The sequence below is a fragment of the Flavobacterium enshiense DK69 genome (genome assembly GCF_000498495.1).
Classification (GTDB): Bacteria; Bacteroidota; Bacteroidia; order Flavobacteriales; family Flavobacteriaceae; genus Flavobacterium; species Flavobacterium enshiense.
Map to the genome: position 1 here is coordinate 1 of NZ_AVCS01000003.1, position 57671 is coordinate 57671.

Consider the following 57671-nt stretch of genomic DNA (forward strand, 5'->3'; position numbering starts at 1 on the left):
CAAAATCGGAGTTTTTGTTTTATTTTTTGAAATAGTTTACTTCTGAATGTACCCAATTGAGACAAAAAAAAGATTCCGCTAACTGAATGGTAGCGGAATCTGTATTTTAAAAGTATCTGTTTCGATTAAATCCGATTAATACAAGCTTGGGTATTTCACCGGATTAACTTCATGCATGATATCATATACTTTCTCGTAAATATCTTCAACTGAAGGTTTAGAGAAATAATCTCCGTCAGTACCATACGCAGGACGGTGTGCTTTAGAGGCTAACGTTTCCGGATTACTATCTAAATGTTTGTATCCTTTTTGCTCGTCTACAATCTGTTGTAAAATGAAGGCAGAAGCTCCACCTGGAACATCCTCGTCAATTACCAATAAACGGTTTGTTTTAGCAAGCGATTTTACGATGTCATGATTAATATCGAACGGAAGCAACGATTGGATGTCGATGATTTCAGCATCAATACCAACTTCAAGCAATTCTTTTGCAGCCTGTTCAACCAAACGCAATGTAGAACCGTATGAAACTAACGTAATGTCACTTCCTTGTTTAATGGTTTCCACAACTCCGATAGGTGTTTTGAATTCACCTAAGTTAGTTGGCATTTTTTCTTTCAAACGGTAACCGTTCAAACATTCCACCAATAAAGCTGGTTCGTCAGTTTCCAATAAAGTATTATAGAAACCAGCTGCTTTAGTCATGTTTCTCGGAACCAAAACGTGAATACCGCGGATTGCATTGATAATCATACCCATTGGAGAGCCTGAATGCCAGATTCCTTCCAAACGGTGACCACGTGTTCTTATGATTAGCGGTGCTTTTTGGCGACCGGCAGTTCTGTATTGTAAAGTAGCTAAATCGTCACTCATAATCTGGATAGCATACAAAAGGTAATCCAAATACTGAATTTCAGCGATTGGGCGTAAACCTCTCATTGCCATACCGATTCCCTGTCCTAAAATAGTAGCCTCACGGATACCGGCATCCGATACGCGGAATTCACCGTATTTCTCCTGCATTCCTTCCAAACCTTGGTTAACGTCACCAATATTTCCGGAATCTTCCCCGAAAATCAAAGTTTCAGGATGTTTGTCGAAAATAACATCGAAGTTATTTCTCAATACCAAACGAGCATCAACTTCTTCTGAAGTTTCGTCATATTTTGGTAAAACTTCTTTTGTAGAGAATACGTTGTTATCGGATTGTGAGAATAAATGCGAACTGAATTTCGGCTGGATTTTTTCGATATAAGCAGTAATCCAAGCTGAAAGTTGTGCTTTTCCGTTTTCTTTTACGATTAAACGTAAAACTTTACGGGCTGCAGTGATAATATCTTTTCGGATTGGCTCTTTAATGGAAGCCAAATCGTTTACATATTTTTCAATGAAAACTTTGTTCTCACTTGATGCTGCAATCGAATTCAATAAAGCAACTAACTCTTGTTGTTCTGCTTTCATTGGTTCGACAAAAGCTGACCAAGCCGCTTTTTTACCCTCAAGAACGTCTTTTTTAGCTTGATTGTCAATAGCTTCGATTTCTTCGGCTGTAGCCAAATTATTGCTGATCAACCAATTTCGCATTTGTGCTAAACAGTCAAATTCTGCTTCCCAAGCCAAACGATCTGCATTTTTGTATCGTTCGTGAGATCCTGAGGTTGAATGTCCTTGCGGTTGCGTTAATTCCAAAACGTGAATTAAAACCGGAACATGCTCTTCTCGGGCAATTTGTGATGCTCTCTGATAAGTTTCCACCAAAGTAGGGTAATCCCAACCTTTAACGGTGATGATTTCATACCCTTTGTTGTTTTCATCACGCTGGAAACCTTTTAAGATTTCTGAAATGTTTTCTTTTGTAGTCTGGTATCTTGCATGAACCGAGATTCCGTATTCGTCATCCCAAACGCTCATTACCATTGGTACCTGCAATACTCCTGCTGCATTGATGGTTTCAAAAAACAAACCTTCAGAGGTAGAGGCGTTTCCGATGGTTCCCCATGCTACTTCATTCCCTTTTTCGGAGAAATTAGTTTGGTTGATACCGCCAACATTTCTGTATATTTTAGAAGCTTGTGCCAAACCTAATAAACGAGGCATTTGTCCCGCAGTAGGAGAGATGTCGGCACTTGAATTTTTCTGTTGCGTAAGATTCTTCCAGTTTCCGTTTTCGTCAAGCGAATGGGTTGCAAAGTGACCACCCATCTGACGTCCGGCACTCATTGGATCGTGAGCTAAATCGGTATGACCGTATAAACCAGCGAAAAACTGCTGGATTGTCATTTGACCGATGGCCATCATGAAAGTCTGATCGCGGTAGTATCCCGAACGGAAATCACCATTACGGAATGCTTTTGCCATGGCTAATTGCGGTACTTCTTTTCCGTCACCGAAAATTCCAAACTTTGCTTTACCGGTTAAAACTTCACGTCTTCCTAATAAACTACATTCCCGGCTTATGGTTGCAATTTTGTAATCATTAAGTACTTCTGTTTTGAAATCTTCAAATGAAAGTACTTCTTTAGTGGCTGTTTGGTTCATATAGCTAATGATATGTTAAGTGACAAATTTAATTATTTCTCCGATATAAAACAATGGGACGATAAAATAATAATTTCACTTTTGATAATAATATTGTTTGATACTGTGTTTTTTATGAATTATTCTTATCTAAAAATGTTTTTTTATGATATTTTTCCAATAAAACTGATTGAAAATAATGACTGTTTTTTTTAAATACAGCATTATAACCACTTTCTTGTGAATAATGATATCAGTGTTTTCGGACTCAATGTAATCACATAACGTATCTTTTCACCATAATGAGGCTGTGTAATTTCCCATCCGTTATTTGAAGAAATCGGAAAATACAATTCGAAATAATCAGGAACTAAGTTTAATCGTATTCCGTTGTCGTACAAAAATTTAGATTTAAAACCTTCATTTTTTACCAAACCGATATCGCCATAAACTTCAATCCAGTTCCAGATGTTGAAACTTGCATTTATAGTTGTCATCCATTGGTTAGCTAAAGGGGGATCTAATTTCGATTTAAAGCCTCCTTCGGCCATTATGTATTGCTGACTGAAAATACCTGTTGTTTCGGAGCGGCCCAGTAATGCATAATCATACAAATAATCCGTTGGGCGATCTAAGCCGAAGCTGAAAAATTCTGACTTGGTATCCCGATACATAAAAGTTCCCGCAAAAAGGCGTAAATTGATTTGCCGGTTATTGTCAAAAAGCTTTCGATATTGTACTTCACCGGCTAATTTCGCAAAGTTTTTATCAATCTGAACATCCGCCATCATCCCATAAACTCTGGTAATTTCTGAAGCTCCTTTGGAATAACGCAAATTGAAAACCGAATAATTTTCATCTTTACTGACTACTACGTTGGAGTGTTCTCGTTCTACAAATACGTGTCGGATCAAAACGTTTTCCTTCTCGTTGGATCTGTAATTCAAATCCCTGAAACGGAAGTTAATGGAAGGTGTCACTTTGGTGTAAGCGGCATCTGGCGCGTAATGGTATGTAGATCCGCCAAGACTGTAACGAATATTGTATAAACGGTCTTCTCGGACATTTTGATTTACGGTAAAAAAAGCCCCTCCAATGAGTGAATTTGTCTTGACGGAGTAAATAGGGCTGAGATCAAAGATAAAAGGTTTGTCCAGAAATGATTTATTATGAATGCTTAGGCCGGGAGAAATGCCATCGTAATAGTTATATGATAATTCCGGTACATAAAAGATTTGATTAACCGAGGAATCTTCAAGGTCTTTTATGAAAGTGAATTTTATAGGGCGATTGTTTCCTAAAAAGCTTTTCGTTGCTTTCCAGTTGTTCCGGGCGTTGTATTCCGGAATTTTGTTTTCGTAATTCAGTACAAGTTTGTCGACATTCTCTTTCGGGAGCGTTAAGGCGCTGTCTTTGACAACGTTTTCAACCCATCTTTTGAAAATAATTGTGTCCTTATTGATTCCGTAAACTGAAACCGGCACATTGGTATTGGTTCTGTTTTTAATGACTACTTCTATGGAATCACTGTTTTTTTTGATGTCTCCGAATTTATAATCAATCAGATCCCGTTTATGCACGACGGTTTTGAAAAACCAATCAGTGTTTTTGTCTGTTTTTTGGTTTAAAAGGGTTTTGAAATCCTCTTCGCCGGTTTGTTGGGCCTGATTCAGTTTCACGAAATCTGCAATTGTTTTGGAAACTTTATCATCGCCTAAATAATCGTTTAGGTAGTCAAGGCTCATTCCGGCCTTATATCTTCCGGATATTTGTTCATTGAATTTAATGAACGTGTTTTTTGAATCCCCGATTGACTGGTCCAGGTTTTTTCGGGCCATCAGGAGATATAGATAGTAGTATTGGTCGTTAAAATCAGACTTAAAAAGATTATAACCTTTCAGTAATTTGAATTGAGACAGCCTACCCATCATTTTCATGTCGGGGTAATTTTCTTCGATGTATCTCATCATAACGTAAGTCTGAATTCCGTCAATCAGCCATGTGTCTTTTCTGGGATTGATGTGTAATGCGGCTTTCAGGTAGTTATTGATATATGTTTTCAGGAATTTTAATTCATAAAGAAATTCATTTGGAAACGGACTCAAAAAGGCGGGAAGCTGATTCAGTCCGTAAAACGGATTTCTGTCGTAATCCACTTGAGAAACAACTATTTTTTCCTGAGGTAGTTTTCCTAATTGATTGGAAACAAAACTAACCACACGATCAATTACGATAGCTTTCTGGATATCGTTTAATCGTTTGTCTTTCAAATTGGAAACTACTTCCTGGTATTTGTTTTTATGGCTGACAAAGGTTGGCAGGGTTTCAATGATGAGATTGAAATCGGTAATGTTTTTTCCTTTCAGCTGATAGGTGCTTTCGTAATCATTTTCATTGCCCGCTATTTTAGTGCTTTCCAAGTCGGTATAAACATGAATGCCGGTTGGAAGGGTAATTTTGATGTCATAATCAGAAATAGCATTGGCAATATCATTCAGATTTTCGTTACTGTTTTTGATAAAGATGCCATTGTCAAATCGGGCAGGGGCTAAAAACCAGTTTTTCAGATATAAACTGCCTAGGTTTTCGTCATAGCCGAAACGGGTAAAACGCTGGTTGGGAACCTGAATGGTGTACTTGATTTTTAGTTTAAATTCCTGATTCGGATAAATAGGAGAATCCAAATGAATGCTTAGTAAGTCAACCTGCTTTTCAGGCCTGGAAAATTGTAAATCAAGATCGTTTTCATCAGTGATTGAGATTATGGAAGTTCTTCCGCGTTCAGATTCCTTTGCTAAATGGAAACTGCGAATAAATTCATCAGAAAATCGTTTCCCTAGCGGAGAGTTTTTGTCGGAATAGGCGTTGTTCCAATCGTTTAATACGAGTTCTTTTATAATATTGTTGGTATTATTGATATAGACGATCTCTTGTTCAATGTTAAGAACCTTGTTGGCCATGTCGACATTTACAGTAAGATTGCTGCGGTGTTGTGCAAATAAGAGACTTACATTTAAAAGTAAAATCAGGGTAAGGAAAAATTTAAATACGACTTTCAAATGTTTTGTGAATTATGTGCTTGTAATTTTTGAAGCGTAAATTTAGAAAAAACATCTGATTGCTCTAATTTTAAGACAAAAAATAAAAGCAATTCCAGACGCATTTAGTTGAAAGAGGTTTAATCAAATCTATTGATATTGATGTCGAAAGTAGAAGAGATAAACGGACTTTTGTATTTTGAGTAAAGCCGGATTGTTTGTTTCTGTTTTTATAAAGTAAAACTTAGATCACATATTAAACAAAAAAAGCAAGCTGTTGTAGCTTGCTTTTTGTTTGTGGGGAGAGCAGGATTCGAACCTGCGAAGACTTAGTCAGCAGATTTACAGTCTGCCCTCGTTGGCCGCTTGAGTATCTCCCCAACGCATAATTGTTTATTGCGGTGCAAATATAGAACTGTTTTTTCAGTATCCAAACATATTTTAAAGATAATTCATAACTTTTTTTTAACGTGTTGGGTGTGAATAAAATAAAAAAATCTCCCTGAGGAGATTTTTTTATTTTTCGGATGAAAAGAAACTTATTTAGCTAATAATTCGGCAATTTTTGCTTTCAATTCAGCTCCTCTTAAATCTTTTGCAACGATTTTTCCTGAAGCATCAAGGATAAAAGTGGCAGGGATTGATTCAACATTGTATAGTTTTGCAATCGGCTCTTGCCAATGTTTCAAATTCGATACTTGTGTCCAAGTTAATTTGTCTTTTGCGATTGCTTCTTTCCATTTATCAGCATCTTTGTCTAATGAAACACCAATGATATTTAATCCTTTTGCATGAAATTCATTGTATAATGCAACTACATTAGGATTTTCCTGACGGCAAGGGGAGCACCATGAAGCCCAGAAATCAACAATTGTTACTTTACCTAATGATTCTTTTAAAGAAACGGTTTTTCCTTCCGGGGTTGGAGCTGCAAAGTCTGGGGCAACGCTATCTGTATTTACTGCTTTTTGACGGTTTACATGTTCATTTACGCGCATACCACACTTTGTTTTTTTAACGTCTGTAGATAAGGCATTGTATAATTTTACAATTTTGTCAGTCTCTAAAGTTTGTCGGCCAATGAAGTTTTCCAATAAAAGAACTGAAAGGAATGTCGTTGGGTTTTTTTCAACGAATTCTTCAGAAAATTTATCCATATCTTTTTGGAAGCCAAAGTTTTGCTTTGAAAGTGAATTCATTACTGCAGTATCTTTTGCTTTTTGAGCATCCATGAATTTTTGTTGGTTGGCTTTTCGGAAAGCTATCATTTTTTTGAAAATAACGTTGGAACCATCGTTGTATTCCTGGAATTTATCATTATTTGCAGTGCCTCCGATTTTAGATTTTTGGACGGTGTCTTTATCTACAGTGATATCGATCTCTCCATTTTCAAGGATAAACGGAACCATATTGTTTAGACCGTCAATAACGAGAAAACCAATTTCCGGTCCTTCTTTGAATTCTCCTTTAAATTCAAATTTTCCGTTTTCTATTTTTACAGTATCTTTTGAAACAGGTCCCGCTTCATTCTGAATTTGAAGTATCGCCATTTTTCCGTTTTCGATACCTTCAGCCTTACCGGTAATAAGGAATTCATTATCCCCAACTTTACTACATGAAGCTAAAATGGATAATCCGGCCAATAAAAGAAGTCTCTTAGTCATAATTTGATTTTTTAGCATTTGTGAATCGTCTGATTCATTAGCGTTTGTTTATAAGTGATACAAAAGTATTTATTTTTTAGGAATGATAATTCGCACGACTAATTTTTGTTAGTTTATGAATAAAAAAAATCAGGCTAGAGCCTGATTTTTCTATTTCACGATTGTTACTTTCTTATTTTAATGTCGAAGGACAAACAAATTGCGTTAACGGTACCCCGGCATTACGGATTCCGCTGATTCCTTTTTCTACATTGATCATGTTGTGATAACCGCGGGCTTTTAATATCGAGGCCATGATTACAGAACGGTATCCTCCTGCACAATGCAGGTAGAATTCTTCTTTCTTAGGGACTTCCGAAAGTTGGGCATTTACAAAATCCAACGGAATGTTTATTGCATTTTCTACATGTTCGGCTTTATATTCACTCGGTTTTCTTGAATCTACAACTGGATGTTTTGTCTGATCTTTTTCTGTAGCAAATTGCTCAGGAGAAATGGAAACTATGCTTTCGGTTTCAAAACCCGCAGCTTTCCATGCAGTCAATCCGCCTTTCAGATAACCTAGACAGTTGTCAAATCCTACACGTGCTAAACGGGTAATGGCTTCTTCTTCTTTTCCTTCAGGTGTAATCAGTAAAATTGGGTGTTTAACATCCATAATCAAAGCGCCAACCCAAGGAGCAAAGTTTCCGTGCAAACCGATGAATACAGAATTAGGAACATGTTCTTTTACGAAATCATTTTCGTGACGTACGTCCAAAATTAAAGCTTCCGATTGATTTGCAAGTGCTTCAAAAGAATCTGGTTCCAATGCAGTATTGGCTTTGGTCATGATGGTTTCCAAACTGTCATATCCCTGAATGTTCATTAAAACATTTTGAGGGAAATAAGCAGGCGGAGCACTAAGACCATCCAATAATTCTGCGATGAATTCTTCTTTAGTCATGTCGGCACGCAAAGCATAGTTAACCTTTTTCTGATTCCCTAAAGTATCAGTGGTTTCTTTGCTCATGTTTTTCCCGCAGGCACTACCAGCTCCGTGATTAGGATATACGATCAAATCATCGGATAAAGGCATAATTTTATTACGAAGTGAATCATAAAGCATTCCCGCCAGTTTTTCCTGAGTCAAATCAGTAACCAGTTTCTGAGCCAAATCAGGTCTTCCTACGTCACCGATAAATAAAGTGTCACCGGTTATGATTCCGTGCTGTTGTCCGTTTTCGTCAATTAAAAGGTACGTTGTGCTTTCTAAAGTATGCCCGGGAGTGTGGATTGCTTTAATGGTATAGTTTCCGATTTTGAACTCCTGGTTGTCTTCAGCTATAATCGTTTCGAAATTAGGTTTTGCTGTTGGTCCGTAAACAATTTGTGCCCCTGTTTTTTTCGACAGATCCAAGTGTCCGGAAACGAAATCAGCATGAAAATGCGTTTCAAAAATGTATTTGATTTTTGCGTTGTCTTTAGTTGCTTTATCGATGTACGACTGAACCTCGCGTAAAGGGTCAAAAATAGCAGCCTCTCCATTATTTTCAATGTAATAGGCAGCGTGAGCCATACATCCTGTATAAATTTGTTCTATTTTCATATCTATGTTCAAATTTTGTGTAAAGGTAATTTATTATTTAAAATCAAAAGTAACATTGGTTACAGTCTGAGGAATTCTTTGGATAAAATAAAAATCGCCATTAACAGTACAAAGTAACCAAACCCTTTCTTAAGTTGAGCCTCATTTAAGAACTTATTAAGATAAATTCCGATAAAAATCCCAATAATAGATAAGGACGAGAAACTCAGTAAGAAAAGCCAGTCGATTTCCAGTGTCTGTATGTCGCCGGCAAACCCAATCAGCGAATTCAAGGCGATGATAAATAGGGAAGTGGCAATGGCTTTTCGCATTGGCAATTTAGCAAAAAACACCAATGAAGGAATGATCAAAAAACCACCACCGGCTCCAACGAAACCAATTAAAATCCCAATTCCAAAAGTCTGGGCAACAAAAAGGAGTTTGGATTCTTTTTTTTCGGTAGGTGTAAAATCGTCGATTTTCTTTTTCTTCAGCATTGATGCAGCTGCAAAAAGCATTATTACTGCAAATAGTATCATCAGAAATGCCTCTTTGCTCAGGCTGAATCCAAAGAGCGAAATAATAGTGTCAGGAAGTTTTGGGACTAAAATACGTCGGGTTAAGTAAACCGCCGTGAAAGAAGGGATTGCAAAAAGAAATCCTTTTTTGACATCCACAAAGCCTTTAAAAAAATTCTGAGTGGCACCAAAGGCTGAAGTTGTCCCTACTATAAATAAGGAATAAGCCGTTGCTGTAACTGGACTGAAGCTTAAAATATAAACCAGGATCGGAACTGTTAGTATGGAACCGCCACCCCCTGTCAACCCAAGTATTAATCCAATAAGCAAGGCGCCAATATATCCCAGTATTTCCATTAAAATTGAAGTATTTCTATTTTATTGCGGTTTAGTTTTATTTTTCCTTCCAGTTCAAGACTTTTTAACAAGCGAGAAACAACCACGCGCGATGTGTGCATGTCGGTTGCAATTTCCTGATGCGTGTTGGCAATTTCTGAAGTTCCTAAAACTTTGGCTTTATCTGTCAGGTATTTGTACAGGCGTTCGTCCATTTTCATAAATGCCAACGTGTCTATGGCTTCCAACATTTCCAGTAAACGTGTATTGTAACTTTCAAGGACGAAATTGCGCCATGATTTGTATTTGACAAGCCATTCTTCCATTTTGTCAATCGGGATCATGATTAAATTGCCTTCGGTTTCGGAAATCGCCATTATTTTACTCTTAGTTTTACCTAAGCAGCAGGTTAATGTCATTGCGCAAGTGTCTCCGCGTTCTAGAAAATACAATAGTAATTCGTTTCCGTTTTCGTCTTCACGAAGAATTTTTATGGCGCCATTTAGAAGTATCGGCATGAATTTTATCTGTTCGCCAATTTCGATAAGAATTTCATCCTGACGAAATTTTCGTTGGATGCCTACCGATGCAATTTCTTTTAGTAATTCATCTTCAAATAAATAGGAATAGGATTCTATTAATTGCTGATGCATGGCTTGTTTTTTTGCAAATGTAAGATTTTGAAAAACTTAAGTAAGTAACTTTTGTTACTAATCTGGCGATATTTCACAAATAACCCTTAAGGCGTTGTTAAATTGTTGGTTTGTGTTACATTTTTAATGATAAAAATCAGTTTATGTAATTTTAAAAAACATATATTTGCTTGCTTTTTTACAGAGCAAGGAATAAACAAACGAAAAACTTAAGTTGAAAATCATAAAAATTATGGCAACAACAGCAAAGCCCCAGCCGAGCATGTATGAAAACGTTAAGATACAGTTTGAAAAAGCTGCTAACGTTATGGGATTGGATGATACTGTTAAGAAAATCCTTTCCTCTACAAACAATGAAATTATAGTTAACTTTCCTGTGAAAATGGATAACGGAACCGTAGAAGTATTTACGGGATACCGAGTTCAGCATAACAATGTATTAGGTCCTTACAAAGGAGGATTGCGTTACCACCCAACAGTTGATATCGATGCTGCAAGAGCATTAGCGACTTGGATGACTTGGAAAACATCTTTAGCAGGACTTCCTTATGGAGGTGGTAAAGGTGGAATCCAATTGGATCCTAAAAAATATTCTCAGGGTGAATTAGAGCGTATTACTCGTCGTTTTACTTATGCATTAGGTGACAATATTGGTCCTGAGCATGATATTCCGGCACCGGACGTGAACACTAACGCACAAATGATGGCTTGGATTGCAGATACTTACATGTCTACAAAATCTCCGGCTGAGCGTTCTAAAAACCAACACGTTGTTACTGGAAAACCAGTAGGATCAGGAGGTTTGGAAGGACGTGACCGTGCAACAGGATTTGGAGTAGTGGTTACTTTGGAATCATGGGCAAAATTAAGAAACACTTCTTTGGAAGGAAAAACATATATCGTTCAGGGATTTGGTAACGTAGGATACTGGGCAGCACATTTCATGAACAAAAACGGAGCAATTCTTGTTGGAGTTCAGGATGCTACAGGAACTATCTATAATCCTGAAGGAATTGATCCAGAAGCATTATTGCGTTTCCAGGCGGATAACGGAACTATTTCAGGTTTCAAAAATACACAGGACTATAACTCAGCTGAATTCTTCGGAATCGAATGTGATATCATCATTCCTGCTGCTTTGGGTAACCAGATTACAGCTGATAACGCAGAATCTGTAAAAGCAAAAGTAATCGCTGAAGGAGCTAACGGACCTACAGATACAGAAGGAGAAGAGATTTTATTAGCAAAAGGAGTTGAGATCATCCCTGATATATTATGTAATTCAGGAGGTGTAATCGGTTCTTACTTTGAGTGGTTACAAAACCGTAACGGAGAAATCTGGACTATGGACGATGTGATCATCAAATTAAGAAGAAAAATGGAAGACGCATTCAACCGTGTTGTTATTACTGGTGGTCAGTACAAAACAGACTGGAGAACAGCAGCTTACATTCAAGCATTAGTGCGAATTGAAATGGCATACAAACAAAGAGGTATCTTCCCATAATGGATATCTTTTCCAAAATAAAAAAACCACTCATTTGAGTGGTTTTTTTATTCAATTAATTTATTAACTGCTGATTAGTTGAAGTTTTAAGCAGAAAAAATGCTAAATCAACAGTATTTCTAAATCACGGTAAGAAATAGCAAGGCCCATCCGGTAACCAATAACAAGCCTCCCAAGGGAGTAACCGGACCAAGAAAGCGCCATTTGTTGCCAGTCATCGAAGTAAGACACAAACCATAAATGCTGAAAGAAAACAATAGTATTCCGGTAATAAAACACCAGCCAATACTTTCCTCCAAAGCAGAACTAAAAGTTAATAGTTGTGGAAGTATCAGCAATACTATAGTGTGATACATTTGGTATTTTACACCGGTTTCAAAGCTTTTCAATAAATCCTCACTCATTCGCTTCTTTAAGGCGTGTGCGCCAAAAGCACCAAAAATAACGGCCAATCCTCCATACAAAGCTCCAAATGCCAGAACGGTTTCTTTCATAAAAATGTTTTTTTCAAAGATAGAGATTTAGTTCTTTTGTTGTGATTGGTATATTTCGGCTTCTTTTAAGGGTAACTGTTATACTTTTTGCGGTTAAGTTTCAAAATTTTATCTTTGCCGCCATGCAGAAAACCTACAATAGAACCAATTTCCACAAACATACCTTTTGTATTTACAAAGAAGTTCCGGCTGAGGAAATCAACGGTTTAAAACTTGGTTACACAAGTAAATCGGGAAGTAGCTACTATTTCACCGAAAAAGGATTGTACCGTGTTTCAAATCATTGGGGGCGTGCTGCAAACTGCCGCTGGCGATTGTTGCCTCTGGCGGAAGGGACACCATTAAAGACTAAAATTGGTTATGCTGGTTGGAATGATTTTTATCCGAATAACGAACATGAAAACCTGTTTTATATTGAAGTGGATTTTGACACCAATGAAGTAAGTTTTCAGCACAAGGCCAACCCAAAGTACGATGGTAAAGCACAAGTCCGTAATGCAGCCGAAACAGCTCGTGTAATCAGGCAAATTAACGAGGTAATTACCACTGAAAATTGGGCAAAATACCTTAAATTTGATAGTATAAATGACCTGCGGAAAGAAGTGATAGAACGGTTGATTACTACTAACCAGACATTTCTTGAAATAAAACGCAAAATTGGAGAGTTGTATGGGACGACGTAACGAAACTAATCGTTTGGCACACAAAAAGAAAGTGGACCAAAAGAAAAACAGGGAAAAGGAAGCAGCACAACTTAGAAAAGAAAAACTCAAAGCTATTGTGCAGCAGTTTAATGATCAAAACAGTTAAAGCCAGTACAATGCAAATCAATTATACCATAATAAGAGCAACCATTCAACAAGCAATTGATTATTTGGTTGTTGACAAGGATACTAATGCCGCAACTCTAAAATTAGTTGATGCAGATGAGATCATTACTGATTTGATAGACCATGCCGAAACTGATGAGGATATTATTGAGATAAGCCGATATCAGGTGTTGCTGAACCAATTGCACCAAAAGATAAATGAGGTGAAGAATATGAGATATGGAACGGACGAAAAAAATAGTGAAGAAGAAAATTACCTTTGTTAATTATGCCTCATACTCATAAATCATAACTTTTAACTCAAAGTATTGTGCAAAACTGTTATTGCGGTTCTGGAAAACCATTTGAAAATTGTTGTCATCCTTATATTTTAGGAAAAGAAAAAGCCCCATCTGCCGAAGCACTGATGCGTTCGCGCTATTCGGCGTATTGCACCCAGCATGCGGATTATCTGGTGGCTACCACACATCGCTCTACTCGTCGTTATCACAATAAAAAAGATATTTTGACCTGGTCAAAAGAAAACAATTGGATTAAGCTGGAAATCATTAATTCTTCTGAAAATACAGTTGAATTCAAAGCCTATTTCATGGATAATAGTTTGCAAAACCATATCCTTCACGAGAAATCCACATTCAAAAAGGAGGGTGATAGTTGGTTTTATGTGGATGGCATTTTCAACGAAGCTATTCGATAATGAACTTAATACCTGCTTTTCAGCCTAAGAAAGAAGCTTTCAAAAACACCTTTTGCATTTTTAGGGAAGTTCCCCTATCGGAAATAGAACATCTGGAACAACGGTTCAAAAGTGAGTCAGGGAGTGCCTATTATTATACTGCTGAAGGGATGTACCGTCTTTCCAATCATTGGGGACGGCTGGCCAATAGTAAGTGGCGGTTATTGGCTATGGATTCGCCAATGTCATCTAAAATCAAATTGGGTTTTGCTAAATGGGAAGATTTCTATCCTGATAATGCTACTGAAAAGTTATACTACATCGAAGCCGATTTCGAAAACCAAACGGCAAACTACTATCACAAAAGCTGTTCGGATTACAACGGAACTACTCTTTTGCGAACCACATCCGGAACCCGGAAACGCTTAAAAAACATCCGTAATATCCTCACATTAACCCAATGGGCTACTCATTATGATCAGGATATTGAAGTGCTGCGAAAAAGAATTGTATCCGAATTAATCAGTACCGATAAAACCCTCGAAGTAATAAAAAGAGAGGTTATTGACAGTTTCCAAAGTTAAAAAAGCGTTCCCTGTACTTCCGTCGGATTACTGTGGAAAGGAAAAACATCCGAAACATAATACTGTTTTATGTTTTCATCGAATGTCCGCAAAACCACACTGCTGCAAAGGAAACTTTCGTTTATGGAAGTAAAATAGCTTTTGGCAATCCCCAGTTTTTCGCGAGACAATCTTCGGGCAATAGACATATGAGGATCGTTGCTTATGTGTAAATCCTTGATGACGAGAGTGTCGTTAATACGTTTCATTATTGGTTTTAACCGGTTTTTGGTATCTTCATCGGGATCGATAAAGAAAGCGCCGTTCGGATAAGAACCAAAACCTGTGAAATGTACTTCAACCGGCTCAAAACCATCACACAGTCTGATCAATTGTTGTTTGACTTTTTCAATTACTGCGTCCGAAGCTTTGAATTCATTAATAGTGATGTGTCCCATCGAATTCTTGCTGTTAAACCAGCCCACTTTTGCCGCAAGATCCTGCTTCATCGTTTTAACCAAAGCGATAACTTCTTCCGACGGAATTATTGCAACCGAGTAATGTCCTTCCATAATTGGTTTGTATCTGTATCAAAATTAATAAAAAATAGAGAATAAGGGAAAAGGCATAAAGTATATCCGAAAAAGGAAGAGGAAAGAAGCTAAAGGGGAGAGGAACAGGTTATTTATTGGGATTTCAATGGTTAGGAATAAGTGGTTAAAAAACTTTTTTATCAATTAATTTATAAATTAACAGATTAACTATTTTTTCTTAAATTTGAGAAAATCACTACCCTATGACCGTAAAGCCAGAACAACGCAGTATCATTTTTAACCATTTAGATGGCCTTGTAACCGCTCCGGTTGCTTATTCTTTGCATCATAAAAAAGTACTCGATGTATTACTGGAAGTCAAGACAATCAGTTTAAAAGAACTAACCGATAAATTCAATGCTAATGAAGGTTATTTGAATGTAGCTTTGCGGACTTTAGCTTCACAGGGATTTTTGGATTACAGCGTTAACAATGCGACGGAAGAAATAATAGTCAGTACAAACGCGAACAGTGCGTTTGCTTTTTCGCTTTTTCCTTTGTACAAGGATGTGATTGACCTGCTTAAGAACTCGGATTTGTTTACGAGCGTGCATATTGCTACGGCCTTTCTTCCGGAATTGCAAACGGTTTTCAATAAATACATAAACCATTTTGGTATTACTTTTTCATCTGATCCAAAAGAAAAAGCATTGCAGGAGCAGGTGCTAAATCACATTGAAGGTTATTTGGTCGGACCGATTATTGTCAGTTTGGGAATGACGGGCATGTTTCATAAGTACTTTATGGAAACCTCTTTTCGCCCCGAAGAATTCCACAAAGAACCTGAAGTCTTCAAGATTATTCTCGATTTCTTTACCCACCTCGATTGGTTTACCGAAAAGAAAGGGTATTACCAGTTTACCGAAACCGGACTCTTTTTTGCTAAACGAGCAACGGCTTATGGGGTAACTGTTTCTTATTTGCCGATGTTTAGGGCTATGGATGATTTGCTGTTTGGCAACCCATCAACCTTGCGTAATATTGGCGTTAATGAAGACGAACTCCACGTAAACCGTGAAATGAATGTATGGGGCAGTGGAGGAGCGCACGCCACCTATTTTAAAGTGGTAGATGATATCCTCATAGAGATTTTCAATAAACCGATTCAAGAGCAACCCAAAGGGATTTTGGACATGGGATGTGGAAACGGTGCTTTCCTACAGCATGTTTTTGATGTGATAGAACGTCAGACCCTGCGAGGAAAAATGTTAGAAGAATATCCTCTTTTTCTGGTGGGAGTAGATTATAACCAGGCTGCGTTGAAAGTCTCCAGAGCCAACCTGATAAAAGCGGACATTTGGGCAAAAGTAATATGGGGTGATATCGGAAAACCCGATTTGTTAGCTCAGGATTTAAAAGAAAACTACAATATCGATTTAGGAGACTTATTGAACGTCCGTACTTTCTTAGACCATAATCGTATTTGGGAACTGCCGACACTTGTCACTCCGGATAGGGTTAGTACTTCAACCGGAGCTTTTGCACACAGGGGAAGACGCATCAGTAATAATGATGTTGAAGATAATTTGTTGGATCATTTCAACAAGTGGGCGCCATTCGTACATAAATTTGGGCTGCTTATTATCGAACTGCATACCATACCACCGGAACTTACAGCTGCTAATCTCGGTAAAACTGCAGCTACAGCTTATGATACCACCCACGGTTTTTCAGACCAATATATCGTAGAAATAGATGTCCTGCACAAAATCGCTGCCGAAGCCGGTTTGCAACCCGATCCGCAATACTTCAAAAAATTCCCTAATACCGATTATGCTACGGTCAGTATTAATTTGTTGAAGGGGTAATATTTAAGATGATTTAACTTTTAAACCTTCCCATAAACAGGAACAATATAATCCCCATTTAAAAAGGCAGTTGGGTCAATTTGACTTTGTTGTATAACACCGGTTAGGGAATCCTCCAGTAATAATTGAGCTGCTTGTGCCAAAGGAGCCGCTGTAGTGGTTTGGATCGCCCTCAACTGATGGTTTCCGACTTTTAGAGGGGAAATACGTTTCGCGACTTCCCGTCTCCGTAAAACACCGGTTGCATCTTTTCCTTCAACCGTAGCGTATAAAACAATCTGATCGTCTTCTATGTGCGGAATTACAGCTTCCATTTTTTCTTGTAAATCCTTAATTGCGTCATTTGAATTCCCAGACCCTGCTAACTGTTTCTCAACCCAGGAATAATGTCCCGGATGGCGTAATGTCTTGTAGTCAAGTGAGCGTACTTTGCCTAATAAAGCATCCGGTAAATCGGCCGCTCCACCGGACGTTAGATCCTCTTCGTACGTAATTCCGTCAATGATTATGGAAGCCCGTTCCGATAAAGAAGGTAATGTCGTTTTCTTAAAATCACGCAACACTATAGTATCTTTCATGTATTCGGTCGCTACGCCTACAGGACTCCAGGTAAATCCGTAAAAATGCGGAGCAACGGCATGATTGGTAAGTGCGCCAACTTTAAACTCAAGTTTGTCGGCTTTATCCACTCCAAAATCATTACAAAACTGTTGGAATAGCCCGTGGGCAAGTAAATCGATATAGCCTGGAGCTAAGCCGGTCTGAAGTACAAAGCCAGTTTTGGCATCTTTAGCTAATTCTTTAATCATTTCAGTTTCTGCCACATATTCGGTAAGGTTAGCATAATGCATATGGAAATCTTTGGCAAATTGAGCTATCCTAGGTCCTTGACTACCGGGAAGGCAGTCCAGAATAATATCACCCTCATCAAACAATACTTTCATTTCGTCGGTAATGCCTTCTTCAGGAAGATGAAAATCCTGAACCGAACATGGTTTTGTAGTACCTTCCATAATCCACTGGGCTACTTTTTTTGCTTTTTCAGGGATGCGGTCCCCGATGAAAAGAGTAGGATGTACTTCACTCCATTCCGCAAGCAGTAAACCCACGGCTTCGGCAATGCCACCGGCTCCGGCAATAATGATAGTATGGTGTTTTTTCATAAGGTTGGTTTGTAGTATTTTTTTTGTCCGACTAAAGTTACTATTTTTTTTCAATGTTGTATTCAGGTACTAACGCAATTTATTGCACCATATTTTGTAAATACTAAGAAATCCTTCTGCTTTAGAAAGAGTCCTTTGGTTGACTGGGATATATCGATATGTAAAAGGGATGAATCGGGACGCGATTAATTTCCCTGTAAGCGGATGTACATTCTTTTCAATAATGCTTTGGCGTCCCCTTTGTATTTGGGTACTTCTGTGGCTTTCAGGCCTTCCGGAGATTGAATAAACTGATAACTGAAAACAAACTGAGGTGCTTTGGGATCATCATTTAGAATTCCGAAGCGCAGGTCGTTAAAGTAAATTTTTTCGTTGATTTGGTTTACGATGAACCAGCCTTCGCTGATGATCTTTAGTTTCTGAAAGTCTGTATTTTCTTTTAAGGAAGCTTCTAAACCGTAATTTTTAGGATAAAGGGTGAAATGTATGGGTTGTGTGTCGAAAAGGGAATAATCGCCCAAGAAATACCCTTCTTTGGTGGCAACGTTCGCATTCCAAAGAATGAGGTTGAACGGGGTTGGTTTTACCATGATTTCGTTATAGGAAATGTTTTGGTTCTCCAGTGCTTTTTCGAACTTATAGAGCGCATACGATTTGATACTTAATGCTAACAACATGTATCCTGTGCTTATGTATAATCCGCGGCGTACATATTTTGCACGCAGATCATTGTTCTTGGTACGCCAGACCATTATTAAAAAAATCAGAAATGGTACGGTATAAAGCGGATCGATGACAAAGATGCAGTTCAGGGAATAGCGGTAGGGCAGCGGCCACAGTACTTGGGTGCCCCAAGTCGTGCACATGTCTAAAAGCGGATGGGTGAAAAGACACCAAAAAGCCATCAAGGTAGCCGATTTAAAGGATATCCGCTGTTTCTCTATCCGTTGGATGCTCCAGCCAAAAATCGGAGCAAGAAACAGATGAAACAGCAGGGAATGGCTCATTCCACGGTGAATCATAATTCCGTCCAGTGGATCCAAGAATTTTGCAACGATCACATCCAAATCGGGGACAGTGCCCAGGATGGCCCCATAAACAAACCCTCTGTTCTGGAGTTTTTTTCCGGCGCATACTTCTGCTCCGGCAATGCCTAATACTATTTGGGTCAATGAATCCATGGTGCAAAAGTAAATGGAAGGGATAGTGTTTAATTAAGGCATTTTGAAAAAAGCTGTCTAAAAAGACTGTCATATTTATTATTCGGGTAAAATGACCTGTTGTTACTTTTTAGACAGCATTCTTTTTTATTTCTTATGCCCACTCATAGTGATCATGTATTTCAGGATCAGATCCTGAGATTTTTCATCGAGTGTATTAGGGTGTTTTTTGTTTACTTTTTTCACCATTATCGGAACCGTTTTTTGTAATTCCGCTTCGGTGAATTTAGTCGGTTTTTTCAGTTTATGACATTCGGCACAGTGTTGTTCAAACATTGATTTACCTTGATTTAGTTCGTCTAAAGTATAACCAGGATATTTCGCCTGCATCCTGTCAACATCAGGCTGAGTAGGAGTTACCAATTTTACGGCACAACTTGCTAACACTAACGCTGCCGATAAAGTAAGAATAATTTTTTTCATGTTTTTTGGTTGGTTTTACGATTAAAAATAATCCGTTGGCATTATAAAAATAAAAAAAAATGGACAAAATCCTAATTTTCTGAATAAAAAAATGCTGTGCCAATTCTGTGATTACAGAAAAACCGTATAACTTCAAAACCGTGCCTTTTATCGTAACTCTTTGAATGGGATAACTTAAAGTTGTAAATTTAAAGTCAAAGTAACGCTGAGGTTTATGGCATACATTGATTATTACGCCGTTTTGGGCGTCCCGAAAACAGCAACCGCGGAGGAGATTAAAAAGGCCTACCGGAAGCTGGCACGTCAATACCATCCCGATGTGAATCCTAATAAGGAAGAGGCAAGCCATAAATTTAAGCAGATCAATGAAGCGAATGAGGTGCTGGGTGACCCGGAAAAGCGCAAGAAATATGACCAATACGGAGAGCATTGGGAACACGCCGAGCAGTACGAAGAAGCCCGTCGCCAACAGCAGCGTTCCGGTGACGGAGACGGAGGTTTTCAGTACCATCAGGGAGCAGAAGGCTTTGACGATTACGAAGCCTTCTCGGATTTCTTCGGATCAATGTTTGGTAAAGAAGGTAGGACCAAGACGAAGGGTTTTAAGGGTCAGGATGTCTCCGCTACGCTTCATCTGCAGCTGACGGATATTCTCACTACCCAAAAACAGGTTTTGGAGGTCAACGGTAAAAAACTCCGTATTAACATTCCAGCCGGTGTGGCAAACGGACAAACCATTAAGATTGCCGGTCACGGCGGTAAAGGCTACAATAACGGTCCCAACGGCGATTTGTACATTACTTTTGATATCACCAATAACACTGCCTTTGAGGTTAATGGCCATAATCTCCATAAAACCATTTCTATTAGCCTGTATGATGCGTTGTTAGGGGGTGAAATCATAGTTGAAACCCTCAGCGGAAAAGTAAAAGTTCCGATTGCCGCCGAAACCGAGAACCACAAAAAGGTAAAATTGCGGGGTAAAGGTTTACCTGTTTATAGGAAAGAAGGGGAGTACGGTGATTTGTATGTAACCTACTCGGTAGTGCTTCCCAAGCATTTATCCGAAAAGGAAATAGAACTCTTTCAGCAATTACGTTCCATCAGAAAACAAGCGTCATGAACGAGCAATCCATCAAAATATCCGTCATTACTTTTTGTCAGTACCATCAGATAGATCCTGACTTTGTTTATGCTTTGCAGGAAAGCGGACTGTTGGATTTACAAAAAGAGAAGGAAGAACTCTATCTTATGAACCAACAGATTGATATATTGGAAAAATACATCCGCATGCATTATGAGTTGGGAATTAACATTGAAGGACTTGAAGTGATTACCCGCTTGTTAATTCAGATGGAGGAAATGCAGAGAGAACTGGATTTGTTGAGAAGAAGATTGTGAGAAGGAAAAGGGAAAAGGCAGAAAGCAGTAGGGAGAAGGGGATTATGAATTGTGAATTGTGAATGGAGAAAGGGGAAAAGAGAAAAAGGAGGTTATAGGGTATGAGTTATGTAGATATAAAATCATCTATAAAAGTTTAACCAATTATACATTATTATGAAATTCAACAGAAGAGCAAGCGCCAACTGGAAAGGCAACGGTATGGAAGGGAAAGGAACTGTAACCACACAGAGTACCGTATTAAACAATACCCAATATTCTTTTAAATCCCGTTTTGAGGAAGGGGTGGGTACTAATCCTGAAGAACTTGTCGCGGCAGCGCATTGTAGTTGTTACGCCATGAAACTGAGTTTTTTGCTTGCGGATGCAGGTTTTGTTCCCGATGATTTACAAGTGGAAGCTAAAGTTACTTTCGAAGACGGTGCCATTACAGAAAGTCATTTGGATTTAAAGGCTAAAGTGCCTGGAATAAGTGATGAGGCCTTCCAGAAAATTGCTGCTGAAGCCAAAGAAACCTGTCCGATTTCTAAATCAATTAAAGCTGCAATTAGCCTAAGTGCTGCACTAGTGTAATATAGAATCGGCACTGCTATTATGAGCAAGGACTGCCAAACAATCTCATCTTATCCGGACTTCCACTTTGAGGAGGTTCGGAGGGTGCGATCTTGAAGAGCCAATAATAAATTCACGCTTACATCCCTTTGATCTTCAAATGAACAATTACTTTGACAGTATGATTAATGAAATACTGCATATTTTTCGTTTTATGATTTAAGTCATAAATGTAGAGTTTTGTGGCGGATACTTTTGTGGGCTATAAAAAAATAAAAAGAATGACCACAGAACAAAAAGAACTTATTAAAGCCACAATCCCAATTTTACAGGCGGGCGGAGAAGCATTGACCGCTCATTTTTATAACCGAATGTTTACGCATAATCCTGAGTTGAAGAATGTCTTCAATATGGGAAATCAAGCCAATGGAAGACAGAAAACGGCTTTGGCGAACGCAGTACTGGCTTATGCTGAGAATATTGACAATCCGGGTGTGTTAATCGGTGCGTTAAAAAGCATGGGAACCAAACACCGAAGCCTGAATATACAACCGGAGCAATACCAAATTGTAGGGAACCATCTTATCCATTCGATTGCCGAAGTAGTGGGAGAGGGCGCTACTCCTGAAATACTTGAGGCATGGACTGCAGCTTACAATGAACTGGCTGAGATAATGATTGCCATTGAAAAAGAAATGTACGCCGAAAACGATGCGAAACCTGGAGCATGGAATGGCTGGCGTAAATTCGTAATCAGAAATATCGTTGCAGAATCAGAAGAGGTGAAATCGTTTTATCTGTATCCGGAAGACGGGCATCCTATTGCCGACTATAAGGCAGGTCAGTTTGTGAGCGTACAGGTTTATGTACCGGAACTGGATTTATTGCAGCCAAGACAATACAGTTTGTCCAGTGCGTTTAATCCGGAATATTACCGCATTTCTGTGAAGAAAGAACCAGGTATGGAAGGTAATCCATCCGGAATGGTTTCGCAGACGCTTCATGCTAAAAATGAAGGCGATATAGTAATGCTTTCAGCACCGGCAGGTTTATTCCATCTACAACAGGATGATAAGAAACCTTTAGTATTGATAAGTGGCGGTATCGGACTTACACCTATGCTGAGTATGTTGGAGACCAATAAAGCCAATCGCGGTCAGAACAAGAATGTCTGGATCCACGGTTGCCGAAATCATTCGGTGCATGCATTTAAAACACAGGTGGAGCAGCTTAAAAGTGAAATACCATTGGAAACCTATACGTTTTATGATTCGGTAACAAATTATGATAATGGCAGCAATCAGGTCATAGCAGGTCAGGTCGATCTGGAAAAATGCAAAGAAGCCATTTTACTGGAAGAAGCCAATTACTACATCTGTGGTCCGGAACTGTTTATTAAAACACAGTACAAGGCACTTATTAACCTCAATGTAAATAAGGAAAATATCTTTTATGAGGAGTTTGGCCCGAATGTTATTAATCTGAATTAAAATTTCAACACGTTAGATATGGCAGTCAAAGATTAACTGCTAAAAAAAGAAACCGCTTCAATTACTGAAACGGTTTTTTTGTTTTTTGCTTGGTTGGAACAGTGACTCAATTGGAACCTGAATCTGTCAAATTGCTGCTGCTACATCCAATCCATTAATCTGTTCCTTATAATCAGAAGGAAGCAAAATATTCTTGAACAACCAATCCAGCTTCATTAGCCTGCTGATTTTATATAACGGAACTACAGGGGTCAGAAAAGAAAATTCACTGAAATCCAATAATTTTTTTGCCCTGCCAGGAACAACAAGTTTTTGGGCTTCCAGCAGTACTTTAAAGCGCATGGCACCAAGATGTTTTTTATACTGTTTGAAGAGATCTTCAGTATAGACACTCTTTTGAAGGTTTTCTTTCAGATGGGATTCCCTTACAGGCAGCCATTTAAGATAAGTAAGAGGGAGTTCTTTCAATCCCATTCTTACGCCTACTCGGTAAAAAACATTGTAAACCTCCTCTTTTTCCTCATCACTCAGTTTTGCTTCAAGCAACTCGTGTGCGGCAATTGAATAATAAATCAGCATAAACAATACATCGCGGTATGCCCAGTCGGGTATTGAAGTTCCCCGGCTTTGTTCGACGGCAGTATGTATGTGTCGCATGGAATCAATGGCTTTATTAGCTTCCTCCATAGATGAAAAAACAATCCTTCTGGCATAGCTAACGGTGGAGAACAGTCTGCCTAATGGGTCGGAAGGAAGTTTGCCGGTATAGTACAGCCAATCCACAGCTTTGTTAAGGGCAAATTCAGCAGACGCCCCGGCAAAAATAAAGAGAATGGTGTCACTCTTTCCCCATATTTTTCTAACAATCGAATTGTGTTTTACGAAGTTGTTCATTGGATCCGTTTCTTTTTGTAAAGCTACAAATAATTATTTTATTAAAAGTACTTTGTGTTTCAAAGTTTGATACATTTGTAAAAAGAAATCGGAAAGCATGGGCTTATTTGAAATGGTATAAACAATAGTTTTGGGTAAGCGCAAATCAAACCATCGGCAATTAAGAATAGGGTGGAAGCCGTTCCGATACACGAATAATAAGCAAGAAAACAATTAAGAATCATAATACGAAAGCGTTCATAACTAAAATCAATTGTATGGTAACATTTAATAAAAACTACTTCGCCTCAGCTGTTTTAATTTTCATAATAGAAGTTTTGATTGCTCTTTTCATGCACGATAATTTTGTACGGCCTTATCTTGGGGATGTCCTGGTTGTTATTTTAATCTATTGCTTTTTGAAATCGTTCTTAAAGCTTCCTGTTTTGACGGTTTCAGTAGCTGTACTGCTTTTTGCTTTCGGCATAGAATTTCTTCAATTTATAAATATAGTCGAAACGCTGAATTTAGAATCATCAAAAGCTGCCAGAACGGTTATAGGAACTTCATTCTCATGGATTGATTTGCTTACTTATGTTGTGGGAATCTCCATTGTAATTGCTGCAGAAAAGCACTTGTTTAATAAAGAAATTAAAGCACTGTCGGAAAATGTTTGATTGGTTAGGTCATGGTAAATCAAAATCGTAGCAAACCGAAAATGCATCAGTAAAAAAGTGATAGGGCGGGACGGGATGAGGTTGAGGGAGGTAAATCAGTTTGATATTTTCATTTGGGCAGACATTGTGGTAACTTTGTTATAAGCCAATTGCAGGAGTGGTAAAGAAAAAGAGAAGAGGGAAAAGAGAGAAGCTTTAACGCAACGGTTTGTAGTTATTATGTCTGATAAGAAGTATATATATTGTCTTGAATCGGTCCAGGATGCAGAAGTGTCTGGAAAAAGTCCTATTGTCCCATCGTTGGAAACTTTGGCGATGCAGTATGGGATCACAAATGTATACAAAACCTGTGACTGCATAGAAGGGTTTGAAGAGAGTATCAGCACCTTATTGTATGAAGACCGTCATTTTAAGGATTATGCTGTTATTTATCTGGTGTTTGAAGGAAGAAGCAATGAACTCAAAATAGACAATTACTACTATAGCTTCGAGGAAATTGCCGAGTTTTTTGAAGGCAAGCTAAAAGGCAAGATCATCCACTTTGCCAATACCCTGCAACTGGACCTGGAAGAGGAAACCTTTCAATACTTCTTAGATGTTACCGGAGCCAAAGCGGTTTCCGGTTATGCAAATTCAGTTCCTATTTTAAGTACGATGCTGGACAATCTGTATTTTTCGCTGAGTCAGGAGTATGATGACGTGGTGGAATTGACGGAGGCTTTGTTTGAGAAGCAATATACATTGTGTACCGGTATGGGGTTTAGGGTTTATTATTAGCAATAAGGGGAGTTTCTCAAAAAGAGATTCCGGTATGATGGGTTTCCAGTATTTTTTGATATGCATTCCTGTAAAATGCAAAGTGCGACTGATGGAGTTGTAGCCTCTGAATGGTATATTGACAGGATTTTAATAGAGATGAGGGATTAGGTTTAATAAAGTCAGCTCAACTAACTTTGCGCAGCGGATACTTTGTTTTGTATTGAGGCAAAGCGCAATATATTTTACATCAATCCAGCTTATAGAACTTTAATTTACAGCATACTACTTTATTTAAGTATTGGTTGAGGTTTCTGTTTGTATCAAGTCCAAAGAAAAAATTCTACAAACAAACCATTTATTTTCATTTAAAATTTACCTTTGCCATCCTTAAAAAAAATGATATGGGTGCAACTTGGTATGAATGTAAAGTAAAATTCAGAAAAACCGATGAAACGGGAATACAAAAGGTAATAACAGAGCCTTATTTGGTAGATGCTTTATCTTATACGGAAGCAGAAAGCAGGATAACGGAAGAGATGACCGCTTATATTAGTGAAGAATTTAAAATCATGAATATAAAAGTGGCAAATTACGCAGAAATCCATCCTTTTGAGAATACAGACCGATGGTTCAGATCAAAAGTTTCCCTAACGGCTTATGATGAAGAAAGCGGTAAGGAGCGCAAGACAAATATGTATTTGTTAGTTCAAGCCAACGACGTAAAAGAGGCTTATGATAATACTGTTACAGCCATGAAAAATACGATGGGCGATTATACCATCCCGGCAATTTCCGAGTCTCCGATTATGGATGTTTTCCCTTATTTCAGTGGCGAAGAAGATGCATTGGAACAAGCAGAAAAGTTTAATGCTCTTAAAGCTTCCAGACCAGTAAAAGAGGATGTAACAGAAATGGTTGACCACATGGAATTCGACCCGGAAATTGTTGCATCATTTCAAGAGTAAACATCAGTAGCTTTCTTAGCCAAATTCATGATTGGTATTGAAAAAATACGTGATTTCAAATCCACGATTAAGAACACGTAATCACTGAAAAAAATAAAAAATGCGCAAAGTCAGGAGACTTTGCGCATTTTTTATTTTCATAAAAACAGAATATAATCATTATGTACAATAGTCATGGTAGGAAGGTTTTCGACAAAATCATTTGACTTTTGGTTGCGGTTATGCCTTTTATGTGACGATGTAGTAGCTTCATTCTGATTTTTAAAGACAGATTGCCCTTTATATTTATTAATTGATTTTTAACTGTCTCTAAATAAATGGCTTAAAAGATGCGTTTAGATTTTTAACATTTTAGGTTTATAAAGTTTACATATTTGATAAAGAAAATATTATTTTTATAAGGTATCTGTTAAAAAATGAAAAAATAAATGTCTAAAATTTTGCAGTATGTCAGAAAAGACAATGGATAGAAGTTGACCAATCTGAAATTACTATTAACAATAGAAATAAAGAAAAGAAAACTTTCCAAAGAGGATAAAATAATTTCTTTTTTTTGAGAATGTTGTAAAAGACATTCAAAAAAATGGCTGTCGTTCAATTATTTTCGGGGGAGAAATAATTGATAAAGTCCAGAATGTTTAGTAGCTATTTTAAACATATACCTTAACTACAAAAATTAAAAAAAAACAAAAATTATGGACAGAAAACATCAGGTGCATAACCTAATTATTTTAGACGAAAGTGGCTCTATGGAATCCATAAAGCAAACAATAATTCAAGGGTTTAATGAAGTAATGCAAACTATACAAGGAATTGAAAAACAATTTCCAGAGCAGGAGCATTTTATCTCCCTCGTGTCTTTTAATGGATTGGGGCATAAATTGCTGCATTTTATTGATCCTGCTACTAAACTCAAACAAATAGATGATACGAACTATCAACCTGACGCTTCTACGCCATTATTTGATGCAATGGGGTTTAGTATAAATAAATTAAAACAATCACTACAGGGACAGTCTGACTACAATGTTCTCGTGACAATTTTGACAGATGGAGAAGAAAATGCTTCAACGGAGTTTTCGGGAAATGACATCAAAAAGCTTGTTGAAGAGTTAAAGCAAAACCGTTGGACATTCACTTATATTGGGACCGACCACGATGTGGAAAAAATCGCAATTTCTCTTTCAATCAATAACACTTTGGTCTTTAATAAAAACGAAGCCGATATAAAGGCAATGTTTGCAAAAGAAAGCAGGGCAAGGGCTAATTACAGTGAAAAAATACGTATGGATAGGGAAACGAGTTCCAATTATTTTGACGATACGGAATAATGAATAGAAATATACTTGGGTACTAACATTTTTTTGCATCAGGCAGGGGGATGTACGACCATGGAACTTATTATCACTACAACTGTAACTAAATGCGCAAAATCTCCTGACTTTGCGCATTTTTTAGACGAGAAAGTATACCAACTCAAATTGCAATTGGTTTCGGAGCATGAAGATCATGTTGTTCGTGTGGAACGTAGTTATGGAAAAGCCAAAAAACCGGAGGATTATATTCAGGGTTTTAAATGACTTATAGAAAATAACCGAAATCAGATTGTAGAAACCCAAACATTTGTACAAAACCGGAAGAATTGGATGAAAAATCACTTAAAGGACTGAAATTGTTATTATCGCTTGAGATATGTATTAGGTAAAATTGAAAATACAGTACTTGAAAAATCTGGATTACCAAAGAAAGGTAAAGACTTCATTGATCGTTTAGAAGTTGAGCATATTTTACCTCAAACGCCAAAAGACAAAATTTTGACAATTGAATTTAAAGATAAAGATGATTATGCAAATTCTGTGTATAAATTAGGGAATGTTACTTTGATAGAATCCCAAATTAATCAAGCGGTAAATAAATTTAATGATTTAAATTCCAATTGGTTTGAATTGAAGCAAAATGAGTATTCAAATTCAAATCTGACTTCAACAAATTTATTGAATCATAATTTTTCAATAGGAAATAATACAGCATTAAATAGATTTAAAAACGATTCAGACTACATTTTTTTTAATTGGAATAAAGATAGTATTATAAAAAGACAAGAAATACTACTTGATTTAGTTTTTGATTCATGGAGAGTTAATGATAAAAGGATAGATAAGTAATGCCAAAATTCCTAAACACCAAAGGCCTAAGCGAGTGGATGTCTCGCATTATTGATGAAACTGAAAGGGAATTAGTAATTATTTCTCCTTATCTGCAATTATCGAATAAAATATTTCAAAAGTTATTGAATGCTGATAGTCGCGGAGTTGAAACAATTTTGATTTATCGCGAAAATCAATTGAATGATTATGAAAAAGGTAAGTTATTGGCCATTGATAACTTAAATCTTATGCATCATCCTAATATACATGCAAAGTGTCTGTATAATGAAAATTACTTGCTTATTGGTTCTATGAATTTATATGAGTATTCTGAAAAGAATAATAGGGAAATGGGTGTTTTGTTTCATAAAGTTGATATTCCGGAATTTAGTGGAGATGCCTGGGGAAATGCGGACGGAGAAACAGTTTTTGATGAAGCTCTTGAAGAAATTCTCGAAATAAAAAATGGAGCGGAAATGGAACGCCCAAGTAAAGAAACGATTGAAGACGGTTTTGAACTTGAGATTTTAAAAACGGAACAAGAAAAGCGGGATGAATATGTTAGAATGATGAATTCTGTTTTTATGCATAAAAAATTTATTGTTGATAGTGATAAAGGCTATTTATGTAAAAGTTATATGGATAAAGTAGATGTATTGGTACATACAAGAATAGAATTTTCAATGAAATTTGAAGAAACAAAGCAAAATTATCTATTCAATGCTTATAAGCCTAAAATGAGAGATTTGGAGTTTAGCATTCCAGGATTTAAAATGTATTGGAATCGTCCGGATTGCATTTTATTGTATGATGATTCCAGACATCAGTTGTGGAAAAAAAATAATACCGCGGTCGAGGAGTTGGAATTGCGTAAAAAAGGGATTGATGAAATGGTTCGATTTATTAAACAGTTATGATTTTGATAAAAAACTGAAGATGCTTATATATCGGCCACGCAAAGTCTCCTGACTTTGCCCGGTGGTAGGAAGGTTACAGGTCTGAATCCTGTCGAGGTCACAAGAGTTTCAAGAAAAAGATATTTGTAAAACAAGTAAATAATGTAAATGGATTTTACGCTAACAATACAAAGAGGAGGATTTGCAGCTTTTGAAAAAACAGGAATATATCCTGAGTTTTTGCTTTTCCATTCGGCACAGCTTGGAACATCATGGAGAGTGAAATTGAGGAGTGAAAAACAAAACGGCTTTTTGAAATTAAAAGGGCAGATTGCTTTCCATTATTATTTTGATGATGGTTTCTGTAAAATGCAAAGTGTGACTAATGGAGTTGTCACTTCTGAATGGTATCCTGAACGGATTGTTATTGAGATGAGGGATTAAATATAAAGTCAATTCCCGTTTGCCAGAGCGAACATCTTGTCCGTAAACACAACGCAAACATATTGCATTACAAGGCTGCTGCGCAAAGTCTCTTGACTTTGCGCATTTTTTATATTTTCGAAAAAAGCAGCTGATGTATATGTGTTATCGGTAATGCTATGACGGAACAATTATATCAATCCTACACGAACGAATACAACAAGAAGGAAAAAGACTTTTTATTCATACCAAATGAAAGAAGTAAAACCATTGCTTACGAACTTGGTTTTGAAAATAAACTTTTACCTTTATAGTATTATTAACTTAAAATATCGAGCAATGCACGCACAAATAATCACTTATCAGTTAAATGATATTTCGCAAGCGGAATATCTTAAGAAAATGGTGGAACCAGATGCACCAATTATAGCGGAAGTAAAAGGCCTTATTTCAAAAGTTTGGCTCGCAGACATAGAAAAAAACACTTTTGGAGGTTTCTATTTATGGGAAAACAAAGCGGCAATGGAGGATTTTATGAATTCTGACATGGTAAAAGCAGTTGTAAGCCGACCGTTCGTAAAGAATGTTTCTTCGGTGGACTATGAAGTAAATCAAAGTGCTTCATTAATTACCAGGGGAATCAGATAGTAAATTTGAAGACTGTGGTTCCGAAATCCCCAACTTCTTAAAGTCGGGGGGTGTTGGCAGTAATTTTATGAAGATTTGAGATAGCAACCACTACAAATAATTTTAAAATGAAAAATATTCTACAAAAAATTTCTGGTCTAATTGTAGCAACCATTCTTCTTTCGAGCTGTTCAAGTACAACGATTATTCAAAGTACACCACCGGGTGCAGATGTTTATATTGATAGCCAGAAAAAAGGCACAACACCTCTTGAATATAGTGACACTAAAATTGTTGGATCTTCCACAGCCATGACTTTAAAAAAAGAAGGCTATAAAGACTTGATAATTAGTCTTGGACGTGATGAGCGCGCAGATGTTGTTGCTATAATAAGTGGCTGTTTTGTTTTGGTTCCATTTCTCTGGACAATGAAATATGATCCAATTCACAATTATGAACTTGTCCCCCAAACAGCTCAGAATTATCAAGCAGCTATTATAAATATTAATTCAAATTCGACAGATGAACTTATAAAACTAAAAACCCTTTTAGAAAAAGATGCCATCACAAAAGATGATTTCACCTCGCTTAAAGCAAATATCTTAAATAATGATTATGATTATAATAATAGTATTGCAGAAGAAATAATAAAATTGCGGAATCTTTTTGATTCTAATCTTTTGACAAAAGAAGAATACATTTCACAAAAGAATAAATTAGTACGACAAAATTAAAACTACTCTCAACTGCAAATTTGCATGATTGAGAGCATTTCAGGAAAAAGAAACATTCTTTTTCATAAGTTCATTTTCGGTCGCCGAAAGAACTCAACTTTATTTCAGGAACTCAACAAATTTGTAAAGCGTTATTTATTCATATTTATGAAAACTCCTGAAGTATGAATGTTTAATTCTACGAGTTCATATTTTTTCTTGGTAAGTTAATTTCATGTTCCTGAGGATAAGGCGCACGGTGCGTCATGCTGACATCTTCACGGATTTGCTGATGTACTTTATATTGCCTGTCGTTTGCATTCGAATATCGAGGATCGGGGACAAAGGGCATTTTAGCCATTTTGGTAATGGTTATCGTAGGGAAATGAAAATCGACCTCGACATTTCCGAGCAGCAGATAACAACCACCACCCTGAAAAGGGTATTGCTCCAGACTGTTTGTAAAATGGGCAGTGTCAAAATATTCTCCCTCATTATCGATCCAGGTACCAAAATACATGGTACCCATTTTGGTAGGAACGTGTTTTCTTGAAATCAGATACCCCAACATTTTTACGGTCTTTTTATGATAGTGCAATAAATCTTTGGCCATTACGCTTCCGCGATATTTTGTCTGTAATAATTCGAATGGCGTAAAGGAAACCGGAAAGCCAAGCAGTTCGATTTCATCAAAAGCATCTTCAAACGGTGAGCGTTCGAGTGTCGGCAATTCATATTCTTTTATGGGTTCCTGAAGGAGCATAAGGTTTCTGTTTTCAGGTTTGAAGTTTACCATAAGCAGTCTTGCAATGACCAGCAACTCGTTTTTCGATTTTCCGGTAAAGCGGAAAGCCCCGATAAAAATTAAAATCTGAATACTTTCGATACCAATGGGAATTCGGGTGATAAAATCTTCCAATGATCGGAATTCGCCATTATTCTTACGTTCTTTAATCAGAAATTGTGCTGTTTTGGTTTCAAAGCTGTCTAGATGCATCAATCCTAAATATACACCTGTGCCATATACCGTAGTTTCGAATTCGCTTTTGTTTACGCATGGATTTTGTATTATCGCCCCCGACATTTTGGCTTCATGCACATATACTTCGGTACGGTAAAAACCGCCTTGGTTATTGATGACAGCCACCATGAATTCGATGGGATAATGCACTTTCAGATAAAGACTTTGGTAACTTTCAACAGCGTAAGAAGCAGAGTGCGCCTTGCAGAATGAATAACCGGCAAAGGATTCAATCTGTCTGTAGATTTCCTCGCTCAATTTCAATGGATGTCCTTTTTGGGCGCAACAGGCAAAGTAATTATCCTTTACTTTTTGCAATGCCGATTTTGAACGGCCTTTACCGCTCATGGCCCGGCGGAGAATATCTCCATCGGCAGCCGGGAGTCCGGCATAATGCAGGGCAATTTTAATCACGTCTTCCTGATATACCATGATGCCATAGGTTTCTCCGAGCTGTTCTTTAAAAACATCATGGAAATATTCGAAACGGTCGGGGTGGTTATGCCTGAAGATATATTCCTTCATCATACCGGATTGTGCCACGCCGGGACGTATGATGGATGAAGCAGCTACGAGGGTTTTATAGTTATCGCATTTCAGACGGCGTAATAATCCCCGCATGGCAGGACTTTCAATGTAAAAACACCCGATTGTTTTTCCCCGGCTCAGGAATTCGTTAGCCGTTGCTTCATCTTTTGATAAAGAAGTATCGCGGATATCTACCCTGATTCCCCTGTTTTTTTCAATCACTTTTACGCTTTCATCGATATGGCCAATACCACGCTGGCTAAGGATGTCGAATTTTTCAAAACCGATATCTTCTGCAATGTGCATATCAAACAAAACAATCGGAAAACCTTTCGGAGGCATTTCCAAGGGGGTGTAATTGGTTATGGGCTCTTCGGAAATCAATATCCCACAGGAATGCATACTGCGTTGATTGGGGTATTTTTCGAGCAGCATTCCATATTCCTGAACAAGTTTTACCACAGAATTAGTATCATGAAGCGCCATGGGATTTTTGGCCAATACATCCAGTTCTTCTTTGGGTAAACCAAAAACTTTCCCCACTTCCCTGAATATGGAACGGTACTTAAATTCTACATTGGTTCCGCAAAAAGCAACGTAATCGGCTCCATATTTATTAAAAATGTATGTGAGAATAATGTCACGCTCTTTCCATGACCAGTCAATATCAAAATCGGGAGGGCTTTTGCGGTTTTCATTCAGGAAGCGTTCAAAATACAAATCCAGTTCAATAGGACAAATATCCGTTATGCCAAGGCAATAGCTCACGATACTGTTCGCGCCACTGCCACGACCGATATGGAGGAACCCCTGACTGTTGCTGTATTGGATAATATCCCAGGTTATCAGGAAATAACCGCTGAACTGCAATTGATCAATTACTTTTAATTCCTTTTCAACCCTTGCCAAGGCTTGCAGATTATTTTGACCGTATCTTTTTGATAATCCTTCATGAGCGAGTTTGGTCAGCAGTTCTATATCGCTTTCCCGGCTTTCGGTATAGAACTTTTTGTTTCTGGGTTTTTTGAATTCGAATTCAAAATTGCATTGATCGATTAGTTTTTCCGTGTTTTCGATGATTTGTGGGTATTCTGAAAATTTCGCAAGTAATTGTTCCAGAGGAATCATTACATCCGAAGTTTTGCAATAATCGTCATCCGAAAGTTTGGATAAGATTGTGTTGGTATCTATTGCCCGTAATATCTTATGCAGATTGAATTCTTTTTTTGTGCGGAAGGTAACAGGCTGCAGTATCACCATTTTATGCAGCCAGGCTTTCCAATGTGGGAGAAATAATTTTGAAAGTTGTTCTGGACGGATGCCTATATATTCGTTTTCTTTCAATTCGGTTGGCGTTTCTTCGAAAGAATAAATGAAATATATGTCATTACACTCCGGAGCTGAAACCGGTAGGGGAGTGTTGTCAAAATTATGCTTGGTAAGAAAGCGGTTCAATTGTGCCAGTCCGTTTGCATTTTTAGCCAAGCCGATGTAACGTAATTTGTGATCGCAACGAAACTCCATTCCGACAAGCGGTTTGATATTGACTTCATTGCACAGTTTTATAAAATCATAAATACCGGTTACCGTATTAATGTCTGTTAAAGCCATTGCCTGTACATTGTTGGCAACAGACTGCTGTACCAATTCGGAAACAGGGATAGTCCCGTAGCGCAGGGAGTGGAAGGAATGACAATTCAGGTACATCGCGTTATAATTTACGTTTTAAGATTTCATCTTTATTATTGGGTTTGAAAGTGGCGCCGGCGCAGCGCATTACAGCATCATAACCAAACCGGTTTTTTATATTATCCATAGCCTGATACAGTGAGAGCATTTCTTCAGTATCTTCAAACATGTTTATCTGATACGTTCCTCTTACCAGTCCGCTGAAACGGATTCCGATTAGCCGAAGCCGCATGCGACGCTGGTAGGCTTTATCGAATAGATCGGTAACTGTTTTTGTCAGGATATGATCGGCAGAAGTATATTGTACCCTGCACTGTTTGGTTTCGGTATCAAAATTGGCGTATCGGATTTTGACCGTCACTGTTGATGTTAACCATTGTTCCGACCGCAGTTGAAAGGCAAGTTTTTCGACCATGCCGGATAGCACCGCTTTGAGTTTATGAACATCGATGGTGTCGTGTACAAAAGTATGTTCGGTTGAAATGGATTTCCTTTCTGTATAAGGTTCAACAGGATTATTATCGATACCATTGGCTTTTTTCCATAACTCAATGCCGTTTTTACCGATCATTTGCTGTAACACTTCCACAGGCATTTCAGAAAGCGTCTGAATGGTGCGGATTCCGATACGGGACAGTAACTGGAAAGTCACATCGCCCACCATAGGGATTTTTTGAATGGACAGCGGATTCAGGAACGGCTTGACCTTATTTTCCGGAATTTCCAGATTTCCTTTTTGCTTGGCTTCTCCGGTTCCAATTTTAGAAACCGTTTTGTTTACCGATAATGCAAAGCTTATTGGTAAACCTGTTTCTTTTGTGACTGACTGGGCCAGTTCATCCGTCCATTTGTAGCAACCGAAAAACTTGTCTAAACCGGTAATGTCCAGGTAGAACTCATCGATGCTCGCTTTTTCTACAATAGGAGCTTTCTCTTTGATGACTTCTGTTACTTCGTGCGATAATCGGGAATACAATTCCATGTCACCTTTCATTACTTTTGCCTGAGGACATAATCGTAAAGCCATTTTAACAGGCATAGCCGAACGTACGCCAAAGACACGGGCTTCATAGGAACAGGAAGCCACAACACCTCTGTCTCCGCCTCCGATAATCAGTGGAACTCCGATTAATTGGGAGTTTGTTTTTCTTTCGCACGATACGAAAAATGTATCTAAATCCATGTGTACAATTGCCCTTGCCATAATCTTTCTCTATTTGTATTATACAAAATTAGTGCAGGTTGTAACAAAATTTAGTATATTTGATGTTACAAATTGTAACAAAATAACCATGTCTTTATTTTCGGACAACATCAGGTATCTTAGGGCAGAAAGGAAGATTTCTCAGGAAAAGCTTGCCGAATCACTGGGTATAACCCGAGGCAGGTACGTTAAGTATGAAGACGGGACTTCGGAAGCTCCTTATGAAATATTAAAAAGCATATCTTATTTTTATCATATCAGTATTGATCTGCTGCTTTCTGTGGATGTGAGGAAAGTACCTATGGATGAACTGCTGAAACTGGAAGATAACAGACTGCTTTTACCAATTACCGTAGATAAATACGGTGAAAGTTTTATTGAGGTCGTTCCGCATAAAGCAAAAGCCGGTTACCTCACCGGATATGCAGACCCTGAGTTTATAGAAAGCCTGCAACATATTTCCTTGCCTTTTTTAGGTTCGGGAAAATTCAGGGGTTTTCCTGTGGAAGGCGATTCCATGCCGCCCCATGAAGACGGAAGTATTATTGTAGGACGCTATGTTGAGAACTTAGGTGGGGTAGTGGATGGTAAGACCTATATTTTTATTACTAAAGATGAAGGTATAGTGTATAAACGATTGAATAAAAACAAAAAGAATGTCCTCATGGTTGAATCGGATAACAGTTTTTACCCACCGTATGAAGTCAAAGCCTCGGATATTCTTGAAATTTGGGAATACAAATGCAATATAGGTCTAAGCGACAGAAAACAGGAGGTCTCAGAAACGGAAAGCGTGAAAGAAATGTTCCTTGAATTGAAAAGGGAAATTAATGAGTTGAAGAATAGGTGAAATGTGCCTTCGACCCTTCGACCCTTCGACAGGCTCAGGATCCATGCAGTCATTAAATTGGCGTTCCGGTGGCTGAGCCTGTCGAAGCCACGTCTTTTTTATTGAATTATTTCATTGATGAAGATTATCTGACTACCAATTTTTGTGTTTTATAATGGTTACCGATCTTGATTTGAATCAGATAGGTTCCACTTCTTAAATGATCAGCATTCATGTCAATGTGTTTGTCTCCTGAATCCAGATTACCTTCAAATAAATTTTCTACAATTCTTCCGTTTAAATCAAAGAGAGTAACAGACACATTTTCCGGTTGTGAAAGGGAAAAGGAAATGGTTGAGGATCCAGAAATTGGATTGGGATAAATTATAAATGAATTTTCCGGTTGAAAGTCATTTACTGATAATGGGTCGACTGATAATTTCACGATCCAATAATCATAATCGCCTTTATTATCCAAAATATCTCCATTTGTAGAATTACTCATTCCTGCGATAATATAGCCTCCGTCAGAAGTTTTTTGGATGGCAAAGGCCCTGTCATCTCCTGAACCGCCCAATGTTTTTTGCCATAGTATTCCTCCTGTAGCGTCAAATTTTATGACCCAATAATCATAACCACCATGATTTCCCGTCACATCTCCGTCTGTAGAAGAAGTGACGCCTGCAACAATGTAACCACCATCAACAGTTTGTTGCATATCATAGGGGGTATCAGCGCCTGAACCTCCTGCAATTTCATACCATTGAGGAATGCCGTTTGCATTTAGTTTATGGATGTAGATATTGTCATAACTATTCTCTACAAGGATATACCCTCCATCAGAGGTTTGTCTAACACAATAAATACTGTCAGCATTGTCTCCTCCCAAGGTTCTCTGCCATTGAATAATTCCGGTTGCACTCAATTTTACAATCCAGCCATTGTAACCTCCGCCATTTGTAGTAATATCTCCATCTGTAGAATTACTTTCCCCGGCAACAATGTATCCGCTATCTGCAGTTTGCTGTATACTCCGTGCATAGTCTTGCCCGTTGCCCCCAAATGTTTTCTGCCATTGAATAGTTCCGGAAGGATTCAATTTTACTACCCAGAAATTAGTACCCCCATAAACTGATGTGACATCACCATTTGCAGAGCCGCTATAACCAGCAAATACATATCCTCCATCTGAGGTTTGTTGGATGCTTAGTACTGATTCCCAACCGGTACCTCCAAAAGTCTTTTGCCAAACAACGGTTCCTGAGCTATTTAATTTTATAACCCAACAATCATAGCCGCCGTGATTGTTTGTAATATCTCCATCTGATGAATTGGTTGAGCCTGCGAGAATATAACCGCCATCCAGAGTTTGTTGTATACTGTTAATGTCGTCCAAACCGGAACCTCCAAATGTTCTTTTCCATTGAATAGTCCCAGTGCTGTTTATTTTTGCAATCCAACAATCATAATCTCCATGAAATCCGGTAACGTCACCATCGTTAGAACCTGTCATTCCGGAAATAAGATAACCACCGTCTGAGGCTTGGCAAATGCTATTTCCGTAATCATCTGCAGAGCCACCATAGTTTTTTTGCCATTGTATGGCGGGTTGGGAATAACTAAGAAAAGAAAGCAGTAATCCAATAAAAAAAGTAAAATGTGTTTTCATAACTATTTAAATTTTTTAGAACTGTGAGATCGGTCTCTTACAGTACTTCAGTTAAAAATAAATTTTATGAAATGGGGTCTTAGGGGTTTTTATGAAACTTTTGGTTTATTGAAAAATTAATCACCAAGGTTATATAAATCATTCTAACCAAACTGGATTATTTTAGAATAGTAAAACTGTAAATCAAAATTGATTTAATATACTGTTTTATTTATTAAAATTAATAATAAATAATTGAATTACAGTCAATTGTGTGTTTATTCTATTAGAAATGTGCTAACAAAATCTGAAGTTGACGTCAAATAGTAATGTTGTCAGTTTTTAAAGGAATCGAACCCGCCAACTAAAGAATCGGATTACTTTCCGATACAGAAATTAGCAAAAATATTCCCCAATAACTCATCATTAGTAACCTGTCCTGTAATCTCCCCGAAATAGAACAATGCCTGACGGATGTCGATTGCCATTAAATCGGCAGAAAGACCGCTTTGTAATCCCCATTGTACTTTTTGGATTTCCTCTAAGGCTTTCAGTAACGAATCGTAATGTCTTGTGTTGGTTACTATGGTTTCGTTGTTGCGTAGCGCTCCGGTGTTTACAAAAGAAAGCAATTGGTTTTTCAGGTCATCGACACCTTCTTTGTTTTTGGCGGAGATGAAGATAGTTGAAAGTGTTCGATTTACAGTTAACAGTTCTTCCTGATACTTGTTTAACCTGTTGTTAATTTGGGTTAAAGTATCTGGGGAGATCACATCTTTTTTGTTAACAATAACGATTAAAGATTTCTGTGGATATTGGTTTTGGATTTTACCTATTTCATTGATAAAAGTGTCTAATTGACCGTTGGCTGCAAACTGTGAACCGTCAACTAAATACAAAATTACTTGAGCTAATTCGATCTTCTCAAATGTTTTCTTGATACCGATGCTTTCCACATGGTCCTGTGTTTCACGGATACCGGCTGTATCAATGAATCTAAACCCGATACCATCAATGACCAATTCGTCTTCGATAGTATCGCGGGTTGTTCCGGCTATGTCGGATACGATGGCACGTTCTTCATTTAGCAACGCATTCAGTAGGGTAGACTTCCCAACATTTGGTTCACCTACAATAGCAACTGGAATGCCGTTTTTGATTACGTTGCCCACAGCAAACGAATCAATAAGACGTTTTAAGACAAATTCGATTCGGTTCAGTAAATCATGGAATTGGGTACGATCAGCAAATTCGACGTCTTCTTCGGCAAAGTCCAACTCCAGTTCAATCAAAGAAGCGAAGTTAAGAAGCTCTTCACGGAGTTTTGCAATCTCGTTACTGAAACCACCGCGCATCTGCTGCATGGCAATTTGGTGGGATGCTTCATTATCCGAAGCAATCAAATCGGCTACGGCTTCGGCTTGCGATAAGTCCATTTTACCGTTCAAAAACGAACGCAAGGTGAACTCGCCCGGCTGTGCCATTCGACATCCTTTACGAAGCAATAACTGGATAATTTGTTGTTGGATATAGGTTGAGCCGTGACACGAGATTTCAACCGTATTTTCTCCGGTATATGAATTCGTTCCTCTGAAAAGTGATAACAATACCTGGTCGATTACTTTACTGCCATCGACAATATGCCCTAAATGTAGCGTATGGGTTTTTTGCAGGGTAATGTCCTTCCCGGAAACCGATTGGAATACCAGCGAAGCAATAGCAATAGCATCTTTCCCTGAAAGACGGATAACAGCAATTGCACCCGCTCCGGAAGGTGTCGCTAAGGCTACAATAGTATCGTTTGGAATCATTTTTTTTTGAGTTACAGGGTTTTCCGGTTGCAAAGTTACAAAATTTCAAAGTTTCAAATCCTAGATACAAAATTCCATATTCTTTAGCTCATAACATATGATTTGTAAATCATAACTCCCTCACGGTTAAATAATTGAAAAACTGATATTAATCAGATTTTATTTGCTTTTCTTTTAGTAACTTTATGTAACAATTTGAAAACCAACACGAAAACCGACAGTTATGAAAAAGATACTTTTCCCTACCGATTTTTCCGAAACAGCGAACAATGCATTTGTTTATGCTTTGGATATGGCAAAATCTATCGACGCAGAAGTAATTGTGCTTCATGTTTATGATTTGCCTACGGTGTCATTCGGGGAAGTTCCGGTGACATTGGTTGAGATTTACGATTCTATTGAATTGGACAACTTTGAAAATTTTAAGGACCAGATTCCGATTTTACGCGAAATAGCAGAAAAACACCAGCTTGGGGATGTTAAGATGAGTCATGTGTTGCGTCATGGTGATTTGGTGCGCATCATGAAAGAAATATGTCATGACGAAAAAGTAGATATGGTTGTAATGGGTACTAATGGCGCTTCCGGTATGCAGGAAGTGTTTTTGGGTTCCAATACTGGAAATGCGATTGTGAATGTGCCGGTAACGCTTTTATGTGTGCCTAATAAAGCCAAATTCAAACTATTGCAAAATATAGGATTCACTACAACATTCAACGATCAAGATAGTGAAGTGTTGCATCGGGTAGTGGCTATTGCGAAGAAATTCCACGCCAAAGTGAAATGTGTAACCGTCAGAACACATGGTTTTAATGTAACCGAAGAAGGTATGGAATTTTGGAAAGCTCCATTTAAAAACGAGCCGGTTGAGTTCTTTTTGGTTCCACATGATGATGTGAAAGAAACCATTCTTGACTTTATAGAGCATCAACACATTGATATGCTGGCGATGGTAACACATAAACGCAACTTCTTCCAGGAATTGTTTACCCACAGTCTGACACAAAAACTTTCTTACCACATCGAAACACCTATTTTAGCGTTTCATGAGAGTAATAAGTGAAGTAGTCAGCAATCAGAAGGCAGAAGGCAAGCGTTAATAAACGATTTACAGTCTGATAATCTAAGAGGTCTAAGTAATCTAACAATAAAAAAACCGCAATTCCTCATAACTGGATTGCGGTTCTTTGGTATAAAAGGGTTGGTTATAGTCTTTTTTGAATTTCGAATTATGAATTACGAATTCAAATCTCTTAATTTTTAAATTAATTATTCAGCATCACCGGCATTACCAACATGGTAACTGTTTCGCCTTCGTCTAAACCATCAACAGGAGTAAGAATTCCGGCGCGGTTTGGTAATGACATCTCTAATTGGATTTCATCCGATTGTAAGTTGGTCAACATCTCTGTCAAGAAACGGGAGTTGAAACCAATCTGCATATCATCACCTTGATAATCACATGTCAAACGCTCTTCTGCTTTGTTTGAGTAGTCAATATCTTCTGCTGAGATATTCAATTCAGCTCCGGCGATTTTCAAACGAATTTGGTGTGTAGTTTTGTTGGCAAAAATAGCCACACGACGAACAGAACTTAAAAACTGAGATCTGTCCATTACTAATTTATTAGGGTTCTCTTTTGGAATTACCGCTTCGTAATTAGGGTATTTACCATCAATTAAACGACATGTTAATGTATAGTTGTCAAAAGAGAAGGTTGCATTCGAATCGTTGTATTCAATTTTAACTTCCGCATCCGATGTTGCCAGGATTCCTTTTAAAATGTTCAAAGGTTTTTTCGGCATGATGAAATCGGCAGCCTGAGATGCTTTTACATCTGCACGGGCATATTTTACCAATTTATGAGCATCCGTTGCTACGAAAATCAATCCTTCTGTGGAGAACTGGAAGAAAACCCCCGACATTACCGGACGTAAATCGTCGTTACCGGCTGCGAAAATGGTCTTGCTTACTGCAGTTGCTAATACTTCAGCAGGAACTAATGTGGAAGATGGTTCTTCTAAAACAACTGCTTTAGGGAATTCTTCTCCAGGAGCGTATGCTAGAGCATATTTACCCGAATTAGAACTGATTTCGATAGTATTGTTATCCTCAACAGTGAATGTCAAAGGCTGTTCAGGGAATGTTTTAAGTATTTCCAATAATAATTTTGCAGGAACGGCTACACTTCCTTGGCTGGTAGAATCAATTTCCAAAGTAGAAGACATGGTAGTCTCTAAATCAGATGATGAAACACGTAACTGGTTATTGTCTAATTCAAATAAGAAATTATCTAAAATAGGCAGGGTGTTGCTGCTGTTGATTACACTACCTAAAACCTGTAGCTGTTTTAACAAATAGGAACTGGATACAATAAACTTCATCTTCTTTCTTTTTTAGTGCCGTAAAACTTTATTTTCATTTTAGGCTTCACAAATATATTCTAAACTATGTAACTTAAAAATATTTTTTATTAACAACTAGCGGGCATATTTACGCTTTCTCAGGAAGGTAAATAGGAATCCGAAAATAGCCAGTACAACTATTGGTAATCCGACAGTTACGGCCTGTGTGAACGTATAATTCTCGTGTACTTTTTCTTTGTCCAATAAAGGTAAATCTACATCCTTACCACGAATGTTGATAAGTCCGTTATCATCAAGCAGATAATTTACACAGTTTAATAAGAACTCCTTGTTTCCGAACAGGTTATTCGTCCATTTGTCATAACCCAATTCCATAGGTTGGTAAGCCTGATCCAATTGGTTTTTAATGACATCGCCATCGGAAATAATGATCATCTTGTTGTTTTTCCCTTGATTTACAAATGATTTGTCTTTAAAAGGAAGGACGCGGTTTTCATACATCGAACGGAATTTTCCTTCCAATAACACGGCTACAGGCAATGAGCCACTTCCGGGAGGGTAGTCTTTCGGGCTGGTTTCTTCCGTTACCATTTCAAGGTTAACTTCGGTTGGAACCCCAATGGCTTTGGAATATTTGGACGATTGCATTAAAACCGTTTTCTTAATATCGTTTTTAAGTAATTCAATCGGATTAGCGAAATCGAATTTAACTCCTTCAATATTTTTTACGATTGGATGCTGAGATTGCGGATATACGAATGGAGCAAATTTCCAAGGGTATTGCTGGTATTCCGTTTTGCTTCCCGGTTCTCCTGTTGCCAGTTTTATAGGTGTGGCCTGTTCGTCTTTTATCAGAAGCGGATTGATTCGCACTCCGTATTTGAAGAACATATCGGTAAGGTTTAAATCTTTCGGATAGGCTAAAATAGCGCCTGATTCATTGTACAAACTGTCCATTTCCGCCTGAACGTCATCCACCATCCAAAGTGTTTTCCCACCGTTAAGTATGTATTGATCCAGCACTTCTTTTTCTTCTTCTGTAAAGCGTTTGGAAGGTTTGGCAATGATGGCCAAATCGTATTTTTTAAGGGCTTCAAGAGAGCGCTGCGGACTCTTGGCCACAGAATCCATCGTAAATGGGCCAATATAATAGCTTTCACGGATCGTTCTTAAGAAATCGGCAATCTGCATGTCGTGTAACTCGCCAATCCCCTTGATGACAGCAATTTTCTTTTCTTTTGCTTTAGTGATTTTATTGAAAGCATCAGCCAAAGCGTATTCTAAATGCTGAACGGAGCTCACTACTTTTTCTTCCGTAGAAGCGCCCATCATGTTTTTCAGCAATTGTACTTTAGTGCTTTTACCGTTATAGGTTGCAATCGCCCAAGGGAAAACCACTTCCTGAGATTGTTTTCCTTTGTCGTCAACCGTGATGCTTACAGGGGTTAAACCTCTTTGATACAGCATTTTCATATTGGCCTCGCGCTCTTCTTCTTTTTCCAATGGGTTTACGAATTGGAAAATGATATTGGAGTTGTAGGCTTTGAATTCTTCTAATGTCTGACGGGTTTCTCCCTGTAAACGTTTGAATTCCGCAGGAAACTGACCTTCTAAAAATACATCAATGTAAAGCGGACTGTCAATTTGTTTGATGATGTTCAACGAAGCTTCCGATAAAGTATATCGTTTGTCGGCCGTTAAATCGAATCGTTTGAAAAAGTAATTTCCGAAAACGTTAATGGCAATTAATCCGGCGATTAGTAATCCTAATTGCTTTAATCCTTGTTTTTTAGCTTCTTTCATTACCATTTCAAAGATTTAAGTTGATATACTGTTCCAGCCAAAAAAGCAATGGTAATACTAACAAAATATAAAATATCGCGCGTATCCAAAACGCCGCGACCCATACTTTTAAAATGATAATCGAATCCGAAACTTGCAAATAAACCTCCGAAATCACCCATATAGGTAGCTAAACCTTCAAATCCGAAGTAAAAGAGGAAGCAAAGGAAAACGGCAAGGATGAAAGCCACAATCTGATTGTCTGAAAGGGTGGAAGTGAAAATCCCGATGGAAGAATAAGCCGCAATCAGGAACAATAACCCAAAATAGGATCCCAAAGTGCTCCCCATATCCAGATTGCCGGTTGGGTTTCCTAAATCGGAAATAATGAAAACATAGATGATGGTTGGAATAATCGCAATAATAATCAGCAAGAAAGCGCCAAGGAATTTTCCGTTTACGATTTCCCAGGTGCTTAACGGTTTGGTCAGCATTAATTCGATGGTTCCCTGTTTTTTCTCATCAGAGAAACTACGCATGGTTACTGCGGGAATCAGGAAAATTAAAATCCAAGGGGCTAAAGTGAAGAACGGACTCAAGTCGGCAAATCCACTTTTTAAAATATTGAAATCTCCTTCAAATACCCACAGGAAAAGTCCGTTGAGCAAAAGAAAAATAGCGATAACCAAATACCCGATTGGCGAACCGAAAAAGGATTTGATTTCTCGTAGTAATAATGCTTTCATCTTGTCATTGCGAGGATCAAAACAATCGTGATCCTCATTGTTTATTATTGTTTATTAATTATTCTAAAGTGACTAACTTATCCACGCTCCATGCTTCAGGTTTGTCATTGAACAGTTTTTTGGTGAATGTCCAAACGTCGTAAAACAATTCGGAATTTCTGTAATTCTCCAAATCTTGTTCTTTTTCCCAATAGCTGTAAGTGAAAAATATACACGGGTTGTTTTTGTCCTGATATAATTCAAGTAAGCGGTTTCCCGGTGCACTTCGTATTTTCTCTTTCATTTGCTCGAAATTCTCAAGAAATGCAGGGATATTTTCTTCGTGAAAACTTAGTTTTACAATGCGTACAAACATACTAATTTTTTATTATTTGTTAATTTGGTTATGTGAATTGAATGGTAACAGTATCCCTGAACTTCAATCCGAGCAGAGAGGTGGCCGAGCCAACGGTTGACGGATTACTTTTGTAAATGGCAATTTCCAGAAAATCGGCTTCATTAAAGAGAGCCAGTCGTTCGCCTTCGAAATCCTTCAGCGTGAATTTATCTGTCACTTTAAAATCCGAATAACTTTTGTGGATGCTTCTGATGGTTTTGGTTCCGAATTTAACCTCAAAAGAGCGTCCTTTTGCTGTATCCTGAATCATTTTTTGGGAAATATTGGTTACGCAGTTTCCGAAATGATCGATGTAAACAACTGCTCCTTTGATGGAACTGAAGTCGGACGCCACAATAGCCTGTAATTCGTTTATAGTTTTTAACGATGAAATTTCCCTTCCGATAACACTCATGACACCTCCTTTTGACAGGTGGCAGGCTACCTTTACAAATACCTCCATATCAGAAGTTCCTTCCGGAAAACGGTCGTGCACATTGATTTCCACAATTTTCTGAGGAACTATTTTTTGGGTAAGGATGCTTAGGATTCCATTATCGGCACAAATAAAATAATGATCGTTCCATTGCATAGCAATATGCTTATTCTCCGGAGTGCGTTCTGAATCGACCCCAATAATATGCACGGTTTGTTTCGGAAAGCTGTTATAGGCAGCACTAATGATATAGCTTGCTTCTGAAATATTGAACAAATCTACGTTATGCGAAATGTCAAAAATCTGTGCCTGAGGATGTTCTGTAATAATCTTGCCTTTTAACGCGCCAACAAAGTGGTCTTTCAAGCCGAAATCGGTAGTTAGCGTAATTATTGACATCATTTTGTTTATAATTATTACAGAAAGTTTTTCTAAAATTCACTAGATTTGAGATAATGCAAAGCTAACTTATTTTTTAATTAAATCCAGCTGCTTTTGAACGAAAGAACCATCGAATTGACAGACATCACTCCCAAAGAATTTTGGGGTGCTCAAGATGCACATCTTGAAGTAATTAAAAAATTATACCCGAAATTAAAAATTGTAGCCCGGGGCACGCTGGTGAAAGCCTACGGAGAAAAGGAAATTTTGGATGAATTTGAGATACGTTTTAATCGCTTAATCAATCATTTTTCACGTTACAATTCCATTGACGACAATGTAATTGAACGCATTGTGCAAACGAACAGTCAGGACGAGCAACGTATGGCGGATCATGATAAAATTCTGGTACATGGATTAGGAGGTAAGTTGATTAAAGCCATGACACCTAATCAGCAAAAATTAGTTGATTATGTAGCCAAAAACGACATGGTATTTGCCGTAGGTCCAGCCGGAACAGGGAAAACCTATACCGGAGTGGCTTTGGCGGTAAAAGCCTTAAAAGAGAAACAGGTAAAACGAATCATTTTAACGCGTCCTGCTGTTGAAGCCGGCGAAAATTTAGGTTTCCTTCCCGGTGATATGAAGGAAAAACTGGATCCATACATGCAGCCGTTGTATGATGCCTTGCGCGATATGATTCCGCCGCAAACGCTGGATGATTACATTATGAAAGGAATTATTCAGATTGCACCTTTGGCATTTATGCGTGGACGTACTCTGGATAATGCATTTGTAATTTTAGATGAGGCACAAAACACCACGCACTCGCAAATGAAAATGTTCCTTACTCGTATGGGTAGGAATGCCAAGTTCATAATTACGGGAGATCCCGGTCAGGTAGATTTACCGAGAAGAACAATTTCCGGTTTAAAAGAGGCTTTACTTGTGTTGAAAGATATAGAAGGAATCGGGATTATTTATCTTGATGATAAAGATATTGTTCGCCACAGATTAGTGAAGAAAGTAATTGATGCTTATAAGAGCATCGAAAATCATGATTAAAACAAAATTTAAAGCTGTAAAACGGGTCGGATATTTAACGAAAACACCAGAACATAAAAAAACCTACATAACAAAAGTCATGTAGGTTTTTTTTATTAGGTGAGGGATAATTAGCCCCCTACGTTAAATACGAGTCCGCCTCCCAATGTAAACTGATAAACGGTAGAATAACTGCTGACACCAACCCCAGGTCCACCTGTGCCAACATATACGCCACCACCAAAAGCCTGAGAAATGGACAGTAATTGTGCCTGAAGCCTGATACCAACTTTTTCACTTGGCCAAATAATTGCTCCCCCTTTCATTCCCCATGCGAATTTTGTTGTGGAATCTGATCTTCCATTCTTAGGGTTGTCAAGATTTACAATACCGACACCGGCGCTTAATCCACCAAAACCTTCTACCATCGAACCGGGTTTTCTAAAGCTTCGGTTACCGCCCAACATGATGTAATTTATGGCTACATCCAAATCGGTATGTTCTTCACCAAAAATACCTCCATTGTAATAATGTGTTGGTGCTGTTGTGTTTAGGCTTTGCCAGTATAACTCTATAAAAGTACTTGGTGCTGCTTCATACTCGACCCCTACACCATACATGAAACCACCTTTAATTTTTCCATTGAAATAATAGCCATAGTCATAATATGAGTCAAAACTGTCATCAAATGCATATGAACCATATGCATTTAACCTTATTCCGCCTGAACTCTTAGGAGCCCCACCACCACTGGTTTGTGCCTGTACAAAAAGTGAGGAAACCAATAGTAAACCTGTTATTAAGATCGATCTTGTTTTCATGTTTTTTTTGTTTTTTAAGTTCTTATTTTGGTTTTGGATTAATTTTTTTTAGTTGTTGTTTCCTATAGATCACAAATTGTCTTCAGGCAGTATGTTTCTAATTGAAACATCAGATTTATTGATGGTAAATATTATTTTTTTGGTTTTGGAGGGTAATTTTCCAGAATTTTGGCAACGGCCTCGTTTATGTTCTTGTCTGGATTTTTAGAAGGTGAATCGATTTCCTTATTGCCTATGCCTTGCCATATCAATTGTTTATTGGAAGCATCCACAACGTCAATAATCAGGGAGCCTTCCTTGTATTCATAAACATTATATGTTGTTGTGCTGCCTACATATCCGCCTCCCCAATGGTAAGGGCGATAGTATCCACCGTAATTGTAATAATCAGTATTCGCAGTAACTGATTTTTTGTCTGTCAAAATAGTAGTAATGTTAACTAAAACATCTGGGTTGTCTGCCGATACAGCCAAGCCTTTTTTTATCATTTCGGCTTGCACAGCATTAATAATTCGGTTTTTGTTCAATTGGCTTATAGAGCCACTTTTGTCTGCCAGTTCATAAAAAGAAAAGGTTTTGTATTTTGAAAAATCGACTGATTTGTCGTAATCGGTTTGAACGGTTACGGAGTTGCAGGATATTAACAATACAGAAGTTACCAAAAGAAGTAATGAGAAATGTCTAATTGTTTTCATTTAATTGAAATTTAGTTTATTCCATTAACTGTACCCTTTACTACATTCTGTTTTTAACTCTTTGAATTAAATTTTGTAGCAAATTTTGTATGTAAATATAGGTATAAACATTTGATTTAATTTATTATTTTAACTGTATTATCGATGTTCTTACAAATAAAAACGACGTAAAATGATTAAATGATAATCAATCAAAGGTTTTGTATGTGAAATTTATATACTGTGTAATGTTGATGTGGAATAAGAAATTGAAAAAATGTCTATCAGTATTTATAAAATCACTTAAAATCTTGATTAGGAAATGCTAATGGTAAACTTATCGGAAAATTCAGTAAATTAGATGTGCTTAAACATCGCTATTATGAAAAGGATTCTCTTTGTTTCAATTTTAGGTCTGTTTACAATTTCGGTTCATAGTCAGCAAAAGATCTCATTGAAGGATTCATTAGATCAAAAACTCGATTTAAGTGATTGGGTATTGGAAGCCAATGGGTTTATCCCTGTTCCCATGCTTATTACCGAGCCTGCTTTGGGAGGAATCGGGGGAGCGTTATTTGGAGTATTTATAGATAAGAATACACCCTATACGGATACGATAAACGGTAAAGTGGTTAAAACCAGAGCGAAGCCTAATATTTATGGGGTAGGTGGAGCTTACACGGCAAACGGCACCTGGTTTGTCGGAGGAATGATGATGGGGGTAATAAAGAAATGGCGGGCCAATTATCGAATAGGGACAGCCTATGCTGATGTGAATCTGAAATTCTATAGACAAACAGAATTGACAGGGGAAAAGTCATTCGAATTCAATCTCAGAAGTTTTCCTATTAATGCACATTTAATCAAACAATTTGGACGGAGCGATTGGTTTGCCGGACTGAGTTATTTATTCCTGAATACCGAATTAGCAAGAACCAATGCCGAATTTCATACGCCAAAAGAAATTAAAAGCATAGTTAGCCGTTTGGGAATTTTGGTGGATTATGACGGAAGGGATAATATTTTTACTCCCGATAAGGGGTTTCGCTGGAATACTTTGGCGGCCGCTTCATCCGATGTTATTGGCAGCTATTATGAGTATGAGTCGGTTAATTCAGCTTTAATAGGCTATGTGCCGATTACTCCAACGCTGATATCCGGATACAGAGTGGAATACCAGCAGGTTTTTGGAGATTTCCCATTCTACATAAAACCTTATATTAATATGAGGGGAATACCTGCTGTTCGGTATCAGGGGGAAGTCACCACGCTGGCAGAAACCGAATGGCGTTGGGACATCACTACGCGATATAGCATTGTTGGGTTTCTTGGGACTGCCAAAGCATTGGAAGATTGGTCCGACTTTGATAATGCACCTTGGCGGGTTTCCGGCGGTTTAGGAGGCCGTTATCTGATTGCGCGAAAACTGAAACTCCGCATGGGGTTGGATGTTGCTCACGGCCCTGAAAGCTGGGGTTATTATATTGTATTGGGTTCCAATTGGCTCAGGTAATGAAAATCGAATTGGAATTTTTAGAATTGACATTCAAAAAAGAGGATGACCTAAATTTATTTACTTACTACACACCTAAAACCTAGATGGTTTGCAGCAGATCGTACTTCGCCTTTTCCTCTTGTTCCTACCATATAACGGGTACAATATTGGTCGGTACATAAAAATGAACCGCCTCGATGCACTTTTTTCTTTTGATTCGGTTCAGAAGGATCATTGCTGGCGATTGGGCCTTGAGGATTTTTTGATACTTTTTCTTTTGTGCTCAGGTATTGGTAATAGTCATTACTGTACCAGTCATTTGTCCATTCCCAAACATTTCCCGCCATGTCGTATAATCCGTATGGATTTGGCTTAAATTGTGCAGTCGGGGCAATTCCTTTAAAACCATCTTCTCCGGTATCACCATCTTTAATTGGGAAACGACCTTGGTATATATTGGCTTGATATTCCCCATTTGGTTTAAGTATATTGCCCCAAGTGTATAAGTTGCCGGTTTTTCCACCTCTGGCAGCAAATTCCCATTCTGCTTCAGTTGGCAGTCTTTTACCAACCCATGTAGCGTATGCCAATGCATCTTCATAAGCTATGTGAACAACAGGATATTTCTCTCTTCCTTTTATAGAGCTTCCCGGTCCTTCAGGGTGTCTCCAGTCGGCTTTGCCAACATAACTCCACCATTGAAGGAAATTGTCAAGATTTACTGCAGTAGGTGTTGGTGTGAAGACTACCGAACCTGTGATTAAATCTTCTTCGGCAGCTGTCGGAAATTCTTCTTTGGTTGGTTTTTGTTCAGCTACGGTGACATAACCGGTTGCTTTTACAAATTTTTCATATTCTTCATTGGTAACTTCGGTTTTGTCCATGTAAAAACCGTCGATATATACCCGATGTATCGGTGAAGCATCTTTTGTAACTCCCTTTAAACTGCATAAACTTTCATCTTCAATATTGCTGCCCATTGAGAATTCGCCTCCGGGTATCCATACCATTCCTTTCGGAGTTTTATTTGTGGAAGGAATGTGTTTATTTTCGATTGTTGGCTCAAATAACGATGTTCTCAAAGTGGTTGGGTTTTCTGTACAATTCATTTCACCCATTTTATCTTTTGGAACAGTAAATTTAGTATAGCCGTAAAGAATAGAGATAATTGAGATGCCGAGTATTGCAAAAATCAAATAAGTTTTATTTTTCATAATCCCCGATTTTATTTGAATGTAATTGACAGTCAGTACTTAAAAGGAATTTAAAGTTAAGAAAAATACACTTAATCAGTAGTGATTGATTGCTGATATTGCGAAAAATAATATTTTAGGACTATGCAGCTATCAATTTTTCAATACATTCTCTTGAGTTTTCAATTTCTCAGGCATGCGAAATTGAATTATTAGCGATGAAACAATTGTGAGTGCCCCAATAAAAAGAATAGCGTATTCAATTCCGAACAAATCAGCCATGATACCTGATATTATTGCGCCAAAGGCATAACCCAGATCTCTCCATAATCGGAACGTACCGATGCTTTCCGCCCGCTGTTTCGGACTAGTAGCCAGAGCAATAGTGGATAAGAATGTTGGATACACCAAAGCAGTGCCCAATCCTAAAATTGCCGAAAGTGTAGCTAAAACCACAAAACTACTGCTGTAAGGAAGAATCAGAATAGCTATTCCCTGTAACAGCATTCCCCAAAACAACATTGCTTTTTTAGAATAATGGTCTGACATTTTACCTGTAAAAAGTTGTCCTATCCCCCAAACAGTCGGATAAATAGCAGTAATTATCCCAATATTCTCGGTGTTATAATGTAGGGAAACAAGAACGATTGGCAGTAATCCCCAAATCATGCCATCGTTAAGGTTGTTGATTAACCCGGCCTGAGTAACTGAGCTTAAAGTTTTGTTTTTGAAAGTGGTTTCGATGAATACATTATCTAAATGTTCAGTGGTGGCGGTTGTACTTTCTTTATGGACAAATATTCTGGTATCTTTTACCCATAAAGCAGTTAACAGAAAACCGATTACTGAAATTGCAATCCCTATGTAAAATGGGTAGGGGGTAATACCATATTTATTCGCAATATAACCGGTTAAGAAAGCGACGAGTCCCACAGCGAAATAGCCTGCGAATTCATTGAGTCCCATAGCTAGGCCACGGTCTTTTTCGCCTACAAGGTCTATTTTCATTACAACGGTGCTGCTCCAGGTTAACCCCTGACTGATTCCTAAAAGCATGTTTGTAAAAATTACCCAACCCCAACTTGGCGCGTAAATCAGTAAAAAAGGGATTGGTATCGCTATCAACCAGCCGAATAATAAAAGATTTTTGCGCCCGAACCTATTGGCTAGTTTTCCGGTGAAATAATTCGTGAGGGCCTTTGTAATCCCGAAAGCCGTTATAAAGGAAAGTATGGCTGTTTTAGACGCTACGCCAAATTCACTATGGGCGAATTCTGGGAAGATGGTTCTTTCCATCCCAATCATTCCACCAACAAAAGCATTAATAATAACCAAAACGGTAAATTGTTTCCAATTTTCTTTTAAACCGAGCGTAATGCTTTCCATTTTAGATAGTGATATTTATGTTTGAAACGAGTTTGCCTTAAAAGATTATTCTGTGTACTTTTTGAGTTTTTCTACTGTGAAATATTGAAAAATAATGCTAATATAAAAATATGAAGAAGATATAAATGAAAAAAGCACCTGAATAAGGTGTTTTAATTTTTAGCGGAGAAGATTGCATCCCCAAAAGGAGGAGAATTCAAAAAAAAACCAGAAGCAGTTCCCGTACGGGAGCTCATGTTCTAAGGAAAGGGGTTAACCCCCGTTGACAGCGAATCAACATTGGACAGGCACTTCTTTTTGACATGTGGAAGAAGCCTAAATTTAATTGCGAATACTTATGAATACTCACTTGCCCGGCTCGGGAATTTAATATGAGCGTCGTCAAGCACAATGTTTTATATCTATTTATTTGCAACCCGTTCGAAAAATACTATTGTCTCATTTTGCAACCTAGCGGTTGAAATGGGAGGCCTATTGCTAATCAAAAAGTAGTATATATTAATTTTTAAAAATAAAAAGCGATGAAAATGAAGAAAATAGTGCAGGCTTCGGCATTATGTATGGCGTTTGGTCTTGTGAGTGCACAAAATTTAAAACCTTTTTCTAAAAATTACAAGGATGGGTATGAGGACGAAGCTGGCGAAATAATTGTCCCTGCTAAATACAATAAAGCAATGGAATTTTTTGAAGGGTTTGCGCCCGTGAAGCTCAATAACAAATGGGGTTTTATAGATAAGAACGGAAAAGAAATCACGCCAATAAAATATGATAAAGTGGCTCCTTTTTCGGAAGGTTTTGCGGCAGTTGAGCTCAATAAAACTTGCGGATTTATTGATAAGTCCGGTAAAGAAGTCATTCCGTTGAAATATAGTGTGGCAACTAATTTTCATGAGAGCCTGGCAAGAGTATTTGACAATTATTATGGTTTATAGAAAAGACCGGAAAAGTAATCATTCCGAATAAATATATTGATGTTGCCTCTTTCTCCGATGGTCTTGCTGCAGTTTATATGGATTATAAAAGGGGCTTTGTAGACAAGTCCGGAAAAGAAGTTATTGCAATAAAATACGAAAGTGCATCATCTTTTTCAGAAGGACTTGCTGCAGTTAAAACCGAGCAGGGATATGGTTATATAGACAAGTCCGGAAAAGAAATCATTCCTGTCAAATATGATGCAGCAAATAGCTTTTCTGGAGAGATTGCTGAAGTTGAGCTTAATGGCAGAACTTTTTACATAGACAAAACAGGTAACGAAGTAAGTAATCCGAACTAATAGGTTGGAAAAGTATGGATTTCACAGGAATCAATTTGCATGTATGGACAGCTTGAGATCAATTAATCCGTTTAAAGCTCATGAGCATGTTTGCCACCATTTTTCCGCAGTAAGTCATACAGCCGTTGTAATTCAGATACTCTTACGTGGTCAACGGGAGGACTGTTTTTAACATATTCAATACGCTTGAGAAGAAAATCCATCAATGTTTTACCGTCGTAAGTGTCTACGACATTGATGTCAATCTTCCATAATTTCACAGCCGCTAATACCGGGACTGAAAAATTCATATCAACTGTGAATTTTAAAAAGTTCATGTCAGTAGCTACTGAATCGCTATAATTATAACATCGAAAATTAGGACCAAAATATTTCCACATTACTCTAACCTTTTCATCAGCTTGTTCCCAAGTATCAGTTTGAGAATCAAAACAAACCATTTCATATAAATCTTGCTGAAATGTATAAGAAACACGAAAAGACGAGGGATTCTTCTGGAGTTTACCGCTATAAACGTCACTACAAATAATTTTGAAACTGTTTTCGTTAAAATTTGGACAGTTTAGGGTGCCGCTTGCCAGGAGGTCAGCTTCTCCATTCTCTTTGTAGCATTTCCAGGTTCGTGACGATGTACATTCAATGCCCGTAACAACATAACCGCCTTCGGCTTCAAGCTGGCCATTTTTAAAATAAAACTTCCAACTGCCTGTTCGCAGATAAGAATTTTTATTGTCAGCATATTCTCCAACACTAGCTAGCTGTCCGTTATCGTGATATTCTTTCCATAGGCCACTTTTTTGGCCGTAACTATAAATACCCTCAGTTTTTGCCTTCCCATTGGAGTAATACTCCTTCCATGCGCCAGTTTTATAATCTTTAATGCAATAACCAACTGCTTTTAATTGGCCATTATCAAAATATTCTTTTTTTAATTCCTGGGCAACTATGGAATGGGTAAAAAAGATTGAAAATAATAAGAATGTAATTTTCTTCAGACTTTATGGATTATACTGGTTCAACTTTTAGTTCGTAGAAATGGTAGCAAAGGTGTATAAGTATGACAACAGTCATACTTTATATTTTTAGTCAAGATAAAAAATATTCAAATCCTCAAAAGGGCTTTTTATATATCGAATGCTTTTCATAGTAAGTATGGGATGAATCACTGTCGTTTTCTGCAGTTGTGACCTAAAAGCGCTTTATTTAGCTTATTTTCGAGAAATAAGAATTTAGGCTCAGATAAATCGCACCAATAGGGTAAAACGGCTGTTATGCGAGGTTTATTCATCTTTTTATTTCAATTCGATCAATATAATCTTCATCAAAACTTGAAATTGATAAAAATTCGAAATCGCAAAAGAAAATGTGTTTTAAACCATTTTGTTTTAAAATTGATTCTCTGAGTTTTTCAGGTAATAATTCTAAGCTCAAAGTTGATGGCACAGGCCTATCAAACTGATAAATTCTAAGTTGATTCGTATTTAATTCTATGATTATTTTCAAGCCATCTAAATCAGTTTGAATGTCAAATTCCATATTCCGAACCTGAAAATCAAAAACTTCCCCCGTTTTCATCTTTAAATCAGTTTTCCACCATTCGACTGCTGCGTTAGGCATAAACTTATGAATGAAAATATAATTTAGATTTTTATCAACGACATTTAAAATATCATCGTTTGAATCAATTGTAACACGTATTGTTTTCATATTCACAGGTTGTTTTTCCCGAGCTTTGGCATAATGTTTAAGGGCTATCGCTCGGGCGGATTTTGAAGCACAAATATCTTTTTTTACTGTACAGCATGCTGTTAAGCCTACCTTTCCGGCGATAAAGCATGGTTTTATACGCTCTTAGAAAAATTATTAAAGCACATTTTAAGGGGAAAAAACTATTTCTGCCTGATAAAACAAATGTTCTATTTTGACTTTAGTGCATACCCCATCTTCATAATAAAAGCAATTACTATTCCCATTGGAGAACTTTATTTCATAACCTCCGTCTTTTGTTTTTTTTATGTTGGAAACAGATGAACGCTTTTCGCAATAAACGGTTTCTAAATTAACCGGTTCCTGAAAATAGAGACACAGTATAGTAGCATAAATAGAAGCAAAGGAAAGTTCTTCTTTTTCTCCGTCTTCTGACACTACATATCTATCACCAACTAATTTTGTTTGTTTATCTAACTTGGTAGTACCGTTTGTCGTTCTGAATTGGGAGGAATAAATCAGTTTTCCGTCTTCGAAGGTTGAAAATTCCTTTGCAACTACTGTAACGGGAAAGACGATTTTTGTTTTAATTTCAGAGGTCAGCTGCAAATTCACTTTACTTCCTGCTTTATCAGCTTCGAGCCGCAACCAGCCTATATCTTCTCCATTAAAGAGCACTTTATAGTTTCGTTGCACATTTTGAGCAGATAAGGATAGTGATACTAATAAAGCGAACCCTAAAATCAAACCATTTAAATTAATGCGCATAGCGTTTTCTAAAAATTGACTGAGCTGTGTGTTCAGCCTCATCCGACCATGCGCAAAATATTTTTTTGGTAAAATAGTAATAGTAAAGTTTGACATATATTCACTGTTTTTATATTTGATTAATAATTCATTCGCTAAAATTGATTTTGTAAAAATCCACTTTTAACAAAAACAGAACTTACTTGTTTAAAATAATTTCATCCTATACAAATATTGCCATTGATAGAGTAGGCCATTTTGAAAAACTCTGTTTTTTGCTATTGGACATGAGCAAAACCAATAGATAAGAGAAATGAGCAAAACAGATAATTTTTCATTTTTTGGATTTTTAAAATTTTAGTCTTCATTGGAACTAAAAGCAGCCAAATGCTCCATTAGTCTCTGTAACTCCAATTGAAATTTATATCCTTTTGATAGATCGACATAAAAAATATCCTCTGTTGATGATATATTTCTAACAGAACCAAAACTAGAACGTCGGACAAAACCATTAGATTCCAACAATTCACATTTAATAACGGGTTCTCCTGTATAAAAAATACCTGCGGCATTAATTTTTGCATACTTCACCGGGATGGAATATTCGAAAGCATCATCAATATCAATGCCCTTGCAGAACCTTCTCTGAAAGATCAGTTCTTTCTCCGTAATCTTTACCAGAGACACAGTATTTCTTGCCCAGTAATCCTGATTCAACTCAGACTTGGTATCCGGAAAAATATGCATTCTGTTTTTCAGCATTTTTTCCAATAAACGGATGGTCTTGTCACGATCTTGACCATGGCTTTTCTGCGTTGCGATTAACAAAACTAAAAGAGTTAAAAAGGAGGTAAGCTTTAGGTATTTCATTTTGTCAGGAAGAACTAGATTAATGTTTATATTTTCATTGCAAGGTTACTTAAACGCTAAAATTTTCAACTATTGCTTCCTCGGTTAGTTTTAATTCAAATAGGCGTTCATATTCCCACAGGTCTCTTAATCTGCTGCCTCGTTCAGCCAGATCAGAGAAATCAGATCTGTTCTTCTGACCATAAAATGTGGAATACAGGCTCATAAAGCTCTCAATGTTATCATTCTCATAATCCTTCACCCTCAGTTCAAAAAGACCGAATAACACCCACAGGGCGTATCCTAATTTTTTATCATCCTGAATTTCACGAATTATTGAATATAGTTCTGCAAATGATATATTAAGGTTTTTCAATCCTTTGTATGCAAAAACATAATTTCCTGTCCCACCAGAAAAAAACTCCCAATTGCCATTGAACAATGCCTTTTTAAAGTATTGTTTGCCCTCTTCTCCGCATAATGAAAAACCAAGCATTATTCCGGCATTGCAATCGGTTGAAGCATAATCGTTGCCAAGCTCGTACAAAGGCTCCAAATATGAAGTCCTGTCT

Annotated in this window: 57 protein-coding genes, 1 tRNA gene and 1 pseudogene (1 of these 59 running past the window's edge); 27 read left to right on the forward strand and 32 right to left on the reverse strand. The window is 37.6% G+C overall.

Translation table 11 applies throughout. From position 1 onward, the window contains the following. Nucleotides 1-135: 135 nt before the first annotated feature. The 7 genes from FEDK69T_RS00880 to FEDK69T_RS00915 all read right to left on the reverse strand — a co-directional run bounded on the left by FEDK69T_RS00880 (nt 136) and on the right by FEDK69T_RS00915 (nt 10293). On the reverse strand, nt 136-2538 hold the full coding sequence (locus FEDK69T_RS00880; RefSeq protein WP_023572242.1) for an alpha-ketoacid dehydrogenase subunit alpha/beta: 2403 nt from the start codon (nt 2536-2538) through the stop codon (nt 136-138). A 203-nt stretch (nt 2539-2741) separates the two neighbouring features. After that, nucleotides 2742-5576, reverse strand: coding sequence for a gluzincin family metallopeptidase (locus FEDK69T_RS00890; protein WP_316948999.1), 2835 nt, complete (start codon nt 5574-5576; stop codon nt 2742-2744). Nucleotides 5577-5853: 277 nt separating this feature from the next. After that, a tRNA-Tyr gene (locus FEDK69T_RS00895) sits at nt 5854-5935 on the reverse strand. Nucleotides 5936-6094: 159 nt separating this feature from the next. Continuing rightward, nucleotides 6095-7219, reverse strand: a complete 1125-nt coding sequence (locus tag FEDK69T_RS00900) for a TlpA disulfide reductase family protein (RefSeq protein ID WP_023572245.1) — start codon at nt 7217-7219, stop codon at nt 6095-6097. Nucleotides 7220-7391: 172 nt separating this feature from the next. Beyond that, entirely contained in the window at nt 7392-8807 is a 1416-nt protein-coding gene (locus FEDK69T_RS00905) for an MBL fold metallo-hydrolase (RefSeq protein WP_023572246.1), read from the reverse strand. 59 nt (nt 8808-8866) lie between these two features. Continuing rightward, on the reverse strand, nt 8867-9661 hold the full coding sequence (locus FEDK69T_RS00910; protein WP_035629885.1) for a sulfite exporter TauE/SafE family protein: 795 nt from the start codon (nt 9659-9661) through the stop codon (nt 8867-8869). After that, on the reverse strand, nt 9661-10293 hold the full coding sequence (locus tag FEDK69T_RS00915; protein WP_023572248.1) for a Crp/Fnr family transcriptional regulator: 633 nt from the start codon (nt 10291-10293) through the stop codon (nt 9661-9663). The genes FEDK69T_RS00910 and FEDK69T_RS00915 overlap by 1 nt, the downstream gene beginning before the upstream one ends. Nucleotides 10294-10525: 232 nt before the next feature. Here FEDK69T_RS00915 and FEDK69T_RS00920 point away from each other — a divergent pair, with 232 nt between their 5' ends. After that, the gene (locus FEDK69T_RS00920; RefSeq protein WP_023572249.1) at nt 10526-11800 is read left to right on the forward strand and encodes a Glu/Leu/Phe/Val family dehydrogenase; all 1275 of its coding nucleotides are present in this window, start codon (nt 10526-10528) and stop codon (nt 11798-11800) included. A 119-nt stretch (nt 11801-11919) separates the two neighbouring features. Here FEDK69T_RS00920 and FEDK69T_RS00925 read toward each other — a convergent pair whose 3' ends face one another. After that, on the reverse strand, nt 11920-12294 hold the full coding sequence (locus FEDK69T_RS00925; protein WP_023572250.1) for a DUF423 domain-containing protein: 375 nt from the start codon (nt 12292-12294) through the stop codon (nt 11920-11922). A 122-nt stretch (nt 12295-12416) separates the two neighbouring features. On the opposite strand from FEDK69T_RS00925, the gene FEDK69T_RS00930 reads away from it, so the two are divergent. Genes FEDK69T_RS00930 through FEDK69T_RS00945 form a run of 5 tightly spaced genes read left to right on the forward strand, consistent with a single transcriptional unit; the run spans nt 12417 to nt 14384 of the window. After that, on the forward strand, nt 12417-12977 hold the full coding sequence (locus tag FEDK69T_RS00930; RefSeq protein WP_023572251.1) for a hypothetical protein: 561 nt from the start codon (nt 12417-12419) through the stop codon (nt 12975-12977). Beyond that, on the forward strand, nt 12964-13104 hold the full coding sequence (locus FEDK69T_RS16005; RefSeq protein WP_165571682.1) for a hypothetical protein: 141 nt from the start codon (nt 12964-12966) through the stop codon (nt 13102-13104). Before FEDK69T_RS00930 ends, FEDK69T_RS16005 begins: the two co-directional genes overlap by 14 nt. Next, the gene (locus FEDK69T_RS00935; protein WP_023572252.1) at nt 13088-13390 is read left to right on the forward strand and encodes a hypothetical protein; all 303 of its coding nucleotides are present in this window, start codon (nt 13088-13090) and stop codon (nt 13388-13390) included. The genes FEDK69T_RS16005 and FEDK69T_RS00935 overlap by 17 nt, the downstream gene beginning before the upstream one ends. Nucleotides 13391-13434: 44 nt before the next feature. Continuing rightward, nucleotides 13435-13821: a YchJ family protein gene (locus FEDK69T_RS00940; RefSeq protein ID WP_023572253.1), complete on the forward strand. Its 387-nt coding sequence runs from the start codon at nt 13435-13437 to the stop codon at nt 13819-13821. After that, complete coding sequence (locus FEDK69T_RS00945) at nt 13821-14384, forward strand: hypothetical protein (protein WP_035629884.1); 564 nt, start codon at nt 13821-13823, stop codon at nt 14382-14384. The genes FEDK69T_RS00940 and FEDK69T_RS00945 overlap by 1 nt, the downstream gene beginning before the upstream one ends. On the opposite strand, the gene FEDK69T_RS00950 is transcribed toward FEDK69T_RS00945, so the two are convergent. Then, on the reverse strand, nt 14381-14935 hold the full coding sequence (locus tag FEDK69T_RS00950) for a 2'-5' RNA ligase family protein (protein WP_023572254.1): 555 nt from the start codon (nt 14933-14935) through the stop codon (nt 14381-14383). The two genes, FEDK69T_RS00945 and FEDK69T_RS00950, sit on opposite strands and share 4 nt — an antisense overlap. A 224-nt stretch (nt 14936-15159) precedes the next feature. Between FEDK69T_RS00950 and FEDK69T_RS00955 the strand changes: the two genes are divergently transcribed. Next, a complete protein-coding gene (locus FEDK69T_RS00955; protein ID WP_023572255.1) occupies nt 15160-16764 on the forward strand; it encodes a class I SAM-dependent methyltransferase in 1605 nt (534 codons plus the stop codon). Nucleotides 16765-16784: 20 nt separating this feature from the next. Here the strand turns inward: FEDK69T_RS00955 and FEDK69T_RS00960 are convergent, their stop codons facing one another. The 3 genes from FEDK69T_RS00960 to FEDK69T_RS15285 all read right to left on the reverse strand — a co-directional run bounded on the left by FEDK69T_RS00960 (nt 16785) and on the right by FEDK69T_RS15285 (nt 19570). Beyond that, nucleotides 16785-17927 (reverse strand): saccharopine dehydrogenase family protein, encoded by a 1143-nt coding sequence (locus FEDK69T_RS00960; RefSeq protein ID WP_023572256.1) that lies wholly within the window; start codon nt 17925-17927, stop codon nt 16785-16787. Between the two features lie 185 nt (nt 17928-18112). Beyond that, on the reverse strand, nt 18113-19108 hold the full coding sequence (locus tag FEDK69T_RS00965; RefSeq protein WP_035629883.1) for a metal-dependent hydrolase: 996 nt from the start codon (nt 19106-19108) through the stop codon (nt 18113-18115). 126 nt (nt 19109-19234) lie between these two features. Next, complete coding sequence (locus tag FEDK69T_RS15285) at nt 19235-19570, reverse strand: lipoprotein (RefSeq protein ID WP_051385044.1); 336 nt, start codon at nt 19568-19570, stop codon at nt 19235-19237. 214 nt (nt 19571-19784) lie between these two features. On the opposite strand from FEDK69T_RS15285, the gene FEDK69T_RS00975 reads away from it, so the two are divergent. The 4 genes from FEDK69T_RS00975 (at nt 19785) to hmpA (ending at nt 23013) form a co-directional block, all read left to right on the forward strand. After that, on the forward strand, nt 19785-20693 hold the full coding sequence (locus FEDK69T_RS00975; RefSeq protein WP_023572260.1) for a DnaJ C-terminal domain-containing protein: 909 nt from the start codon (nt 19785-19787) through the stop codon (nt 20691-20693). Next, nucleotides 20690-20971, forward strand: coding sequence for a chaperone modulator CbpM (locus tag FEDK69T_RS00980; RefSeq protein ID WP_035629882.1), 282 nt, complete (start codon nt 20690-20692; stop codon nt 20969-20971). Before FEDK69T_RS00975 ends, FEDK69T_RS00980 begins: the two co-directional genes overlap by 4 nt. Nucleotides 20972-21127: 156 nt before the next feature. Next, the gene (locus tag FEDK69T_RS00985; protein WP_023572261.1) at nt 21128-21544 is read left to right on the forward strand and encodes an OsmC family protein; all 417 of its coding nucleotides are present in this window, start codon (nt 21128-21130) and stop codon (nt 21542-21544) included. A gap of 260 nt (nt 21545-21804) precedes the next feature. After that, on the forward strand, nt 21805-23013 hold the full coding sequence (gene hmpA, locus FEDK69T_RS00990) for an NO-inducible flavohemoprotein (protein ID WP_035629941.1): 1209 nt from the start codon (nt 21805-21807) through the stop codon (nt 23011-23013). A 126-nt stretch (nt 23014-23139) separates the two neighbouring features. Here hmpA and FEDK69T_RS00995 read toward each other — a convergent pair whose 3' ends face one another. Next, nucleotides 23140-23907 carry an oxygenase MpaB family protein gene (locus FEDK69T_RS00995; protein ID WP_023572263.1) on the reverse strand — a complete coding sequence of 256 codons (768 nt, stop codon included), beginning with the start codon at nt 23905-23907 and terminating at the stop codon, nt 23140-23142. Between the two features lie 257 nt (nt 23908-24164). Here FEDK69T_RS00995 and FEDK69T_RS01000 point away from each other — a divergent pair, with 257 nt between their 5' ends. The 10 genes from FEDK69T_RS01000 to FEDK69T_RS15625 all read left to right on the forward strand — a co-directional run bounded on the left by FEDK69T_RS01000 (nt 24165) and on the right by FEDK69T_RS15625 (nt 31114). Continuing rightward, a complete protein-coding gene (locus FEDK69T_RS01000) occupies nt 24165-24563 on the forward strand; it encodes a ribosomal maturation YjgA family protein (protein ID WP_023572264.1) in 399 nt (132 codons plus the stop codon). 219 nt (nt 24564-24782) lie between these two features. Continuing rightward, nucleotides 24783-25340, forward strand: a complete 558-nt coding sequence (locus FEDK69T_RS01005; protein WP_035629881.1) for a DUF6642 family protein — start codon at nt 24783-24785, stop codon at nt 25338-25340. Nucleotides 25341-25723: 383 nt separating this feature from the next. Continuing rightward, nucleotides 25724-26287, forward strand: coding sequence for a DUF4494 domain-containing protein (locus tag FEDK69T_RS01010; RefSeq protein ID WP_023572266.1), 564 nt, complete (start codon nt 25724-25726; stop codon nt 26285-26287). A gap of 695 nt (nt 26288-26982) precedes the next feature. Continuing rightward, nucleotides 26983-27618 carry a vWA domain-containing protein gene (locus FEDK69T_RS01015; protein ID WP_023572267.1) on the forward strand — a complete coding sequence of 212 codons (636 nt, stop codon included), beginning with the start codon at nt 26983-26985 and terminating at the stop codon, nt 27616-27618. 15 nt (nt 27619-27633) lie between these two features. Then, nucleotides 27634-27867: a hypothetical protein gene (locus tag FEDK69T_RS01020; RefSeq protein ID WP_131494740.1), complete on the forward strand. Its 234-nt coding sequence runs from the start codon at nt 27634-27636 to the stop codon at nt 27865-27867. Nucleotides 27868-27972: 105 nt separating this feature from the next. Beyond that, nucleotides 27973-28452, forward strand: a complete 480-nt coding sequence (locus FEDK69T_RS01025) for an HNH endonuclease family protein (protein ID WP_035629880.1) — start codon at nt 27973-27975, stop codon at nt 28450-28452. Next, nucleotides 28452-29351, forward strand: coding sequence for a phospholipase D family protein (locus tag FEDK69T_RS01030; protein WP_023572269.1), 900 nt, complete (start codon nt 28452-28454; stop codon nt 29349-29351). Before FEDK69T_RS01025 ends, FEDK69T_RS01030 begins: the two co-directional genes overlap by 1 nt. Before the next feature lie 147 nt (nt 29352-29498). Then, nucleotides 29499-29774: a hypothetical protein gene (locus FEDK69T_RS01035; RefSeq protein WP_023572270.1), complete on the forward strand. Its 276-nt coding sequence runs from the start codon at nt 29499-29501 to the stop codon at nt 29772-29774. 318 nt (nt 29775-30092) lie between these two features. After that, nucleotides 30093-30401 (forward strand): YdhR family protein, encoded by a 309-nt coding sequence (locus FEDK69T_RS01040; protein WP_023572272.1) that lies wholly within the window; start codon nt 30093-30095, stop codon nt 30399-30401. Nucleotides 30402-30508: 107 nt separating this feature from the next. Continuing rightward, nucleotides 30509-31114 (forward strand): PEGA domain-containing protein, encoded by a 606-nt coding sequence (locus tag FEDK69T_RS15625; protein WP_023572273.1) that lies wholly within the window; start codon nt 30509-30511, stop codon nt 31112-31114. Nucleotides 31115-31292: 178 nt separating this feature from the next. On the opposite strand, the gene FEDK69T_RS01050 is transcribed toward FEDK69T_RS15625, so the two are convergent. Together FEDK69T_RS01050 and dinB are read right to left on the reverse strand one after the other, a co-directional pair. Continuing rightward, nucleotides 31293-34349: a DNA polymerase III subunit alpha gene (locus tag FEDK69T_RS01050; protein ID WP_023572275.1), complete on the reverse strand. Its 3057-nt coding sequence runs from the start codon at nt 34347-34349 to the stop codon at nt 31293-31295. A 4-nt stretch (nt 34350-34353) separates the two neighbouring features. Beyond that, nucleotides 34354-35535 (reverse strand): DNA polymerase IV, encoded by a 1182-nt coding sequence (gene dinB / locus FEDK69T_RS01055; RefSeq protein ID WP_023572276.1) that lies wholly within the window; start codon nt 35533-35535, stop codon nt 34354-34356. Between the two features lie 88 nt (nt 35536-35623). Here dinB and FEDK69T_RS01060 point away from each other — a divergent pair, with 88 nt between their 5' ends. Then, nucleotides 35624-36385: an XRE family transcriptional regulator gene (locus tag FEDK69T_RS01060; protein WP_023572277.1), complete on the forward strand. Its 762-nt coding sequence runs from the start codon at nt 35624-35626 to the stop codon at nt 36383-36385. Between the two features lie 124 nt (nt 36386-36509). On the opposite strand, the gene FEDK69T_RS01065 is transcribed toward FEDK69T_RS01060, so the two are convergent. Both FEDK69T_RS01065 and mnmE read right to left on the reverse strand, forming a co-directional pair. Then, on the reverse strand, nt 36510-38033 hold the full coding sequence (locus FEDK69T_RS01065; protein WP_023572278.1) for a T9SS type A sorting domain-containing protein: 1524 nt from the start codon (nt 38031-38033) through the stop codon (nt 36510-36512). Nucleotides 38034-38389: 356 nt separating this feature from the next. Next, a complete protein-coding gene (mnmE, locus tag FEDK69T_RS01070) occupies nt 38390-39823 on the reverse strand; it encodes a tRNA uridine-5-carboxymethylaminomethyl(34) synthesis GTPase MnmE (protein WP_035629938.1) in 1434 nt (477 codons plus the stop codon). Between the two features lie 223 nt (nt 39824-40046). On the opposite strand from mnmE, the gene FEDK69T_RS01075 reads away from it, so the two are divergent. Continuing rightward, on the forward strand, nt 40047-40886 hold the full coding sequence (locus FEDK69T_RS01075; protein ID WP_023572280.1) for a universal stress protein: 840 nt from the start codon (nt 40047-40049) through the stop codon (nt 40884-40886). Nucleotides 40887-41088: 202 nt separating this feature from the next. Here FEDK69T_RS01075 and dnaN read toward each other — a convergent pair whose 3' ends face one another. The 5 genes from dnaN to FEDK69T_RS01100 all read right to left on the reverse strand — a co-directional run bounded on the left by dnaN (nt 41089) and on the right by FEDK69T_RS01100 (nt 45928). Further along, the gene (gene dnaN / locus FEDK69T_RS01080; protein ID WP_023572281.1) at nt 41089-42207 is read right to left on the reverse strand and encodes a DNA polymerase III subunit beta; all 1119 of its coding nucleotides are present in this window, start codon (nt 42205-42207) and stop codon (nt 41089-41091) included. A gap of 96 nt (nt 42208-42303) precedes the next feature. After that, entirely contained in the window at nt 42304-43992 is a 1689-nt protein-coding gene (gene gldG, locus FEDK69T_RS01085; protein WP_035629937.1) for a gliding motility-associated ABC transporter substrate-binding protein GldG, read from the reverse strand. Then, a complete protein-coding gene (gene gldF, locus FEDK69T_RS01090; RefSeq protein ID WP_023572283.1) occupies nt 43992-44717 on the reverse strand; it encodes a gliding motility-associated ABC transporter permease subunit GldF in 726 nt (241 codons plus the stop codon). Before gldF ends, gldG begins: the two co-directional genes overlap by 1 nt. A gap of 58 nt (nt 44718-44775) precedes the next feature. Further along, nucleotides 44776-45072 carry a putative quinol monooxygenase gene (locus tag FEDK69T_RS01095; RefSeq protein ID WP_023572284.1) on the reverse strand — a complete coding sequence of 99 codons (297 nt, stop codon included), beginning with the start codon at nt 45070-45072 and terminating at the stop codon, nt 44776-44778. A 28-nt stretch (nt 45073-45100) separates the two neighbouring features. Continuing rightward, entirely contained in the window at nt 45101-45928 is an 828-nt protein-coding gene (locus FEDK69T_RS01100; protein ID WP_023572285.1) for an SAM hydrolase/SAM-dependent halogenase family protein, read from the reverse strand. 96 nt (nt 45929-46024) lie between these two features. Between FEDK69T_RS01100 and FEDK69T_RS01105 the strand changes: the two genes are divergently transcribed. Continuing rightward, complete coding sequence (locus FEDK69T_RS01105; RefSeq protein WP_023572286.1) at nt 46025-46975, forward strand: PhoH family protein; 951 nt, start codon at nt 46025-46027, stop codon at nt 46973-46975. Between the two features lie 110 nt (nt 46976-47085). On the opposite strand, the gene FEDK69T_RS01110 is transcribed toward FEDK69T_RS01105, so the two are convergent. Further along, nucleotides 47086-47775 carry a hypothetical protein gene (locus tag FEDK69T_RS01110; protein ID WP_023572287.1) on the reverse strand — a complete coding sequence of 230 codons (690 nt, stop codon included), beginning with the start codon at nt 47773-47775 and terminating at the stop codon, nt 47086-47088. Nucleotides 47776-47906: 131 nt separating this feature from the next. Continuing rightward, entirely contained in the window at nt 47907-48470 is a 564-nt protein-coding gene (locus tag FEDK69T_RS01115; protein ID WP_023572288.1) for a DUF4136 domain-containing protein, read from the reverse strand. 361 nt (nt 48471-48831) lie between these two features. Here FEDK69T_RS01115 and FEDK69T_RS01120 point away from each other — a divergent pair, with 361 nt between their 5' ends. Continuing rightward, nucleotides 48832-49962, forward strand: a complete 1131-nt coding sequence (locus tag FEDK69T_RS01120; protein ID WP_023572289.1) for a BamA/TamA family outer membrane protein — start codon at nt 48832-48834, stop codon at nt 49960-49962. Nucleotides 49963-50018: 56 nt separating this feature from the next. Here the strand turns inward: FEDK69T_RS01120 and FEDK69T_RS01125 are convergent, their stop codons facing one another. Together FEDK69T_RS01125 and FEDK69T_RS01130 are read right to left on the reverse strand one after the other, a co-directional pair. After that, complete coding sequence (locus FEDK69T_RS01125; RefSeq protein ID WP_023572290.1) at nt 50019-51158, reverse strand: formylglycine-generating enzyme family protein; 1140 nt, start codon at nt 51156-51158, stop codon at nt 50019-50021. Between the two features lie 132 nt (nt 51159-51290). Then, nucleotides 51291-52523 (reverse strand): MFS transporter, encoded by a 1233-nt coding sequence (locus FEDK69T_RS01130; RefSeq protein WP_023572291.1) that lies wholly within the window; start codon nt 52521-52523, stop codon nt 51291-51293. Nucleotides 52524-53050: 527 nt separating this feature from the next. Here FEDK69T_RS01130 and FEDK69T_RS15290 point away from each other — a divergent pair. Together FEDK69T_RS15290 and FEDK69T_RS15295 are read left to right on the forward strand one after the other, a co-directional pair. Beyond that, nucleotides 53051-53455 carry a WG repeat-containing protein gene (locus FEDK69T_RS15290; RefSeq protein WP_162147232.1) on the forward strand — a complete coding sequence of 135 codons (405 nt, stop codon included), beginning with the start codon at nt 53051-53053 and terminating at the stop codon, nt 53453-53455. Nucleotides 53456-53532: 77 nt separating this feature from the next. Further along, the gene (locus FEDK69T_RS15295; RefSeq protein ID WP_023572293.1) at nt 53533-53796 is read left to right on the forward strand and encodes a WG repeat-containing protein; all 264 of its coding nucleotides are present in this window, start codon (nt 53533-53535) and stop codon (nt 53794-53796) included. Between the two features lie 71 nt (nt 53797-53867). Here FEDK69T_RS15295 and FEDK69T_RS15920 read toward each other — a convergent pair whose 3' ends face one another. The 6 genes and pseudogenes from FEDK69T_RS15920 to FEDK69T_RS01160 all read right to left on the reverse strand — a co-directional run. After that, nucleotides 53868-54236, reverse strand: coding sequence for a hypothetical protein (locus tag FEDK69T_RS15920; protein ID WP_035629877.1), 369 nt, complete (start codon nt 54234-54236; stop codon nt 53868-53870). Nucleotides 54237-54452: 216 nt separating this feature from the next. Continuing rightward, nucleotides 54453-54791 (reverse strand): annotated as a pseudogene (locus FEDK69T_RS16175) (toxin-antitoxin system YwqK family antitoxin); the annotation flags it as partial. Nucleotides 54792-55080: 289 nt separating this feature from the next. Next, nucleotides 55081-55503, reverse strand: coding sequence for a hypothetical protein (locus FEDK69T_RS01145; protein WP_023572297.1), 423 nt, complete (start codon nt 55501-55503; stop codon nt 55081-55083). A gap of 168 nt (nt 55504-55671) precedes the next feature. After that, a complete protein-coding gene (locus FEDK69T_RS01150) occupies nt 55672-56367 on the reverse strand; it encodes a DUF6134 family protein (protein WP_131494739.1) in 696 nt (231 codons plus the stop codon). A 240-nt stretch (nt 56368-56607) separates the two neighbouring features. Further along, the gene (locus tag FEDK69T_RS01155; RefSeq protein ID WP_023572299.1) at nt 56608-57120 is read right to left on the reverse strand and encodes a hypothetical protein; all 513 of its coding nucleotides are present in this window, start codon (nt 57118-57120) and stop codon (nt 56608-56610) included. Nucleotides 57121-57169: 49 nt separating this feature from the next. Next, on the reverse strand, nt 57170-57671 hold the 3' portion of the coding sequence (locus FEDK69T_RS01160; RefSeq protein WP_023572300.1) for a hypothetical protein. The gene runs 503 nt beyond the window's last position; only the last 502 of its 1005 coding nucleotides appear in the window; its start codon lies off the right edge, out of view; its stop codon occupies nt 57170-57172.

What these genes read in the sequence shown, in the direction of transcription:
- FEDK69T_RS00880 (WP_023572242.1), bottom strand. Translation starts at nt 2,538, where the DNA reads ATGAACCAAACAGCCACTAAAGAAGTACTTTCATTTGAAGATTTCAAA.
- FEDK69T_RS00900 (WP_023572245.1), bottom strand. Translation starts at nt 7,219, where the DNA reads ATGACTAAGAGACTTCTTTTATTGGCCGGATTATCCATTTTAGCTTCA.
- FEDK69T_RS00905 (WP_023572246.1), bottom strand. Translation starts at nt 8,807, where the DNA reads ATGAAAATAGAACAAATTTATACAGGATGTATGGCTCACGCTGCCTAT.
- FEDK69T_RS00910 (WP_035629885.1), bottom strand. Translation starts at nt 9,661, where the DNA reads ATGGAAATACTGGGATATATTGGCGCCTTGCTTATTGGATTAATACTT.
- FEDK69T_RS00915 (WP_023572248.1), bottom strand. Translation starts at nt 10,293, where the DNA reads ATGCATCAGCAATTAATAGAATCCTATTCCTATTTATTTGAAGATGAA.
- FEDK69T_RS00920 (WP_023572249.1), top strand. Translation starts at nt 10,526, where the DNA reads ATGGCAACAACAGCAAAGCCCCAGCCGAGCATGTATGAAAACGTTAAG.
- FEDK69T_RS00925 (WP_023572250.1), bottom strand. Translation starts at nt 12,294, where the DNA reads ATGAAAGAAACCGTTCTGGCATTTGGAGCTTTGTATGGAGGATTGGCC.
- FEDK69T_RS00930 (WP_023572251.1), top strand. Translation starts at nt 12,417, where the DNA reads ATGCAGAAAACCTACAATAGAACCAATTTCCACAAACATACCTTTTGT.
- FEDK69T_RS16005 (WP_165571682.1), top strand. Translation starts at nt 12,964, where the DNA reads ATGGGACGACGTAACGAAACTAATCGTTTGGCACACAAAAAGAAAGTG.
- FEDK69T_RS00935 (WP_023572252.1), top strand. Translation starts at nt 13,088, where the DNA reads ATGATCAAAACAGTTAAAGCCAGTACAATGCAAATCAATTATACCATA.
- FEDK69T_RS00945 (WP_035629884.1), top strand. Translation starts at nt 13,821, where the DNA reads ATGAACTTAATACCTGCTTTTCAGCCTAAGAAAGAAGCTTTCAAAAAC.
- FEDK69T_RS00950 (WP_023572254.1), bottom strand. Translation starts at nt 14,935, where the DNA reads ATGGAAGGACATTACTCGGTTGCAATAATTCCGTCGGAAGAAGTTATC.
- FEDK69T_RS00955 (WP_023572255.1), top strand. Translation starts at nt 15,160, where the DNA reads ATGACCGTAAAGCCAGAACAACGCAGTATCATTTTTAACCATTTAGAT.
- FEDK69T_RS00960 (WP_023572256.1), bottom strand. Translation starts at nt 17,927, where the DNA reads ATGAAAAAACACCATACTATCATTATTGCCGGAGCCGGTGGCATTGCC.
- FEDK69T_RS00965 (WP_035629883.1), bottom strand. Translation starts at nt 19,108, where the DNA reads ATGGATTCATTGACCCAAATAGTATTAGGCATTGCCGGAGCAGAAGTA.
- FEDK69T_RS15285 (WP_051385044.1), bottom strand. Translation starts at nt 19,570, where the DNA reads ATGAAAAAAATTATTCTTACTTTATCGGCAGCGTTAGTGTTAGCAAGT.
- FEDK69T_RS00975 (WP_023572260.1), top strand. Translation starts at nt 19,785, where the DNA reads ATGGCATACATTGATTATTACGCCGTTTTGGGCGTCCCGAAAACAGCA.
- FEDK69T_RS00980 (WP_035629882.1), top strand. Translation starts at nt 20,690, where the DNA reads ATGAACGAGCAATCCATCAAAATATCCGTCATTACTTTTTGTCAGTAC.
- FEDK69T_RS00985 (WP_023572261.1), top strand. Translation starts at nt 21,128, where the DNA reads ATGAAATTCAACAGAAGAGCAAGCGCCAACTGGAAAGGCAACGGTATG.
- hmpA (WP_035629941.1), top strand. Translation starts at nt 21,805, where the DNA reads ATGACCACAGAACAAAAAGAACTTATTAAAGCCACAATCCCAATTTTA.
- FEDK69T_RS00995 (WP_023572263.1), bottom strand. Translation starts at nt 23,907, where the DNA reads ATGAACAACTTCGTAAAACACAATTCGATTGTTAGAAAAATATGGGGA.
- FEDK69T_RS01000 (WP_023572264.1), top strand. Translation starts at nt 24,165, where the DNA reads ATGGTAACATTTAATAAAAACTACTTCGCCTCAGCTGTTTTAATTTTC.
- FEDK69T_RS01005 (WP_035629881.1), top strand. Translation starts at nt 24,783, where the DNA reads ATGTCTGATAAGAAGTATATATATTGTCTTGAATCGGTCCAGGATGCA.
- FEDK69T_RS01010 (WP_023572266.1), top strand. Translation starts at nt 25,724, where the DNA reads ATGGGTGCAACTTGGTATGAATGTAAAGTAAAATTCAGAAAAACCGAT.
- FEDK69T_RS01015 (WP_023572267.1), top strand. Translation starts at nt 26,983, where the DNA reads ATGGACAGAAAACATCAGGTGCATAACCTAATTATTTTAGACGAAAGT.
- FEDK69T_RS01030 (WP_023572269.1), top strand. Translation starts at nt 28,452, where the DNA reads ATGCCAAAATTCCTAAACACCAAAGGCCTAAGCGAGTGGATGTCTCGC.
- FEDK69T_RS01035 (WP_023572270.1), top strand. Translation starts at nt 29,499, where the DNA reads ATGGATTTTACGCTAACAATACAAAGAGGAGGATTTGCAGCTTTTGAA.
- FEDK69T_RS01040 (WP_023572272.1), top strand. Translation starts at nt 30,093, where the DNA reads ATGCACGCACAAATAATCACTTATCAGTTAAATGATATTTCGCAAGCG.
- FEDK69T_RS15625 (WP_023572273.1), top strand. Translation starts at nt 30,509, where the DNA reads ATGAAAAATATTCTACAAAAAATTTCTGGTCTAATTGTAGCAACCATT.
- FEDK69T_RS01050 (WP_023572275.1), bottom strand. Translation starts at nt 34,349, where the DNA reads ATGTACCTGAATTGTCATTCCTTCCACTCCCTGCGCTACGGGACTATC.
- dinB (WP_023572276.1), bottom strand. Translation starts at nt 35,535, where the DNA reads ATGGCAAGGGCAATTGTACACATGGATTTAGATACATTTTTCGTATCG.
- FEDK69T_RS01060 (WP_023572277.1), top strand. Translation starts at nt 35,624, where the DNA reads ATGTCTTTATTTTCGGACAACATCAGGTATCTTAGGGCAGAAAGGAAG.
- FEDK69T_RS01065 (WP_023572278.1), bottom strand. Translation starts at nt 38,033, where the DNA reads ATGAAAACACATTTTACTTTTTTTATTGGATTACTGCTTTCTTTTCTT.
- mnmE (WP_035629938.1), bottom strand. Translation starts at nt 39,823, where the DNA reads ATGATTCCAAACGATACTATTGTAGCCTTAGCGACACCTTCCGGAGCG.
- FEDK69T_RS01075 (WP_023572280.1), top strand. Translation starts at nt 40,047, where the DNA reads ATGAAAAAGATACTTTTCCCTACCGATTTTTCCGAAACAGCGAACAAT.
- dnaN (WP_023572281.1), bottom strand. Translation starts at nt 42,207, where the DNA reads ATGAAGTTTATTGTATCCAGTTCCTATTTGTTAAAACAGCTACAGGTT.
- gldG (WP_035629937.1), bottom strand. Translation starts at nt 43,992, where the DNA reads ATGAAAGAAGCTAAAAAACAAGGATTAAAGCAATTAGGATTACTAATC.
- gldF (WP_023572283.1), bottom strand. Translation starts at nt 44,717, where the DNA reads ATGAAAGCATTATTACTACGAGAAATCAAATCCTTTTTCGGTTCGCCA.
- FEDK69T_RS01095 (WP_023572284.1), bottom strand. Translation starts at nt 45,072, where the DNA reads ATGTTTGTACGCATTGTAAAACTAAGTTTTCACGAAGAAAATATCCCT.
- FEDK69T_RS01100 (WP_023572285.1), bottom strand. Translation starts at nt 45,928, where the DNA reads ATGTCAATAATTACGCTAACTACCGATTTCGGCTTGAAAGACCACTTT.
- FEDK69T_RS01110 (WP_023572287.1), bottom strand. Translation starts at nt 47,775, where the DNA reads ATGAAAACAAGATCGATCTTAATAACAGGTTTACTATTGGTTTCCTCA.
- FEDK69T_RS01115 (WP_023572288.1), bottom strand. Translation starts at nt 48,470, where the DNA reads ATGAAAACAATTAGACATTTCTCATTACTTCTTTTGGTAACTTCTGTA.
- FEDK69T_RS01120 (WP_023572289.1), top strand. Translation starts at nt 48,832, where the DNA reads ATGAAAAGGATTCTCTTTGTTTCAATTTTAGGTCTGTTTACAATTTCG.
- FEDK69T_RS01125 (WP_023572290.1), bottom strand. Translation starts at nt 51,158, where the DNA reads ATGAAAAATAAAACTTATTTGATTTTTGCAATACTCGGCATCTCAATT.
- FEDK69T_RS01130 (WP_023572291.1), bottom strand. Translation starts at nt 52,523, where the DNA reads ATGGAAAGCATTACGCTCGGTTTAAAAGAAAATTGGAAACAATTTACC.
- FEDK69T_RS15290 (WP_162147232.1), top strand. Translation starts at nt 53,051, where the DNA reads ATGAAGAAAATAGTGCAGGCTTCGGCATTATGTATGGCGTTTGGTCTT.
- FEDK69T_RS15295 (WP_023572293.1), top strand. Translation starts at nt 53,533, where the DNA reads ATGGATTATAAAAGGGGCTTTGTAGACAAGTCCGGAAAAGAAGTTATT.
- FEDK69T_RS15920 (WP_035629877.1), bottom strand. Translation starts at nt 54,236, where the DNA reads ATGGTTTGTTTTGATTCTCAAACTGATACTTGGGAACAAGCTGATGAA.
- FEDK69T_RS01145 (WP_023572297.1), bottom strand. Translation starts at nt 55,503, where the DNA reads ATGAAAACAATACGTGTTACAATTGATTCAAACGATGATATTTTAAAT.
- FEDK69T_RS01150 (WP_131494739.1), bottom strand. Translation starts at nt 56,367, where the DNA reads ATGTCAAACTTTACTATTACTATTTTACCAAAAAAATATTTTGCGCAT.
- FEDK69T_RS01155 (WP_023572299.1), bottom strand. Translation starts at nt 57,120, where the DNA reads ATGAAATACCTAAAGCTTACCTCCTTTTTAACTCTTTTAGTTTTGTTA.